This is a genomic window from Streptomyces hygroscopicus (assembly GCF_026168105.1).
Lineage (GTDB): Bacteria > Actinomycetota > Actinomycetes > Streptomycetales > Streptomycetaceae > Streptomyces > Streptomyces hygroscopicus_D.
The window spans coordinates 456,261-513,931 of record NZ_LBMW01000001.1; the positions used below are offsets into that span (position 1 = coordinate 456,261).

Annotated in this window: 41 protein-coding genes and 1 pseudogene (2 of these 42 cut by a window edge); 17 read left to right on the forward strand and 25 right to left on the reverse strand. The window is 71.7% G+C overall.

The genetic code is table 11. From position 1 onward, the window contains the following. On the forward strand, positions 1–297 hold the 3' portion of the coding sequence (locus AAW14_RS02055) for a hypothetical protein (protein WP_265559130.1). The gene continues 33 nt to the left of window position 1, outside the view; 297 of the gene's 330 nt are visible here — the last part of the coding sequence; the start codon falls outside the window, past its left edge; it ends in the stop codon at positions 295–297. A gap of 68 nt (positions 298–365) precedes the next feature. Here the strand turns inward: AAW14_RS02055 and AAW14_RS02060 are convergent, their stop codons facing one another. Genes AAW14_RS02060 through AAW14_RS02075 form a run of 4 tightly spaced genes read right to left on the reverse strand, consistent with a single transcriptional unit; the run spans position 366 to position 4,954 of the window. Beyond that, complete coding sequence (locus tag AAW14_RS02060) at positions 366–1,730, reverse strand: GH1 family beta-glucosidase (protein WP_265559132.1); 1,365 nt, start codon at positions 1,728–1,730, stop codon at positions 366–368. 29 nt (positions 1,731–1,759) lie between these two features. After that, complete coding sequence (locus tag AAW14_RS02065; RefSeq protein WP_265559134.1) at positions 1,760–2,632, reverse strand: carbohydrate ABC transporter permease; 873 nt, start codon at positions 2,630–2,632, stop codon at positions 1,760–1,762. After that, on the reverse strand, positions 2,625–3,623 hold the full coding sequence (locus AAW14_RS02070) for a carbohydrate ABC transporter permease (protein WP_265559136.1): 999 nt from the start codon (positions 3,621–3,623) through the stop codon (positions 2,625–2,627). Before AAW14_RS02070 ends, AAW14_RS02065 begins: the two co-directional genes overlap by 8 nt. 14 nt (positions 3,624–3,637) lie before the next feature. Continuing rightward, the gene (locus tag AAW14_RS02075; RefSeq protein WP_265559138.1) at positions 3,638–4,954 is read right to left on the reverse strand and encodes an ABC transporter substrate-binding protein; all 1,317 of its coding nucleotides are present in this window, start codon (positions 4,952–4,954) and stop codon (positions 3,638–3,640) included. 209 nt (positions 4,955–5,163) lie between these two features. Here AAW14_RS02075 and AAW14_RS02080 point away from each other — a divergent pair, with 209 nt between their 5' ends. Continuing rightward, positions 5,164–6,960: a coagulation factor 5/8 type domain-containing protein gene (locus AAW14_RS02080; RefSeq protein ID WP_265559140.1), complete on the forward strand. Its 1,797-nt coding sequence runs from the start codon at positions 5,164–5,166 to the stop codon at positions 6,958–6,960. Positions 6,961–7,012: 52 nt separating this feature from the next. Here AAW14_RS02080 and AAW14_RS02085 read toward each other — a convergent pair whose 3' ends face one another. The 3 genes from AAW14_RS02085 to AAW14_RS02095 form a co-directional block, all read right to left on the reverse strand. Beyond that, positions 7,013–8,146: a glycosyltransferase gene (locus tag AAW14_RS02085; RefSeq protein WP_265559141.1), complete on the reverse strand. Its 1,134-nt coding sequence runs from the start codon at positions 8,144–8,146 to the stop codon at positions 7,013–7,015. After that, positions 8,143–11,037 carry a bifunctional glycosyltransferase/CDP-glycerol:glycerophosphate glycerophosphotransferase gene (locus tag AAW14_RS02090; protein WP_265559143.1) on the reverse strand — a complete coding sequence of 965 codons (2,895 nt, stop codon included), beginning with the start codon at positions 11,035–11,037 and terminating at the stop codon, positions 8,143–8,145. The genes AAW14_RS02085 and AAW14_RS02090 overlap by 4 nt, the downstream gene beginning before the upstream one ends. A 335-nt stretch (positions 11,038–11,372) precedes the next feature. Further along, a complete protein-coding gene (locus tag AAW14_RS02095) occupies positions 11,373–13,082 on the reverse strand; it encodes an NAD-dependent malic enzyme (RefSeq protein WP_265559145.1) in 1,710 nt (569 codons plus the stop codon). A gap of 160 nt (positions 13,083–13,242) precedes the next feature. Between AAW14_RS02095 and AAW14_RS02100 the strand changes: the two genes are divergently transcribed. Together AAW14_RS02100 and AAW14_RS02105 are read left to right on the forward strand one after the other, a co-directional pair. After that, positions 13,243–13,914 carry a maltokinase N-terminal cap-like domain-containing protein gene (locus AAW14_RS02100; protein ID WP_265559147.1) on the forward strand — a complete coding sequence of 224 codons (672 nt, stop codon included), beginning with the start codon at positions 13,243–13,245 and terminating at the stop codon, positions 13,912–13,914. A 316-nt stretch (positions 13,915–14,230) separates the two neighbouring features. Beyond that, positions 14,231–16,210 (forward strand): ArnT family glycosyltransferase, encoded by a 1,980-nt coding sequence (locus AAW14_RS02105; protein ID WP_265559149.1) that lies wholly within the window; start codon positions 14,231–14,233, stop codon positions 16,208–16,210. 111 nt (positions 16,211–16,321) lie between these two features. Here AAW14_RS02105 and AAW14_RS02110 read toward each other — a convergent pair whose 3' ends face one another. From AAW14_RS02110 to AAW14_RS02120, 3 genes are all read right to left on the reverse strand, one after another. Then, a complete protein-coding gene (locus tag AAW14_RS02110) occupies positions 16,322–17,569 on the reverse strand; it encodes a hypothetical protein (protein WP_265559151.1) in 1,248 nt (415 codons plus the stop codon). A 235-nt stretch (positions 17,570–17,804) separates the two neighbouring features. Continuing rightward, positions 17,805–18,527: a DUF4232 domain-containing protein gene (locus AAW14_RS02115; protein ID WP_265559153.1), complete on the reverse strand. Its 723-nt coding sequence runs from the start codon at positions 18,525–18,527 to the stop codon at positions 17,805–17,807. Between the two features lie 303 nt (positions 18,528–18,830). Next, positions 18,831–20,219, reverse strand: a complete 1,389-nt coding sequence (locus AAW14_RS02120) for a serine/threonine-protein kinase (RefSeq protein WP_265559156.1) — start codon at positions 20,217–20,219, stop codon at positions 18,831–18,833. 46 nt (positions 20,220–20,265) lie between these two features. Between AAW14_RS02120 and AAW14_RS02125 the strand changes: the two genes are divergently transcribed. Beyond that, a complete protein-coding gene (locus tag AAW14_RS02125) occupies positions 20,266–20,817 on the forward strand; it encodes an RNA polymerase sigma factor (protein WP_265559158.1) in 552 nt (183 codons plus the stop codon). A 94-nt stretch (positions 20,818–20,911) separates the two neighbouring features. On the opposite strand, the gene AAW14_RS02130 is transcribed toward AAW14_RS02125, so the two are convergent. The 4 genes from AAW14_RS02130 to AAW14_RS02145 all read right to left on the reverse strand — a co-directional run bounded on the left by AAW14_RS02130 (position 20,912) and on the right by AAW14_RS02145 (position 24,820). Continuing rightward, the gene (locus AAW14_RS02130; protein ID WP_265559160.1) at positions 20,912–21,880 is read right to left on the reverse strand and encodes an aldo/keto reductase; all 969 of its coding nucleotides are present in this window, start codon (positions 21,878–21,880) and stop codon (positions 20,912–20,914) included. 199 nt (positions 21,881–22,079) lie between these two features. Then, on the reverse strand, positions 22,080–22,994 hold the full coding sequence (locus AAW14_RS02135) for an SDR family oxidoreductase (RefSeq protein ID WP_265559162.1): 915 nt from the start codon (positions 22,992–22,994) through the stop codon (positions 22,080–22,082). Positions 22,995–23,102: 108 nt separating this feature from the next. Beyond that, on the reverse strand, positions 23,103–23,732 hold the full coding sequence (locus tag AAW14_RS02140) for an MBL fold metallo-hydrolase (protein WP_265559165.1): 630 nt from the start codon (positions 23,730–23,732) through the stop codon (positions 23,103–23,105). After that, entirely contained in the window at positions 23,732–24,820 is a 1,089-nt protein-coding gene (locus AAW14_RS02145) for an S-(hydroxymethyl)mycothiol dehydrogenase (protein ID WP_265559167.1), read from the reverse strand. The genes AAW14_RS02140 and AAW14_RS02145 overlap by 1 nt, the downstream gene beginning before the upstream one ends. 138 nt (positions 24,821–24,958) lie before the next feature. Here AAW14_RS02145 and AAW14_RS02150 point away from each other — a divergent pair. After that, positions 24,959–25,300, forward strand: a pseudogene (locus AAW14_RS02150) (ATP-binding cassette domain-containing protein); the annotation flags it as partial. On the opposite strand, the gene AAW14_RS02155 reads toward AAW14_RS02150, so the two are convergent. Both AAW14_RS02155 and AAW14_RS02160 read right to left on the reverse strand, forming a co-directional pair. Next, positions 25,297–26,064, reverse strand: a complete 768-nt coding sequence (locus AAW14_RS02155; RefSeq protein WP_265559168.1) for a polysaccharide deacetylase family protein — start codon at positions 26,062–26,064, stop codon at positions 25,297–25,299. The pseudogene AAW14_RS02150 and the gene AAW14_RS02155 overlap by 4 nt on opposite strands. After that, positions 26,061–27,461, reverse strand: coding sequence for a glycosyltransferase (locus tag AAW14_RS02160; RefSeq protein ID WP_265559170.1), 1,401 nt, complete (start codon positions 27,459–27,461; stop codon positions 26,061–26,063). Before AAW14_RS02160 ends, AAW14_RS02155 begins: the two co-directional genes overlap by 4 nt. A 143-nt stretch (positions 27,462–27,604) precedes the next feature. On the opposite strand from AAW14_RS02160, the gene AAW14_RS02165 reads away from it, so the two are divergent. Then, on the forward strand, positions 27,605–28,030 hold the full coding sequence (locus AAW14_RS02165) for a BlaI/MecI/CopY family transcriptional regulator (RefSeq protein WP_265559172.1): 426 nt from the start codon (positions 27,605–27,607) through the stop codon (positions 28,028–28,030). Between the two features lie 4 nt (positions 28,031–28,034). Further along, a complete protein-coding gene (locus AAW14_RS02170) occupies positions 28,035–29,039 on the forward strand; it encodes a M56 family metallopeptidase (RefSeq protein WP_265559174.1) in 1,005 nt (334 codons plus the stop codon). Between the two features lie 160 nt (positions 29,040–29,199). On the opposite strand, the gene lexA is transcribed toward AAW14_RS02170, so the two are convergent. Continuing rightward, the gene (lexA, locus tag AAW14_RS02175; protein ID WP_265559176.1) at positions 29,200–29,871 is read right to left on the reverse strand and encodes a transcriptional repressor LexA; all 672 of its coding nucleotides are present in this window, start codon (positions 29,869–29,871) and stop codon (positions 29,200–29,202) included. Positions 29,872–30,219: 348 nt separating this feature from the next. Here lexA and AAW14_RS02180 point away from each other — a divergent pair, with 348 nt between their 5' ends. Then, positions 30,220–30,585, forward strand: coding sequence for a nuclear transport factor 2 family protein (locus tag AAW14_RS02180; protein WP_265559178.1), 366 nt, complete (start codon positions 30,220–30,222; stop codon positions 30,583–30,585). 59 nt (positions 30,586–30,644) lie between these two features. After that, the gene (locus AAW14_RS02185) at positions 30,645–31,124 is read left to right on the forward strand and encodes a hypothetical protein (protein WP_265559180.1); all 480 of its coding nucleotides are present in this window, start codon (positions 30,645–30,647) and stop codon (positions 31,122–31,124) included. Positions 31,125–31,164: 40 nt separating this feature from the next. Here AAW14_RS02185 and AAW14_RS02190 read toward each other — a convergent pair whose 3' ends face one another. Beyond that, entirely contained in the window at positions 31,165–31,824 is a 660-nt protein-coding gene (locus AAW14_RS02190) for a TetR/AcrR family transcriptional regulator (RefSeq protein ID WP_265559182.1), read from the reverse strand. A gap of 189 nt (positions 31,825–32,013) precedes the next feature. Between AAW14_RS02190 and AAW14_RS02195 the strand changes: the two genes are divergently transcribed. Next, positions 32,014–33,264 carry a YncE family protein gene (locus AAW14_RS02195; protein ID WP_265559275.1) on the forward strand — a complete coding sequence of 417 codons (1,251 nt, stop codon included), beginning with the start codon at positions 32,014–32,016 and terminating at the stop codon, positions 33,262–33,264. Here AAW14_RS02195 and AAW14_RS02200 read toward each other — a convergent pair. Next, a complete protein-coding gene (locus tag AAW14_RS02200; protein ID WP_265559185.1) occupies positions 33,179–35,131 on the reverse strand; it encodes a cellulase family glycosylhydrolase in 1,953 nt (650 codons plus the stop codon). The genes AAW14_RS02195 and AAW14_RS02200 overlap by 86 nt on opposite strands. A gap of 121 nt (positions 35,132–35,252) precedes the next feature. On the opposite strand from AAW14_RS02200, the gene AAW14_RS02205 reads away from it, so the two are divergent. Then, the gene (locus tag AAW14_RS02205) at positions 35,253–43,346 is read left to right on the forward strand and encodes a type I polyketide synthase (RefSeq protein WP_265559186.1); all 8,094 of its coding nucleotides are present in this window, start codon (positions 35,253–35,255) and stop codon (positions 43,344–43,346) included. 273 nt (positions 43,347–43,619) lie between these two features. Here AAW14_RS02205 and AAW14_RS02210 read toward each other — a convergent pair whose 3' ends face one another. The 3 genes from AAW14_RS02210 to AAW14_RS02220 all read right to left on the reverse strand — a co-directional run bounded on the left by AAW14_RS02210 (position 43,620) and on the right by AAW14_RS02220 (position 48,279). After that, positions 43,620–44,129, reverse strand: coding sequence for a metallophosphoesterase family protein (locus AAW14_RS02210; RefSeq protein WP_265559188.1), 510 nt, complete (start codon positions 44,127–44,129; stop codon positions 43,620–43,622). A 4-nt stretch (positions 44,130–44,133) separates the two neighbouring features. Beyond that, positions 44,134–46,620, reverse strand: coding sequence for a SpoIIE family protein phosphatase (locus AAW14_RS02215; protein ID WP_265559189.1), 2,487 nt, complete (start codon positions 46,618–46,620; stop codon positions 44,134–44,136). Positions 46,621–46,812: 192 nt separating this feature from the next. Beyond that, the gene (locus AAW14_RS02220) at positions 46,813–48,279 is read right to left on the reverse strand and encodes a S1 family peptidase (RefSeq protein ID WP_265559191.1); all 1,467 of its coding nucleotides are present in this window, start codon (positions 48,277–48,279) and stop codon (positions 46,813–46,815) included. Positions 48,280–48,472: 193 nt separating this feature from the next. On the opposite strand from AAW14_RS02220, the gene AAW14_RS02225 reads away from it, so the two are divergent. The 5 genes from AAW14_RS02225 to AAW14_RS02245 all read left to right on the forward strand — a co-directional run bounded on the left by AAW14_RS02225 (position 48,473) and on the right by AAW14_RS02245 (position 55,602). Further along, positions 48,473–48,946: a PaaI family thioesterase gene (locus tag AAW14_RS02225; protein ID WP_265559193.1), complete on the forward strand. Its 474-nt coding sequence runs from the start codon at positions 48,473–48,475 to the stop codon at positions 48,944–48,946. 435 nt (positions 48,947–49,381) lie between these two features. Beyond that, on the forward strand, positions 49,382–49,597 hold the full coding sequence (locus tag AAW14_RS02230) for a type A2 lantipeptide (RefSeq protein WP_265559196.1): 216 nt from the start codon (positions 49,382–49,384) through the stop codon (positions 49,595–49,597). Positions 49,598–49,749: 152 nt separating this feature from the next. After that, positions 49,750–50,556: an HlyD family efflux transporter periplasmic adaptor subunit gene (locus tag AAW14_RS02235; RefSeq protein WP_265559198.1), complete on the forward strand. Its 807-nt coding sequence runs from the start codon at positions 49,750–49,752 to the stop codon at positions 50,554–50,556. Further along, positions 50,553–52,787 carry an NHLP family bacteriocin export ABC transporter peptidase/permease/ATPase subunit gene (locus AAW14_RS02240; RefSeq protein WP_416223234.1) on the forward strand — a complete coding sequence of 745 codons (2,235 nt, stop codon included), beginning with the start codon at positions 50,553–50,555 and terminating at the stop codon, positions 52,785–52,787. The genes AAW14_RS02235 and AAW14_RS02240 overlap by 4 nt, the downstream gene beginning before the upstream one ends. A 1-nt stretch (position 52,788) precedes the next feature. Then, complete coding sequence (locus AAW14_RS02245; protein WP_265559200.1) at positions 52,789–55,602, forward strand: NHLP bacteriocin export ABC transporter permease/ATPase subunit; 2,814 nt, start codon at positions 52,789–52,791, stop codon at positions 55,600–55,602. A gap of 4 nt (positions 55,603–55,606) precedes the next feature. On the opposite strand, the gene AAW14_RS02250 is transcribed toward AAW14_RS02245, so the two are convergent. The 3 genes from AAW14_RS02250 to AAW14_RS02260 form a co-directional block, all read right to left on the reverse strand. Continuing rightward, positions 55,607–56,137, reverse strand: a complete 531-nt coding sequence (locus AAW14_RS02250) for an SRPBCC family protein (RefSeq protein WP_265559202.1) — start codon at positions 56,135–56,137, stop codon at positions 55,607–55,609. Positions 56,138–56,143: 6 nt separating this feature from the next. After that, on the reverse strand, positions 56,144–56,485 hold the full coding sequence (locus tag AAW14_RS02255; RefSeq protein ID WP_265559204.1) for an ArsR/SmtB family transcription factor: 342 nt from the start codon (positions 56,483–56,485) through the stop codon (positions 56,144–56,146). A gap of 79 nt (positions 56,486–56,564) precedes the next feature. After that, positions 56,565–57,671, reverse strand: the 3' portion of a protein-coding gene (locus AAW14_RS02260) for a bifunctional phosphatase PAP2/diacylglycerol kinase family protein (RefSeq protein WP_265559207.1). It continues 498 nt past the right edge of the window; only the last 1,107 of its 1,605 coding nucleotides appear in the window; its start codon lies off the right edge, out of view; it ends in the stop codon at positions 56,565–56,567.

The window sequence follows — 57,671 nt, forward strand, 5'->3', positions numbered from 1 at the left end:
GCCGGCACGATGCTGCTGGCCGGCGCGGCGAGCAGCGGTGTCGCGATGGCCGGCACCCCAACCGTGGCGCACCCGTCCATCCAAGCGAACTGGGGCGACCACGGGGACCACGGAGACCACGGAGACCACGGAGACCATGGGGACCGTGGCGGTGACCACGACCGCGGCGACTTCCGGGACTTCCGCGGTGACCACGACCACGGAGACCACGGGGACCACGGGGACCACGGGGACCACGGCGACCACGGCCGCTATGGGGACTTCGGGGACTACGGCGGGGACTACTACTGGGACTGACGATCTGAGCAGACCCCCGAGTGCCGGTTCGCGCCCGTGAGGCACGAACCGGCATCTTGTGCCGTGACTCAGGCTGCCCGGCGCACCCGGCCCCGGTGCGCTCGCACGATGTCCGCGTACCGGTGTCCGCTGCCCTTGATCGTGCGGACCTGGGTGCGGTAGTCGACGTGCACGAGGCCGAAGCGCTTCTCGTAGCCGTACGCCCACTCGAAGTTGTCCAGCAGCGACCAGGCGAAGTACCCGGCCAGCGGGGCGCCCTTGCGGGCCGCCGAGGCGCAGGCGGCGAGGTGCCGCACCAGATAGTCCTGGCGCTCGGGGTCGTCGACGGTGCCGTCGGGGTTTACGACGTCGGGGAAGGCGGAGCCGTTCTCGGTGACGTACAGCTTCCGCGCGCCGTAGTCATGGGTGAGGCGCAGCAGCAGCGTCTCGATCCCGCTCGCGTCGATCTCCCAGTCCATGCCGGTGCGGGGCACGCCGAGGCGGCGCACCGAGCGGGCGCGCGGTGGGGGCCCGGCCGGGTCGTCGGCGACGGTGGCCGGAAAGTAGTAGTTCAGGCCCAGCCAGTCCAGGGGCGCGGCGATCGTCTCCGAGTCACCCGGCCGCTCCGGGAGTTCGACGCCGTAGACCTCGCGCATGTCAGCCGGGAAGCCCCGGCCGTGGACCGGATCCAGCCACCAGCGGTTGACGTGCCCGTCCATGCGGCGGGCCGCCGCCTCGTCCTCGGTGCGGTCGGTGGCGGCGTGCACGGTGGAGAGGTTGTTGACGATGCCGATCTCTGCGCCCGGGGCGGCGGCGCGGACCGCCTGGGCTGCCAGACCATGGCCGAGGAGCAGATGGTACGAGGCGCGGACCGCGGCGGCCGGATCGGTGAGGCCGGGGGCCATCCGTCCCTCCAGATGGCCGATCCAGGCCGAGCACAGCGGTTCGTTGAGGGTGGCCCAGTGGGTGACCCGGTCGCCCAGGCGTTCGGCGACGGCCGACGCGTACGCGGCGAAGTGATCGGCGGTGGCGCGTGCGGGCCATCCGCCGCGGTCCTGGAGCACCTGCGGCAGGTCCCAGTGGTAGAGCGTGACCGACGGGGTGATGCCCGACTCCAGCAGACCGTCGGTCAACTGGTCGTAGAACGCGAGGCCCTTGGGGTTCACCGCGCCGTTGCCGTCCGGGACCACCCGGGGCCAGGCGACCGACAGCCGGTAGGCGTTGGTACCGAGCCGCTTCATCAACCCGATGTCCTCGCGCCAGCGGTGGTAGTGGTCGCAGGCCACGTCGCCGCGGTCGTCGCCCGCGATCCTTCCGGGGGTGTGCGAGAAGGTGTCCCAGATCGACGGGGACCGGCCGTCCTCGTCGACGGCTCCCTCGATCTGGTACGCCGAGGTGGCCGTGCCCCACAGGAAGTCCTGCGGAAGCGCGGCGAGGTCGATACGGTCGGACACGGAAGTCCCTTCGGGAACGGGGGTGTTGGTCACTTCACGGCTCCGGCGGTGAGCCCGGTGACGAGATAGCGCTGCAGCAGGAGGAAGCCCGCGACCACCGGCACGCTGACGACGAGCGAGGCGGCCATGATCTGGTTCCAGTAGACGTCGTTCAGCGTGGAGTAGCCCTGGAGCCCGACGGCGAGGGTGCGGGTGGTGTCGTTGGTCATCACCGAGGCGAAGAGCACCTCGCCCCAGGCGGTCATGAAGGCGTAGACGGCCACCGCGACGATGCCGGGGATCGCGGCGGGCACGACGATCCGGATCAGCGCGCCGAGCGGTCCGCAGCCGTCCACCAGCGCCGCCTCGTCCAGATCGCGCGGCACCGAGTCGAAGTACCCGATGAGCATCCAGATCGAGAACGGCAGCGAGAAGGTGAGGTAGGTCAGGATCAGCCCGCCGCGCGAGCCGAACAGGGCGAGGCCGGTGGCGTTGCCGATGTTGACGTAGAGAAGGAACAGCGGGAGCAGGAACAGGATGCCGGGGAACATCTGCGTCGACAGCACGGTCACCGTGAACACGCGCTTGCCGCGGAAGTCGTAGCGGCTGACGGCGTAGGCCGCGAAAACCGCGATCCCCACCGAGCAGACCGTCGCCGAGCCCGCCACGATCAGGGAGTTCACGAAGTACTTCGCGAGCGGCACCGTCGACCAGATGTCGATGTAGGGGCGGATGGTGAGGCCGCTCGGGAGCCAGCGGAACTTTCCCGAGACGTCGGCGAGCGGCTTGAGGGAGCTGGAGACCATCACATAGACCGGCACCAGCACGAACCCGGTGAGCAGGGTGAGGAAGATCCGCCGGGACCAGAGGAAGGACCGCGGCGGCGCCATCGGCGAACGGGGGGCGTACGAGGTGCTAGGCATCGGCCGTCTTCCTTCCTCGAGAGGTCCCCAGCAGGTAGACACCCGTCACGACGAGCAGGAAGAGCAGCAGCAGGACCGACATGGCGGAGCCGGCGCCGAAGTTCCAGGTGACGAAGGACGCCTGGTAGATGTGGACCGAGATGAGGTCCGCGGCTTCCGGGGCGGCCCTGCCGAACAGCACGTACGGCGTGTTGAAGTCGTTGAACGTCCACAGGAACAGCACCAGGACCAGTACCTGGTTGACCGATCGCAGCGACGGAAGGGTGATGCGGCGCAACTGCTGCCACAGGCCCGCGCCGTCGAGGGCGGCCGCCTCGTACAGCTCACGGGGAATGTTCTGCAGGGCCGCCATGACGATGAGGAAGGCGAACGGCCACCCCTTCCAGACGGACACGACGAGCAGGGCGACGAAGCTGTTGTTGCCGATCAGCCAGAAGGAGGGCTCGTCGGTGAGGTGCAGCTGGTCGTGCAGGACGTGGTTCACCAGGCCGTTGTCGTGCTGGAACATGAACACCCAGGTGATGACGGCCGCGTACACGGGCAGCGCGTACGGCACCAGGAACAGGGCGCGCAGCAGTCCCCGGCCGCGGAAGGTGTCCTGCATGTGGATGGCGGCCACCGTGCCGATCAGCCAGCACAGGCCGACCGAGAGCAGGGTGAAGCCGACGGTGACGAGGAACGAGTGAAGCAACGCGTCGCCCACGGGGGCGTTGAAGTCCACGGAGATCCGGTAGTTGCCGAAGCCGGACCAGGGGGCGGTGCTCCAGTCCCGGATGTAGAACTGCGTGAGCTCCTTGAAGCTCATAACGATGCCGATCGCCATCGGCACCAGATGGACCAGGAGTTCGAGGACAAGGGCGGGCAGGAGCAGCAGGTAGGGCAGTCCGATGCGGCGGGTCCGCCCGGTGCGGCGCGGGCCGCGCGCCGCACCGGGGGAGCTCTCCGGCACCGTCCGCTCGCCGGTCCCGGCGGAGGCGGTCGTGGTGGTCATGTGGCCGTCCGGTCTCACTTCGCGGGCATCTGCTGCTGGGCCTTCAGCAGCTTGGCCTTGACGGATTCGGTGGTGACCGGGCGTCCGGCCGCGGCGTCGGCGAAGAGCTCCTTGACCGCCGTGCCCACGGTCGTCTCGAACTGGGACTCGTCGGCGACCTGCGGCAGCGCGGCGGCGCTCCGGGCGAGGGTGTCCTTCAGGACTGCGTTCGCCGTGGTGTTGAACGCGGCGTCCGACTGGGCGGACTTGACCGGCGGGATGGAGCTGTAGGCCGTATTGAGGATCTTCTGCTCCGCGTCACTGGTCATGAACTTCACGAACTGCGTGGCGCCGTCGAGGTTGTGGGTGTTCTTGAAGACGGCCAGGTTGATGCCCGCGACCATCGAGTCGACGTTCGTGCCGGTGCCCGGGGTGCCGGACTGCACGGGCACCGGTGCGATGCCGTACTGGTCCTCGCTCATACCCTGCGACTTCAGGTTGGCGGACGCGGACTGCCACAGGAGCATCGCCGTCCTGCCCTTGGCGAAGTCGCTCACGGACTGGTTCTGCGCGTACTCGGCGTTGCCCGGCGGGATGACCTTGTCCTTCGCCATCAGGTCGACGTACTGCTTGACCGCGGCCACCACGCCGTCGGACGTGAAGTCCGGCCTGCCCTCAGCAGTGAAGAAGTCCGCGCCGTGCTGCTTGCCGAAGACGAATACATGGTGGATGTTCTCCGCCAGGTTCGAGCCCTCGGCGCCGAGCGCCTGCTTCCCCTTCGCGGAGATCTTCCTGCCGTCGGCGATCAGCTCGTCCCAGGTGGCCGGTGGCCTGGCTATGCCCGCGTCGGCGAACATCTTCTTGTTGTAGTAGAGGGCATACGCCATCGAGTACAGCGGTACGGCGGCCGGGTCCTCGCCCTGCGCGCCCGTGGAGCCGAGCGCCGAGCCGACGAAGCGGTCCTTGCCGCCGATCGCGCCGAAGTTCCTGGCGTCCCACGGCAGCAACGCGCCGGTGGCCTGCAGGGAGGCGCTCCAGGTGTTGCCGATGTTCAGTACGTCGGGGCCCTGACCGGAGGTGGTCGCGGTGAGGATCCGGTTCAGCAGGTCCGACCAGGGGACGACCTCCAGGTTCACCTTGATCCCGGTCTGCCTCTCGAACTTGTCGAGCTCGGGCTGGAGGACCTGCTTGTCGACCTCGAGGCCGGCGCCCTGGTTGGAGGCCCAGTAGGTGAGCGTCTTCGGGGAGTCGTTGGACCCGCCCCCCGTCGACGATCCGCCTCCGCAGGCCGCGGCGGCAAGGGCGAATGAGAGGGTGACGGCGCCGGTGGCCGCGGCTCGGATGCTGCGCATGGCTCGTGGGGTCCCTTCCGGATCTCCTCAGGGCTTAATTTAGGACGTGAGTTAAACCTCAACCGGTAGGTACGTCAAGGGTTTTGACGCACCTGCGGAACTCCTGCCGCAGCCCTTGACGCATCGGTTCGGGCCATGAAGCATTCACCGGCAAGGAGAGCGCTCCCCGACCCCACATCGTTCACTTCCTGAACCAGGAGAGCCGCCCCATGCCCCCTGTCCCTCCGGAATCCCCGGATCCGCGGCGCCCCGGCGTCGGCCGCAGAACAGTCCTCGGCGCAGCCGCGTCGGTGGCCCCCGTGCTCGCGGGCCTGTCCGCACCGGCGTCGGCCGCCCCGTCCCGCAGGCCTCCGCGCACCCTGCCCGGCGGCGGCGACCTCGGCCCGAACGTCCTCGTCTTCGACCCCTCCACCCCCGGCATCCAGGCCGCGCTGGACGAGGTCTTCCGGCAGCAGGAGTCGGCGCAGTTCGGCACCGGACGCTACGCGCTGCTGTTCAGGCCCGGCACCTACCACGGCCTCAATGCGCAGATCGGCTTCTACACCTCCATCGCCGGCCTCGGTCTGTCCCCCGACGACACGACCATCAACGGTGACGTGACGGTCGACGCGGGCTGGTTCAACGGCAACGCCACGCAGAACTTCTGGCGTTCGGCGGAGAACCTCGCCGTCGTCCCCGCGAGCGGCACCAACCGCTGGGCCGTCGCCCAGGCAGCACCCTTCCGGCGTATGCACGTCCGCGGCGGTCTCAACCTCTCCCCCACCGGCTACGGCTGGGCGAGCGGCGGCTACATCGCCGACAGCCGCATCGACGGCCAGGTGGGACCGTACTCACAACAGCAGTGGTACACCCGCGACAGCGCGATCGGAAGCTGGCTCAACGGCGTGTGGAACATGGTGTTCTCGGGCGTCGCGGGCGCACCCGCGCAGAGCTTCCCCAACCCGCCGTACACCACGCTGGAGACCACGCCCGTCTCCCGTGAGAAGCCCTTCCTCTACGTCCGGGGCGACGAGTTCAGGGTCTTCCTGCCGGAGAAGCGCACCAACTCCCGCGGTGTCACCTGGGGCAACGGCACGCCCAGAGGCACCTCGCTGTCCCTGGCGGAGTTCTATGTGGCCCGACCGGGCGACTCGGCCGCGACGCTCAACCAGGCGCTCGCGCAAGGGCTTCACCTGATGCTGACCCCGGGGATCTACGACCTCGACCAGCCGATACGGGTCGATCGCGCGCGCACCGTCGTCCTCGGCCTCGGGTACGCCACGCTGGTCCCCGGCGGCGGTGTCACGGCCCTGAAGGTCGCGGACGTCGACGGCGTACGGCTTGCCGGCTTCCTCATCGAAGCCGGGCCGGTCAACTCCGCCACCCTGCTCGAAGTGGGCCCGCCCGGCGCATCGAGGGACCACTCGGCCGACCCGACCACCGTCCAGGACGTGTTCGTGCGCATCGGCGGGGCGGGCGCGGGCAGGGCGACCACCAGCATGGTGATCAACAGCCGTCACACGATCGTCGACCACACCTGGGTCTGGCGTGCCGACCATGGCACCGGCGTCGGCTGGGACACCAACCGGGCCGACTACGGCCTCGTCGTCAACGGCGACGACGTCCTCGCCACGGGCCTGTTCGTGGAGCACTTCAACAAGTACGACGTGCAGTGGTACGGGCAGCGGGGCCGCACCGTCTTCTTCCAGAACGAGAAGGCGTACGACGCCCCGAACCAGGCCGCGATCCAGGACGGCCCCGTCAAGGGCTATGCCGCCTACAAGGTCGGCGACAACGTGACCACCCACGAGGGGTGGGGGCTCGGCAGCTACTGCTACTACAACGTCGACCCGGCCATCGTGCAGCACAACGGCTTCGCCGCCCCGGACACGCCAGGAGTGCGGTTCCACGACCTGCTGGTCGTCTCGCTCGGTGGCAACGGCCAGTACGAGCACGTCATCAACGGGACGGGAGCGCCGACCTCGGGCACCTCGACCACGCCGTCCACGGTGGTCTCGTATCCCTGACGCCGGCGCGGCAGCGACCGGGCGCCCCGGCGTGAGCCGGGGCGCCCCTCCCTCAGCGCTCCAGGAACGCGAAGAGTTCCTCCCACCTGCGGGTGATCTCGTCCGGGGCGAACCGCTGCACGTTCTCCCGGGCCCGGTCCCCCATCGTGTCCCGGAGGTTCTCGTCGGCCATCAACCGGACGAGATGACGGGCGAGTTCGGAGGTGTTGCCGAGCCGGGCCAGCAGACCGTCCTCGCCGTCCCTGATGATCTCTCGCACACCGGGCGAACAGTCGAACGCGGCACACGGCACGCCGCAGGCCATCGCCTCCAGGAGGACGAGCGGAAAGCCCTCGCCGCGGGACGACTGAACGAGCACGGACGACCGTCCGAGCGCCCCTGTGACGTCGTCGGTCTGCCCGGCCCACTCCACCGAGTCGTCCAGGCCGAGCGCGGTGCACTGCCGCCGGAGTTCGGCCTCGTAGTCGCCGGCGCCGTAGATGCGCAGGGTCCATCCCGGCTGCTGCGGCGCGGCCTCGGCCCAGACGTCCAGCAGCAGATCGACGCCCTTCGCATGGCTGAGCCGCCCGATGCTGGCGACCACCTTCTCCGTGCGCGGCGACGCGGTGTCGGGCATCACCGGCAGCGGGTTCGGCATGAAGCCGACGTTGTTGAGGCCCGCGCCCACCCAGAGGTCGGCGTCCTCCTGGGTGAGGACCAGCAGCCTGTCGACGTCCTGGTAGTACTTCTGCACGCGCTCGAAGCGCGAGGACTTGCGAGAGGCCTCGAAGGACTCGTGGCTCATGCCGATGACCGGGTGCCCGGCGGTGTCCGCGAGGGCCACCCACTCCATCGCCCACACCTGGGTCACGATGATCATGGCACCGGGCTGCGCGGCGCGGAACTCACGGGACAGCCGCTCCGCGGCCGCCCGCATGTCCGCTTCCTGCCGTCGCACGGCCGGGTCGACGCGGCCGAGCAGGGCGCGCGGCCTCCGGCGGCCCGGGGGCCGCCGGTCGTACAGGGTCAGCGTCTCGAACGGCGGGTTCTCGCCGAGGTCCATCGGCACCTCGGGCGGGGCGATGCCGATGACCCGCACACGGTGACCGCGCTCCGCCAGAAGCCGGGCCATCTGGATCTGCCAGACGCCCACGCCACCGAGTTCGTTGACCTCGTTGGCGACGAAGAAGATCTCACGCTGCGTCATCGGGCTTCTCCTGCGCTGCCGAAGAACCGGTCGACGATGCGAGCCGCCGCGTCCCCGCGGTCGTACTCGCCGTACTTGTCCACGAACTCCTTGAGCCGCGCCTCGTACTGGGTGCCCACGGCAGGCAGGTCGGACACCGCGGCGAAGAGCTCGTCCTCGGTGCGTGCGACCGGGCCCGGGGCTTCCTCGAGGAGGTCGAAGTACGTGCCCCGGATGTCCTGGGAGTACTCCTCCCAGTCGTAGGCGTAGAACAGCAGCGGCCGGCGCAGCAGCGCGTAGTCGAACATCACCGAGGAGTAGTCGGTGATCACGGCGTCGGACAGCAGCATGAGCGGCGTGATGTCCGGCTCCTCCGTCACGTCGATCACACGGCCCGCCACCGACGGCGGGAGGGTGACCCGGTTCAGGTAGTGGGAGCGGACGAGGAGCGTGTACTTGTCCCCGAAGGTGTCGGCGAAGCGTTCCACGTCGAAGGGGAACTCGAACTCCCGTACGCCGCCGTCGGGGCGGGCACGGAACGTGGGCGCGTACAGCACCACACGGCGGTCCGGAGTGATGCCGAGGCGTTCGGCCAGGGCACGCAGGGCCGGGTCGGGAGCCTGGGGGTCCCGGGCCGCTCGTACGAGGGCGTCGTTGCGGGGGTAACCGGTGCGCAGCAGCTTCTCCTCGGGGATGCGGTAGGCCTCGGCGAGGGTGCGAACGTCGTGCTCGCTGCGGACCACGAAGTGGTCGAAGCGGTCCAGCGCCTCCTGGTAGGAGAGCTGTTCCTGCTCGGACATCACCCGGTAGCTGGGCTCGTCGAAGCCCATCCTCTTCAGCGCCGATCCGTGCCAGGTCTGGATGTACGTGGTCTCCGGGCGCTTGGGCAGCCGGAGGGGGAAGCCCTGGTTGTCGACCCAGTACTCGGCCTGGGCGAGCGCCCTGAGGTAGCGCCAGGACCACCGGCGGACGAGCTCGACGCCCTCCGGGAAGCCCTCGGGCTTCTCGCCGGCGTAGGACCAGACGGCGGTGATCGGCAGCCCGCGGCGCCGCAGCTCCTCGTAGATCGCCCGCGGGCTGTCGCTGTACTGCTTGCCGAGGTGGCTCTCGAAGACGACGCTGCCCTTGCGGACGGGGAGCAGCCGGAGCATGCGCTGGTAGCCCTGGAGCTTGCGCGGACCGGAGGCGAGGTCCTTACGGACCGCCCGGATCGTGCGATAGGCGCCCTTGGCGGTCCGGGCGGCGACGCCGTCCATGTTGCGGTCCACGACGGCGCGGCCACGCACGGCGGCCGAACCTTCCTGGGTGAGCTGGAAGGCGAGGTGGCCCTTGGCGGAGACCTGCGGCTGGAGCCGGTCCGCCACGAACCGGCTGAGCCGGGGGCGTACGGGCACGGACTCGGCGCTCTCCAGGTCGACCCTGCCGGAGGTGATCCGGGTCGCCGTGCGCTTCCCGTCCGCCGTCAGATGCAGCCGGACGTCCCACACCTCGTCGATGACGCCCAGCGGACGAAAGCGGCCGGACAGCGGGACCGTGGCCTGCCAGGTGAGGGTGTCGCCCTCGTGACGTACCGTCCGCACCGGGAACCGGAAGGCCTGCAGACTGCGGCGGCGGGCCCGGAACTCCAACTCGGCGCCGAGGCGGGCGTCCGGGGAGACGGTGTGCAGCGGGTTGACCACCGCGCCGCCCAGCACCACCAGGTCACCGCGTACGGCGTACTCGGTGAGCACGTTGCGCAGGAACATCCGGTCCAGCGGCCGGCCGTGGTAGCCGAGGCTCGTGACGTCCATGATGGCGCGTGCCTTGGGGTCGTCCAGGTGCTCGTCGCACCAGTACACACGCCCGTCGCGCTCCGCGAGCGGTGCCGAGATCTTCTCCCTGTTGATCAGCGTGTCGATCGCCGGCATCAGGTTGTCCCAGTCCTCCTGCATCAGCAGGTAGGCGCAGATCGCATGCACGCGGTCCAGCTGGGCGTAGGCCGCGTCCGGGAAGTCCTCGATGTAGCCGCGGGCCAGCTCCGCGAAGAGGTGCCGGTAGTCGTTGTCGAGGAACGGCAGGTCGCGGAGGTACAGGACGAGGTCGTGCTTGAGGAACTTGATGTCCTTGTGCAGCTTGAGCTCGTCGAGCCCGCGCCGGTCCAGAATGGCGTCGATCCGGCGGTGGATCTCCAGCCGGTCGGTGAAGTTGTTGATCTCGTGGCGCCGGTTGCTGATCGACTTGGTCGTGGTCTTCTCGACCACGTTCCAGAAGTACACCGTGTTGGGGATCAGGGTGATCCGCTCCGCCGCCAGATAGGCCTGGGCCGAGAACAGCAGGTCCTCGTAGTGGATGCCCCTCGGGAAGGTGAGCTCGTTCTCGAGCAGGAACTCACGCCGGTAGCACTTGTTGGTCGACAGGGTGTCGAAGACGAAGAGGTCGGGCAGCTCGGCGACGGACTCGACGGTGCGTGTCGTCCGGTACAGCCAGGGGTACCAGGGGACCCGCTTGTCGTGCCTGCTGTCGGTGTGCACCCGGACGCAGAGCCCCGAGACCAGATCGGCACCGGTGCGGTCGGCCGCCTCCAGCATGTTGCGGCAGGCGTTGAGCTCGAGCGTGTCGTCGCTGTCCAGGAACATGACGTAGCGCCCTCGGGCCACGGCGACGCCCTGGTTGCGGGGTTCTCCGCAGCCGCCGCTGTTCTCAGGCAGCTGTATCGCCCGCACGCGGTCCGGGTTAGCCGTGGCGAGTGACCGGGCCACGTCGTACGACCCGTCGGTCGAACAGTCGTCGGCGATGATCACTTCCACGTTGCGCAACGTCTGGTCGAGCACGGAACGTACAGCTGTCGGGAGGCGTCTGGCATCGTTGTAGACGATGACGACGACGCTGATGTCCGGCTCTGCCCCGCCTGACTCGGGGGTCTCGATCGACACGTCCACCTCTCGTCTTGGTTTCTCCGGCTCCCCGGACGGCGGTTCCGTCACGCCACGGCTCAGCGGCGCCCGAAACGGCATCCTACGAACAGGGGTACGCCCGGTGTCAGCACTGAGAACGTAACCCTACATGCCGTAGGATCAAGGTCGCGCAGCCCGCAGTGGCGAGGACGGCGCCCCCGTCGCGCCTCCACGCTACGGGAAAGTGCCACGGCCAGGGGCACGGCCGCCCCGCACCGGGGGTGTGACCGGTCTCCCGTGGGCGTGACGAGGTGGTGTGACGGGCGCCTCCGCCTGTGTCGCGCGGGCGCCGTGGGGTCCTTCGCGCCCGGGTGTCAGCAGGCCTGATAGTCGGGCGTCCACTGCGTCCGTGCGACCGCCTGACGCAGCTCGGCCTCGGTCGCCTTCGGAGCCACCCCGTCCTCGACGGCGGCGAGCGCCGCGGCCACGGCGATCTCCCGTGCCGCCTCCCGCATGCCGCCGAGCGGTGGCAGCAGCGGCGCGGGGCCCGGGACTCCCGCGGCGGCCTCCGCGGCCCGCCGGGCGACCGCGCGCGCGGCGGCCACCAGCATCCGGTCGGTGACCCTCGTCGCCCCTCCCGCCGCCAGCGCGAGCCCCATGGCCGGGAAGATGTAGACATTGTTGGCCTGCGCCACGGGAACCTCCCGCCCCTCCACCTCCAGCGGCGGGAACGGCGAACCGGTCGCGATCAGCGCCCTCCCGGCCGTCCAGCGGGCCAGATCGGCCGGCTCGGCCTCGGCGTGCGAGGTGGGATTGGACAGCGGAAAGATGACCGGCCGCTCGCACGTCGAGGCCATCTGCCGCACGATCTCCTCCGTGAACGCGCCCTGCGCCGTCGACAGACCGATCAGCGCCGTCGGCTCGACCCGGCGCACCACCTCGGCGAGCCCGGTGCCGTCCCAGCCGGCCACCTCGTCGTCGGCCCGGGCGTAGACCCGCTGCTCCTCGGTGAGGTCCGTGCGCGAGGCGACAAGGAGCCCGTCGACGTCGACGAACCAGAACCGGCTCGCGGCCTCCTGCCGCGAGAGCCCTTCGTCCACCAGAGCGGCGCGGATCATGTCGGCGACGCCCACGGCGGCGGAGCCCGCCCCCAGCACGACCAGACGCTGATCGGTCAGCGGCGCCCCGGCGACCTGGCACGCCGTGGAGAACGCGCCGAGCACGACCGCCGCGGTGCCCTGGATGTCGTCGTTGAAGGTGAGCAGCCGGTCGCGGTAGCGGGTGAGGATCGGCCGGGCGTGGACGGTGGCGAAGTCCTCCCACTGCAGCAGCGTGCCCGGCAGCTCAGCCTCGACCGCCGAGACGAACGCCTCGATCATCTCGTCGTACCGGGCACCCGTGAGCCGGTGTTCCCGGCGGCCCAGATAGCGCGGATCGGACAGCAATTGCTCGTTGTCGGTACCAACGTCGAGCAGGATCGGCAGGGTGCGCGCCGGGTGGACGCCGCCGATGGCGGTGTAGAGGCTGAGCTTGCCGATCGGGATGCCCATCCCGCCGACGCCCTGGTCGCCGAGGCCGAGGATGCGCTGGCCGTCGGTGACCACAATCACATCCACGGAGCCCCTGTGCGGGCGGTTGCGCAGGATCTCGCGGAACCGGTGGCGGTCCTCCCAGGCCAGGAAGAGCCCGCGGGGCCGCCGGTAGATCTCGCTGAAACGGCGGCACGCCTCCCCGACGGTGGGCGTGTAGACGACCGGCAGCAGCTCTTCCAGATGGTCGGTGACCAGACGGTAGAAGAGCACCTCGTTGGTGTCCTGCAGCTGGCGCAGGTAGATGTGCCGGTTGAGCGGTCTGTCGTAGTCGAGGAACGCCTGGTGGGCGCGGGCGACCTGCTCCTCCAGGGTCTCGACGGCAGGCGGCAGCAGTCCGTCCAGGCCGAGCGCCTCGCGTTCCTGCCGGGTGAAGGCCGTCCCCTTGTTGAGCAGCGGGTCGGCGAGGATCGCGGCGCCGTGAGCGGTTGTCCGTGCGGTGGTCTGTGCGGTGGGACGGGTCGTCGTACGGTCCGGTGCGGAGGGGTCGAGCATGCCTTCCCTGTGCCCCGGACCGGTACCGTCCACCCTCCCGGGAAGGCGAATTACTCCGCCTGGTCGCCGGGCCGGCACGCAAGCCGGGGCCCTGTCCGGCGAAGGCGCCGATCGGCCGGATCCGGACCGTGACGGCGCCCCGGCGGGTACGTTCACGGGCATGGCGATCATTCACCACACCACCCTCACCCCCGGCAAGCTGGAACTCCTCGCCTCCTGGCTTCCCGGTCAGCCCTGGTACAAGGGCACGGGCCGCAAGCCGTCGCTGTCCAAGTCCGGCGGGTTCCGGCTGGACGACCCGCGGGGCGAGGTCGGGATCGAGTTCATGGTGACCACCGACGACTCCGGCGACCGGCCGGTCTCCTACCACGTGCCGCTCAGCTACCGGGGGGCGCCCCTCGAGGGCGCCGAGGAGGCGCTCCTCGGCACCTCCGAACACGGCGTGCTGGGACGGCGCTGGATCTACGACGGGACCCATGACCCGGTGCTGGTGGCCCAGTTGCTGGCCCTGCTCCAGGGACGTGCCGAACCCCAGGCGCAGAGCATCAACGACACTCCCGACCCGTCCGTCACCGTCCACTTCACCGGCACCGGCGTGGCGTCGGAAGTCCTCTCCACGACGGTGGGCAACGGCCCCGACGACACCCGCCTGACCGTGGAGACCACCGCGGCCGGGGCCATCCGGCAACTGACCGTCGAGGTCGCTCGCGTCCTCCAGCCGGCCGGCAGCCCTCCGGCCGACGCCGCGGGCCATGTCACCGCCGGCTGGCGCTTCCCGGAGGGGCAGGAGAACCGCGGCGTGTTCGCCGTGCTGCACGCCGCCACGCCCTGACCCAGCCGGGTCCGGCTCACGATCCGGCCCGTCCGCCGTCGACCGGCGGTGGGCGGGCCGGAGGTCGTTACCGCGCCCGCAACGCCCACGTCACCTGCGCTTCCACCGGCCGATACACGGCGGACCGAAAAGAGCATGTTCTTACCAAGCCCCTGTACGTCTCATGCAAGGCGGCCCGGAAATGGCTACTTCTTCATAGTCGGATCGTGTGGTCGCGCCTTCCGCCGAGCCGGACCGACGCGACGATGACGTGACCGCGGGAGTCCTGGAAGGCACATCCATGCTCAGCCCCCATTCCGAGCCGACTGCACCACCCATGGCGAAGCCGACGGCGGACGTGGCGACCGCGACCACCGTGGCCCGTCCCCGGGACGGGGAACTTCCTCCCGCGTCCAGGCCCCGGACTCCCCGGCCCGCCTACGAGCTCCCGGTACTGCTGAGCATCGCGGCGGTCGGGGCCGTGCTCTGCCTGTGGGGCATCGACCGCAGCGTCTACCACGTGTTCTACGCCAGCGCGGTACGCAGCATGACCGACAACCCGGTCGCGTTCTTCTACGGCTCGTTCGACCCGGGCAACTCCATCACCCTGGACAAACTGCCCGGCTTCATGTGGCCTCAGGCCCTGTCGGCCCTGGTCTTCGGCTTTCACCCGTGGGCGCTGGTGCTGCCCCAGGGGATCGAGATGGTGGGCTGCGTCCTCCTGCTCCATCTGCTGGTGCGCCGCTGGGCCGGAGTCGTGGCGGGACTGCTGTCCGCCGCGTTCCTGGCGCTCACGCCGGTGACGGTGGGGCTCGGCCGGTCGATAGTGGAGGACGCGCCGTTCGTCCTGCTGCTCCTCCTGGCGGCCGAGGCCACCCAACGGGCCGTCGAACGGGCCCGGTTGCGCACGCTGCTGCTGGCCGGTGTCTGGGTGGGGGTGGCGTTCCAGTGCAAGATGCTGGAGGCCTGGGCGGTGCTGCCCGCCCTGGCCGTCACCTATCTGGTGGCGGCTCCCACGACGCTGCGGCGCAGGGCCTGGCACGTCGCCGTGGCCGGCGCGGTGAGCCTGGCGGTGTCGGTGTCCTGGATCGCCGTCGCGACGCTGACCCCCGCGCAGTCCCGCCCCTACATCGACGGCACCACGGACAACTCGGCCTACAGCATGGTCGTGGGCTACAACTTCCTCACCCGGTTCCACTCGGTCGGCGCCGACGCGGGCGGTACGGGCAGTGTCGTCAGCGGCCAGGCCGCGCATCACGCTGCCGGTGCGAGCCGCCCCGCCATGGGCGACAGCGTGCTCAAGATGTTCAGCCCGGGCCTGGCCACGCAGACGGGGTGGCTCTACCCGCTGGCTGCGCTCGGACTGGTGTGGGGCCTCGGGGTGGCGTGGCGCCGACGCGCCGCCCGCACCGACCGGACGCTCGCCGGGTACCTGATGTGGGGCGTGTGGCTTGCCACCTTCTTCGCCGCGTTCAGCTTCGGCAGCGTCACCGGTCACACGTACTACATGGGTGTCGTCGCCGTGGCTCTGTCGGCGCTGAGCGGCGCGGGGCTGGTCAGGGCCTGGCGGGCGTGCCGGGACGGTGGCCGCCGTGCCTGGGTGCTGCCGGCGGTGACCGTCGCGAACGTCGCGTGGAGCGTGCTGCTGACACTGTCCTACCCGCACTTCCTCGGCTGGCAGGCCTACGCCGCGATCGCCCTGTGCGTCGTTTCCCTGGCGCTCCTCGTGGTCGCCCGGCCCCGGGCCGCCCGTCGGCCGCGGATCCTGGTGGCGGGCCTGGCCGTCGGTCTCGCCTCCCTGCTCCTCGTACCGACCGTGTGGTCGGCGTCGGCGCTGGCCCCGCGCTACAACCAAGCCGGCGGTATGGGAAGGGTCGGCCCCAGCAGCCGCCCCGGCGGCGGCGGACCCTCCCGGCTCACACCGGAGCGCCGTCGGTTCCTCGCCTATCTCACGGCCCACCGGGACGGGGCCAAGTACCTTGCCGCGGTCCCAGGTTGGAGCGACGCCTCGGCCTACGTCCTCGACGCCAACGCGTCCATGCTCCCCATGGGCGGCTTCACCGGTCAGGTTCCGTTCCCGACGGTCGACGGGCTCCGGCAGCTGATCGACTCCGGTGAGCTGCGGTACGTCGCGCTCAAGCACCCGCGGCCGGCCGGTTCGCACCGCCCGGCCACGCCTCCCATGCCGTCGGTCGCGCGCTGGGTCAGGTCGCACTGCACGGCCGTCCCGCCGGACGCGTACGGTCCCGGTCGTCACCTGCCGCTGCTCTACCGGTGCTCCCCTGGTGCGGGAGCGTCGTCGGGCCACTCACATTGACCGTGGTCGTACCCGCCTCGAACGTCTCCGGCAGCTATCAGGGCACCGTCACACATTCCTCTTGGCGTGAGGCGGCCGGCCCCGCACGATTCCACCCGGACTCCGGGGCGGTCAGGCCGCGGTCCCCGTCGGCGACGCGGGGGTGCCCAGGAACTCCGCCCAGCCGCCGAGCGGCGACTGTCCGGGGGCGAGGGTGCGCAACTTCCGCAGGACCGCCGGGTCCTGGGCCTCGAGCCACTCCACCAGCTGGCGGAAGGACACCATGCGTACCTCGTCATGGCCCGCGATCCGTTCGATCGCGTCCTCCACCGCGTCCATGTAGATGCCCCCGTTCCAGCGCTCGAAGTGGTTGCCCACGAAGAAGGGCGCGCGGTTGGTCTCGTAGGCGCGCCGGAAGCCGGCCAGATAGGTGTCGCGAGCCTGGGCGCGCCAGGCGTCGTACCGGGAGCGGTCGCCGAGGGGGTTTCCGCCGGACTGGTTGAACATCATGTTGTAGTCCATCGACAGGACTTGGAAGGAGTGGCCGGAGAACGGTATGGACTGCAGCGGAAAGTCCCAGATCCGGCCGCCCTGCACCTTGCCGGGCCAGATCTGCAGACCGCCGGGCGAGCTGGCGTCGTACTTCCAGCCGAGGTCGGCAGCGGTGGGCAGCAGACTGGACTGGCCCTCCAGGCACGGGGTACGCCCGCCGATCAGTTCCTTGCGGTAGTCGAAGGGCAGCGGGTCGAGGTCGGTGAAGCCGGTGTTGGTCTTCCACTCGGTGACGAAGCGGACGGCCTGTTCGATCTCGCTGCGCCACTCGGCGGGCGACCAGCGGCGCACTCCGTCGCTGCCGCAGAAGTGCCCGTTGAAGTGGGTGCCTATCTCGTGGCCCTCCAGCCAGGCGGCACGCACCTGCTGAAGCGTGGCGTGGATGTGCCGGTCGGCGAGGTAGCCGATCGCGGAGGCGCCGACCGGGTGCTGCGGCGGACGGTAGAGGTGCTTCTTGGACTCGGGCAGCGTGTAGATGCCGCTCAGGAAGAAGGTCATCGACGCGCCGTGCCGGGCTGCGGCCTCGCGGAAGCGCGAGAAGAGCTGGTTGCTGAGTTCGCCCGCGCCGTCCCAGGAGAACACCACGAACTGCGGGGGCCGCTGACCGGGCTTCAGCCGCTCCGGCTTCGGCTGCTTGGGCTGGGCGCCGGTGTCGGCGGTGGAGCCGTCGCCGATCGGCTTCAGCGTCCGGGCCTGTGCCGTGCCCCGGCCGTCCGAGGGGCTGGCGCCGCCAAGGGACAAGCCGCCGCTGGAGCAGGCGGACAGCGCGCCCAGGGCGCCCGTCGTCGCCCCCGCCGTCAGCACACGCCTGCGTGAGATGCCGTTCATGTTCGTCCCCGTTTCCTCGTCGTGCGGCTCCGCCGGAGCCTTCGTGCGGTGTCGGACGACGGGTTCGATGGGCCGGGGCGACGGAAAGATCGGGGCGCCGGGGACGTGTTGCCGTCCTGTGACAAAAGCCGGGGACGCATGGCGAACCCCGCTGCCCTGGAGCGGACGGCGGGGTTCGTGTGAGCCGGGTTCGTGTGAGCGGGCTACTCGGCGGCGGGATGGGCGGCGGCGGGCGTCAGACGCCGGTGCCCGCCCTGAAGACCGACAGGAACACGGAGGACGCATTGCCCGAGACGGGCACCGCGCCGCCCGACCACGTCACCGTCAGGGAGGCCTTCTCATCCGGCGGCGTGATCAGAATCGCCGTGGGCGTGGCCGCCGTGGCGCCGCTGACCTGGGGGTTGGAGAAGGTCAGGCCTGCCCAGGCGCTCCTGCCGGGTGCGAGGGTGATCCTCGTGGCGCCGTCGGAACTGCGCTTGGGGTCCGGTCCCAGCTGCTTGCCCGAGGCGTCCACGAACGCGGCGCCCGGGTAGCCGTCGATCGTGCATGTGCGTCCGGAGCGGTTGGTCAGCACCAGGGGGAAGTTCTCCTGGCCGGCGCCCGGGTTGTTGGCGCCGACGGACGCGCGCAGTTCCGAGGTGTGGCAGCGGGTGCCCGTGGTGCCGCTCCCGGCCGCGGACGACGTGCCACGGGAGCCGCCCGATGCGGCGGGAGCGGCGGAAGAGTTGCCGCCCGTGCCCTTCGCGGTGCCGCTCGCCGCCGAGTTGTCACCGGAGACGGGCTGGGCCGTACCGGGCAGCTTCTGAGGCGCACCGGTCGTGCCGTGGTCGTTGCCGCACGCGGTGAGCAGGCTCAGCGCGGCGACCGCGCCCAGCACCGACGCCATGCGTCGTGCCGTCAGGAAGGGCGCCGTGCCGTCGGGGTCCGGGCCCGGTGTGCCGCGCCGGAAGGTCACCATGTCCATGCTCCTCGAAACTCACCGCCCGCTCAGGGCGCGTGTGAACGGTGCCGTGTGCGCCGTCATCCCTGTTCGATGCGCGGGAGTGCGCAAAAGTTCGCGCGCATCTCGCACTTCCCGGTTCGCGTGCATTGGCCCGCTTCCAGTCTGCGCATATCTCCCCGTTTTCCGTTCATGTGCATCTCCTGGTCTTCCGTTCGGGTGCACCTCTCCGCTTCCGTGCGGGGACGCGCCCGGTTGACGGCGGTGGCGCGCCGGGCCTCTTGCGGCGAGGGCGCGCCCCCCGCCGTTCCGTGCCGGGTGTCAGCCGGTCACCCGCACCGAGTCCAGGACCCGGTCGGTCGCGTCGCTGCCGTCGCCGGCCTGCCGTATCTGGATGTACACCTGGGGCTCGCCGGCGCCGCCGGCCGGGCTGAGGGCGGCCTCCTCGACCGAGCCCTCGCCGCCCGCGCAGTCGTTCCAGGTGCGTATCGGCCCGTGCCATGCGGAGCCGCGGTAGTCGCGGCTGCCCCGGTAGTGACAGCCGGGGTGCTCCAGCGCACCCACCTTCGCGGTGAGGTCACCGTGCTCGCTCAGACCGATGAACGCGCCGTTCACCCCGGTGCCGAGGTCCTGCCAGCGCGCGAGGTCGCCGGCGACGACGAGGGCCGGTTCATTCCCTGCGGACAGGCCCAGCGCCTTCGGGTTCCAGCCCGCGTCACGCAGCTGACGGCCCCAGGACGCGGGCACGGCGGCCTCGATCCGTCCGGTGGCGTCCTGGACCTTGACGTCCGCCGCCGCGGCGGGCTGCCGCAGCATCAGCGTGGCGGTGACCGCGGTGGCACCCGCGACGGCCACGGCGGCCACCGCGAGGACCACGACCCCCGAACGGCGGCGGGACCTCCCGGGCGCCGTCGCGCAGAACTCCCCCGCGAGCCGGTCGAGTTCCCCGGCGAAGGCCTCCGCGGTCGGCCAGCGCCGGTCGCGGTCGGGCTCCATGGCCCGCAGCAGTGCCCGCTGGACCCCGGACGGCAGACCGGGGCGCAGCCGGTCGGGGCGCTGGACCCTGCCGGGCGGGGCGGGGACCGTGCCGGTGACGAGGTGATAGCCGAGGGCGCCCAGGCTGTAGACGTCCGCGCGCGCGTCGATGCCACTGCCGGGTTCGGTCTGCTCGGGCGGTGCGTACCCGGCGGAGCCCGCGGCCATGGTCAGTCCGGAGGCCTGGGCCAGGCTCTTGGCCAGGCCCAGGTCCGCGAGCAGCAGCCGGGTGGAGCCGTCGGGCGCGGTCCGCATGAGGACGTTGGACGGCTTGATGTCCCGGTGCACGATCCCGGCGTCATGCAGCGCTGCCGCGGCGCGTGCGGCGGCGGCGGTCAGTCGCATGGCCTCGGCGACGGGGAGCGGGCCGCCGGTGAGCCGGTCGGCGAGGGTACCGTCGTCGGCGTACTCCATGACGAAGTAGGGCCTGCCGTCGGGGAGTTCACCGATGTCGTAGACCTGGACGACCCGGCTGGAGCCGGCCCGGCGCAGCAGACGGGCCTCGGACAGGAAACGCTCCCGGATGTCCAGCCGGTCGGCCCAGTTCTCGGCGAGCACCTTCACCGCCACGGGCGCCTCGAGCACGTCGTCGTGGGCGAGCCAGACAACACCGAAGGCGCCGCCGCCCAGGCGTCGATCCAGGCGGTAGCGGTCGATGCGCTCCAGGGACTGCATGTGACTATCATGCCTGGTCTCGGATCGACATCGAGGGGAGCACCCAGTGGTGGATGCCGCGGACACCGAGGAACTCGCTCGGCGCGCGGCGGCGGGTGACGGGGCGGCTCTGGACGCGCTGCTCCAGCACATCCGGCCGGAGGTGTTGCGGCGCTGCGGACGGTTCCTGCCGTGCCGTGAGGACGCCGAGGAGGCCGCGCAGGACGTGCTGTTGCAGGTGGCGCGGCGGATCACCACGTTCCAGGGCCGCAGTCGGTTCAGCACCTGGCTGTACACGGTGGTCGCCAACTGTGCCCGGCAGAAGTACCGGGAGCTGAAGCGGCGGGCTGCCGAGCAGCCGGCGACCATCGACGCGGCGCAGTATGTGGATCCGCGCACGACCAGCGTGATCGCCGGGTCCCGCGTCGATCTGCTGGAGGCCCTGGAGCGGCTGGAGCGCGAACATCCGCACCTGGTGGCGCCGTTGGTCTACCGGGACATCTGCCAGCTGGAGTACACGGAGGCCGCCGAGCGCGTCGGCGTCCCGCTGGGCACGTTGAAGTCCCGTCTGCACGAGGCACGCAAGCAGGTCAGGCCGTGGCTGACCGGCGGCGTGTGAGGCAGCGGGGGATCACCTGCCGAGGGGCGGTACGCGCGTCCCGTACCGCCCCGGCGCGCGTCCCGTACCGCCCCGGCCGCGATGTGACGGTTCGTCAGTGGCCGCGGATGGCGTGCGGTTTGTACGGCTCCTCGAGCGCCTGGGCCTCCTTGTCGCTGAGCGCGACGTCAAGTGCCCCGACCGCGTCGTCGATGTGGTGCGCTTTGGTGACGCCGACGATGGGTGCGGCCACGGTGCTCTGCCGCAGCAGCCAGGCGAGGGCGACCTGGGCGCGTGGGACGCCCCGCTGCGCGGCGACGGCGGCCAGCGCCTCGACCACGGCCCGGTCGCCCTCCTGGTAGAGCCCCTTGCCGTACTCGTCGGTGCGGCTGCGCTCGGTGGTGTCGTCCCAGTCCCGGGTCAGACGCCCGCGGGCGAGCGGGCTCCAGGGCAGGACGCCGACGCCCTGGTCCGCGCAGAGCGGCAGCATCTCGCGTTCCTCCTCGCGGTAGAGGAGGTTGTAGTGGTTCTGCATCGAGACGAACCGCGTCCAGCCGTGCAGCCGGGCCGTGTACTGGGCCTTGGAGAACTGCCAGGCGTACATGGAACTCGCCCCGATGTAGCGGGCCTTGCCCGCCTTGACCACGTCGTGCAGGGCCTCCATCGTCTCCTCGATCGGGGTGAGGGGGTCCCAGCGGTGGATCTGGTAGAGGTCGACGTAGTCGGTGCCGAGGCGGCGCAGGCTGTGGTCGATCTCCGTCATGATCGCCTTGCGGGACAGGCCGCCGCCGTTGGGCCCCGGCCGCATCCTGCCGTGCACCTTCGTCGCCAGCACGATGTCGTCGCGGCGGGCGTGTTCGGCGAGCGCCCGGCCGACGATCTCCTCGCTCGTACCGTCCGAATAGACGTTCGCCGTGTCGAAGAAGGTGATGCCGGCGTCGAGTGCGCGGCGGATCAGGGGGAGGGACGCCTCCTCGTCGAGGCTCCACGGTGAACGGCCGCGCTCCGGGATGCCGAAGCTCATGCAGCCCAGGCAGATCCGGGACACGTCGAGACCCGTCGAACCGAGCTTCACGTATTCCATGCGACTCCTGCTTTCCCTCGTGGTGGAGCCGGGCACCGTAACCGCGCGGGCACGGCCCCTCACGGCCCGCGCTGCGGCACCGGCGCCCCCGGCGACGTGTTCCCTTCCCACCCTGGCTGCCGTGAAGCCCGGACGCCACGGCTCCGGCGGCCCGCACCGCGCCTCGGCCCCGCGCCCGCGCCGTTGCGCTTGCCCCGGTTCAGCGGTACCCCGTCGCGTCCGCCGGTTTGCCCGCGTCCTGTACCTCGACGACATAGCGCCAGGCGTCGGGGCGGCTGCCGTCGAGGTCGGTGAATCCGTAGGCCTGGGCGAGCTGACCGCTGGAGAGCGACGCGCCGTTCCAGCGGGAGACGGCGGGGTCGGCGGCGAGCGCGGCGACGGCCCGGCCGACGTAGTACGGGGTCTCGGAGATGCAGAAGTGCGGTTCGCGCTCCAGGGCGTCCCGCCAGTTCTCCTCGGTCACCCCGTACAGGTCGAGCATCAGCTCCGAGCGCAGCCAGCCGGGGGTGAGGGCGACCGCGGTGGCGCCGCGCGGCCCCAGCTCGTGGCCGAGGGCGAACGCCATGCGCAGCACGGCCGCCTTGGCGAGGTCGTAGAAGAAGGAGACCCGGTAGGTGTCGCGGTTGTACTCGGCCGTCCCGTCGGTCATCTCGACGACCAGACCGCCCGGACGGCGCAGCAGCAGGGGCAGCGCGCAGTGGCTGGTGATCGCGTGTGTGTCGATGGCGAGCCGCAGCAGGTGCAGGCCTTTGCCGAGGTCGTGCTCCCAGACCGGGCTGTCCCACTCGAAGAGCTTCTCGGCGCCCCAGATGTCGTTGACGAGGATGTCCAGACGCCCCTGTTCGTCCGCGATGCGGTCGACGAGGGCCCGCACCTGGGAGGGGACCAGGTGGTCGGTGGGTACGGCGATGCCGTACCCACCCGCCGCCGTCACCGACTCGGCGGTGTCCTCGACGGTCTCCGGCCGGTCGTACTCGGAGCGCCGCTGCCGCGTGCTGCGCCCCGTGACATAGACCGTGGCCCCGACCGCGCCCAGTTCCACGGCGATCGCCCGTCCCGCGCTCCGGGTCGCCCCCGCGACCAGTGCGACCCTGCGCTCCAGCAGCCCCGACATGTCCGACCTCCGCGCTCGCAGTACCCGTAGAACCGTCTGCGGGGAGCATGTCGTGGAAGCCGGACATCTTCTGTCGCCTTTTAGGCGGCCCTCCGGCGTGTCGTCCGGTCAGTGGCCGCGTGCGATCCACTCGTCGAGGTGGGGCGCCTCGGCACCGATGGTCGTCGTCTCGCCGTGCCCCGTGCGGACCACCGTCCCGGCCGGGAGGGTCAGCAGCCGGTCACGGATCGATTCGATGATCGTCGGGAAGTGCGAGTACGAACGTCCGGTGGCGCCGGGGCCACCCTTGAACAAGGTGTCGCCGGTGAACACCGTGCCGAGGCCCGCGTCGTAGAGGCAGACCGCGCCGTGTGCGTGGCCCGGGGTGTGCAGGACGGTCAGATCGATGCCGGCCGTCTCGATCACCTGACCGTCGTCCAGCCAGTGGTCGGGGAGACGGTCGGGATGGGTCAGCTTCCACAGCGGCAGGTCGTCGAGGTGGAGCCAGATCGCCGCACCGGTCCGCTCGGCGAGGGCGGGCGCGGCGCCGATGTGGTCGTTGTGGGCGTGCGTGCACAGGATGGCGCGCAGCCGCCTGTCGCCGACGGCGTCGGCGATCGCGCCGGCGTCGTGGGCGGCATCGATGACGACGGCCTCGTGGTCGTCGCCGACGATCCACACGTTGTTGTCGACCTCCCAGGTGCCGCCGTCGAGGCAGAAGGTGCCGGAGGTGACCAGGTGGTCGATGCGCGCGGTCATCACAGCACCACCACCGAGCGCAGCACGTCGCCGTGGTGCATCCGCTCGAAGGCCTTCTCGACCTCGTCGAGGGCGATGGTCTCGGTGACGAACTTCTCCAGGGGCAGCTGGCCCTGCAGGTGCAGGTCGACGAGCATCGGGAAGTCCCGGGAGGGCAGGCAGTCCCCGTACCAGGACGACTTGAGGGCACCGCCGCGCCCGAAGACGTCCAGGAGCGGCAGCTCCAGCTTCATCTCGGGAGTGGGGACGCCGACCAGGACGACGGTCCCGGCCAGGTCACGGGCGTAGAAGGCCTGCCGGTACGTCTCCGGGCGGCCGACCGCCTCGATGACGACGTCGGCGCCGAAGCCTCCGGTCAGCTCGCGGATCGCCTCGACGGGGTCCCTGGTGCTGGAGTCGACCGTGTGGGTGGCGCCCAGCTCCCTGGCGGTGGTGAGCCTGCGGTCGTCGATGTCCACCGCGATGATCTTCGCCGCGCCCGCCAGATACGACCCGGCGATCGCCGCGTCACCGACGCCGCCGCAGCCGATGACGGCGACCGAGTCGCCCCGGCCGACTTTCCCGGTGTTGATGGCCGCGCCGAGGCCCGCCATCCAACCGCAGCCGAGCAGGCCCGCCACGGCCGGGGAGACGGTCGGGTCGACCTTGGTGCACTGCCCGGCCGCGACGAGCGTCTTCTCCGCGAAGGCCCCGATGCCGAGGGCCGGGGAGAGCTCCTGGCCGGTGGCGGCGAGCGTCATCTTCTGCCGGGCGTTGTGCGTGTCGAAGCAGTACCAGGGGCGGCCGCGCAGACAGGCGCGACACCGGCCGCACACCGCCCGCCAGTTGATGATCACGAAGTCGCCGGGGGCGACGTCGTCGACGCCCTCGCCGACCGACTCGACGATCCCGGCCGCCTCGTGGCCGAGCAGGAACGGGAAGTCGTCACTGATGCCTCCCTGCTTGTAATGCAGGTCGGTCTGGCAGACGCCGCAGGCCTGGATGTTCACCACAGCCTCACCGGGACCCGGATCCGGTACGACGATCGTCTCGACCCGAACCGGCTCGTCCTTGCCAGGGGCGATCACGCCGCGTACTTCCTGCGCCATGGTGCTGATGCCTTCCGCCGGCGGTGCGGACGCCTGAGGCGCCCGGTGCGAGCCCGTGCGGCCCGTACCCATGATCCTTGCGCGGCGGACACGTCTTCTGCACGTATTCCGCGCGGCGGACGTGACATCGACCGGACGTTCGGGCCGCGCGGAAAGCTGTCCGGCGGCGAACGCCAGCGTGTCGCGATCGCCCGCGCGTTGCTGCGCCGCCCGCGCCTGCTGCTGCTCGACGAGGCGACCTCGCAGCTCGACGCGGTCAACGAGGCGGCGCTGCGGGACACGGTGGCGGATGTCGCCCGGTCGACGACGGTTCTGGTGGTCGCGCACCGGCTGTCCACCGTGACGGCGGCCGACCGGATCGTGGTCATGGACGCGGGCCGCGTGCGCGCGGTCGGCACACACCGCGAGCTGGTCGCCGCGGATCCGCTCTACGCCGAGCTGGCCGCGACCCAGTTCCTCGCCACGGCCGACCGAACCTAACGTCCCCCGTCGTCCCGCACCACGCGTCGGACGGTCGTACGAGCCCAGCCGTGGTCGCGCAACGGGCCGACGGCGTAACCCCGTTCCGCGCAGGTGTCCAGGATCCGGGGCAGGGCGCCCAGGGCCGAGCGCCAGGCCCCCGGGGCGGAGGTGCAGTCCGAGTCGTGGAGCAGGATCGTACCGCCGCCGTCGAGGTCGGCCGTGACGGTGCGGTGGACGGACTCCGGCGTCGCGCGTGCGGTCCAGTCCTCGCCCCAGCAGGTCCACAGCACCGGGGTGAGGCCGAGACGGCGTGCGGCCAGATGGGCGGAGGTGGACATGACGCCGTAGGGAGGCCGGAAGAGCAGGGGCTGCCGTCCGGTGATGGCGGCGACGGTGTCACGGGCGCGGGCGAAGTCGTCGTACGTGGCACGCGGACCGCGCAGGAGCAGCGGGCGGTGCAGCCAGCCGTGGATGCCGATCTCATGGCCCGCCCCCTCGATCTCGCGGACCAGGCCCGGAGAGCGGCGTGCCTCGCTGCCGAGCAGGAAGAACGTGGCGTGCACCCCGCGGTCGGCGAGCAGCCGCAGGAACAGCGGGGTGGACAGGGGGTCGGGTCCGTCGTCGAAGGTGAGGGCGACATGGCCGGCGCGGCCCCGGCCCGAGAGACGGGGCATGACGCGGTTGCGCAGCGGCCCGAAGGTGGAGACGACGGGTGCGGCGTGAACGGCCAGCGCGGGCAGCGCGGTCCGGGCGGCCGTACGGAGCAGACGTGCGGTGGTCACGAGTGGTGGCCCTCCGGTCGGGGGCCGTGGCCGGGAGCGGCGTCGTCCAGGTCCAGGCCGTGGCCTATGGCATGCATCAGATTAGAGCCGTTGTACGCCGTTTCGATCCCCGTCCCCACGGCGCAGGCCCACAGGGTGCACGCCGTGGCGGCCGTGACGGCGAGTCGCCGATGGGCCCGGCGGAAGTGCCGACCCGCGCGAGGGGTGGGCGGACCCGCCGACGGGTGCGAAAGTCCCGAACGCTGGACCCGCGCTATCTCCGCCGCCGGGCCGCTTGCCGGGTCGGCGAAAAGGGCGAGGCCGCCCTCGCGTTGCCGCAAGCCGCGAGGGCCCTCGATGAGCTCGCAGAGCACGGCCTTGAGGTCGGCCGGGTCACGGATCCAAGCGGCCACTCCCGCCTCGTCCAGTGCGGCGGCGTTGGTCAGCCCATGGCCGGGTATGCAGCGGTAGCTGGCGACGGGCAGGCCCGCGGCGAACGCCTCCAGTGAGGTGAGACCACCCGCGTTCTGGACGAGGACGTCCGCGGCGTGCATCAGGCCGGGCATGTCGTCGACCCAGCCGAAGGAGTGCTCGATGCCGTCCGCGCGCAGCTGCTCGGCCAGGGCCTTGTTGCGGCCGCAGACGACGACCGGAACGGCCGCACCGCAGTCGCGGAGTTCCAGGGCCACCTGCCGGACCGGGCCGACGCCCCAGGAACCGGCGACCAGCAGCGCGAGCGGGGCCCGCTCCGGCAGCCCGAACCGCGCCCGCGCCCGGCCTCGCTCCGCCGCGTCGCAGGGGCGGAACCGGGGGTCGGCCACCGGTCCGCACACCCGTACGTCCTGCGCCCCGACGGCCCGCGCCTGGGCGGCGGGCACGGCGTGGGCCGCGAGATGGACGTCCACGCCCTCCGCCACCCACAGCGGATGCACCGAGAAGTCGGTCAGATAGGTGAGGACCGGGACGGTCAGCCGGCCGGCGAGGCGCAGGTTGCCCAGCACGCGGCTGGCGCCCGGGTAGGTGGAGACGACCGCGCCGGTCCCCGTGGGCAGGGCGCGCAGCACCCGGTCCTCGGCGGCGCGCAGCAGCGCCCGCGCCGCCGGGCCACCGCCTCCGGCACGCTCGGTGCTGGAGTAGATCCGCTGATAGGCCCAGGGGGCCCGGACGAGCATCCGGTGGTAGCTCTCCTTGACGGCACGGCCGAGCCGGGCGGGCAGCAGGTCCAGCAGGTCGTACCGGTCGACCACGAGTCCGTCCGCGACGAGGCGCCGGGCCAGCTCGGCGGCGGCACCGTCATGACCGGCACCGACACTCGCGGAGACGATCACGACCCGGCCCGAGGGCGTCGTCGCCGTTCGGGTGCTCGGGACGGCGCCCGCCGGCGCGGACCCGGAAACCGTACTTCCGACGTGGTGCATGGGCTTCTTCCTCCGCATGAGTGGAGCGGCGGAACTCTACAACATGTAGTAGTTCGTGTTTCAAAGCCCGGAGCATACTTCCTACATCCAGTAGTACCTCGCCGGGTAGTCTGTGAGGCCGAACAGCGAAGGGAAGATGAACGGTGCACCACCGGAAGACCGTCGACCCCGGCGGAGCATCCGGCCGACGGGCGCGCGGCGAACTGGAGAGCGGTGTACTGGCCGCGCTCTGGGCGGCCCACGGGCCGCTGACCGCACGTCAGGTCCGGGAACTGCTGCCGGGGAACCTGGCCTATACGACCGTCCTGACGATCCTGTCCAGGCTCTACGACAAGGGCATGCTGGTCCGGCACCGTGAGGGCCGCGGATACGCCTACGAGCCGGCCCGGGACGAGGCGTCCCACACCGCCGAACGGATGCACACGCTGCTGGAGCGAGGCTCCGACCGCGAGGCGGTACTGACCCGCTTCGTCTCCGAACTGTCCGAGGAGGACGAGCAGTTGCTGCAGCGGTTGCTGTCCGGGCACGACGCCCGCGACGGCGCCGAGCGCTTCGACGAGAGGCCCTGAGCCGGTGCTGATCAGCGTCTACGTTCCGTTCCTTGTCACCGCGGCCCTCACGCTGCTCGCGCCGAGGCCCGCCCGCCGGCTGGCCCCGGGCCCGGCCGCCTGGGCCCTGGCCTGCGCCGCGCTGGTGACGGCGGCCGGGTGGATGGGGTCGCTGGCCCTGCTGGCGTTCACCGGATTCGCCCAGATCCCCCAGGTCGCCGCGGAGGGCCGCTGGTCGGTGTCGGCGCTGCGCGCCGAGGACCCGGTGTACCTGGTCGTCGCGGTGGTCAGCGCCCTCGCCCTGGCCGCGGGAGTGCTCTCGCTGGGTGTCGCCGCCCTACGGCAGGCCCGCCAGGTCCTGTGGGCCCGGCGGGAGTGCGCCCGGCTGCCCGGCGACACCGAGCTGGCCGTGCTCGACGACGACGCGCCGCAGGCTTTCGCCCTGCCGGGCGGACCCGGGCGGATCGTGGTGTCGCGGGGCATGCTGCGCTGCCTGACGGACGGCGAGCGCGAGGCCCTGCTGGCGCACGAACGGGCTCATCTGCGCGGCAGGCACTATCTGTTCCGGACGGTCTGGCGGCTGACGGCGGCCGTGAATCCGCTGCTGCGGCCACTGGCCGACGCGGGCTGCTTCGTTCTGGAGCGCTGGGCCGACGAGGAGGCCGCGGCGCGGATCGGCAGCCGCACGGTCGTGGCCCGCGCGGTCGGCCGGGCCGCCCTGGCGTCCGCCGCCGACACGTCCCGGTCCGCCGCCCTGGCGGCGACCGGCGGGGCGGTCCCCCAGCGCGTCCGGGCCCTGCTCGATCCGCCTCCCCCCAACCGGACCCTGCCGTTCGTCGCGGGAGCCCTGCTGCTGACCCTGTGCTGCACGAGCCTGGCCAACGCCGCGTCCGACAGCGAGCAGATGGTCGAGAGCGCACGGCGGGCGGAGTGCGTGGCGCGGGCCGGGGCCGTGGTCACACTGCAGGCCGGACAACCGATGAAGGGGCCCGCCCTCTGCCGCGCCCACCACAAGCACCACGAGGACTAGCGCCGCCACGGCTAGCCGCACGGCGGACCACCTCACCGGGTCCAAGAAGACGGGCTACCTGACAGTGACGGCGCTGTAGGCCGTTTCCTTCGTTTCTTCGGAATCCCGGCGGCCGCCGACGCGCGCCCCGATCGAAGTCGTCGAGCGGCGCCAGAGACGATCAGAGCACGCGGAGGACTCCCACGACCTTGCCGAGGATCTTCACCTGGTCGCCGGGGATGGGCTCGTACGCCCGGTTGCGGGGCATCAGCCATACCTGCCCGTCCTGTCGGCGCAGCTGTTTGACGGTGGCCTCGTCCTCGAGCAGGGCAGCGACTATGTCGCCGTGGTCGGCACTGTCCTGGCGCCGGACGGTCACGATGTCGCCGTCACAGATCGCCGCCTCGATCATGCTGTCACCCGACACGGTCAGGGCGAACATCTCGCCCTCGCCGACCAGTTGGCGCGGCAGGGCGTAGACGTCCTCGACCATTTCCTCCGCGAGCAGGGGTGCGCCGGCGGCGATCCGTCCCAGGAGTGGAACGTCCACCGCGGCGGTCGCGTTGCCCGCCAGGTCGGGAGCCCAGGTGGAACGCACGCGGTAGGCGCGCGGCCGGTGCGGATCTCGGTACAGGACCCCCTTGCGCTCCAGCGTCATCAGCTGGTGTGCGACCGAGGAGGTGCTCGCGAGGTTCACGGCCTGGCCGATCTCCCGCATCGACGGCGGATAGCCCTGCCGCTGGACCGTGTCGGTGATGAACCGGACGATGTCCTGCTGGCGGCTGGTCAGCTCGCCCTCGACGGGCCGGACGCCCGGCGGCCGCCCTCGGCGTACCGGCGCGCTGTTCTCCATCCCGGGCACCTCCGTACAAGATCTCGCAGAGTGCGACCTTAACCCGCCGGCCCTGATAAATGGAACGCTCTTCCGATCACCCTGAGCGATTGCGACCGTCACGCCCACGCGCAGCGAGGCGGACCCTTCTCCGTTCTTGTTCGCCAGTTCTTGTTCGCCCGGTGAAATGCCATTCGCTGAATTCACCAATCCAGCGCGGGGCCCCAGCGGTCACGGGCCCGGGGCCTCGCCCACTCTGGAGGCGCACAGACCCGTTGCGTTTGCCGGGGCCCCTGAGGCGGGGGAGGCTCGTAGGAGAGGCTTTCGCGGCCCACCGCTCGCCGGGCCGCGGCCTCGAAGGAGGTCACCATGGGCACCGCGGCAGGCACCGCCTTCGACACAGAAGCCCTGCGCCGAGGCATCGAGGGAGAGAACCCTCAGACTCTGCTGTCGCTCTACACCGACGACGCGGAGATACGCATCATCGACCGCAACACCCAGCCCAGTCACCCCAAGGTTCTGCACGGCCGGGACGAGATCGGCGAGATGCTCAGCGACGTGTACAACCGGGACATGACCCACCATCTGGATCAGTGTGTCGTCCAGGGCGACCAGGTCGCCTTCTCAGAGTCCTGCGAGTACGCCGACGGCGTCCGGGTGCTCGCCAACTCTATGGTGTCGTTGCGCAACGGCAAGATCGCCGATCAGATCCTCATCCAGGCATGGGACGAGTAGGAGGGCGACGGCCGTGAGGGTCCAGGTCAACTCGCGGCTCTCCTGGACCTTCTCGGCGCGTGCGTCACTGGGTCCCCGGCACCGGACTCGGCTGCCCCGACCGGTCTGCGCAGCAGGTCTGCGAGTGTCCGCCGCCCTTCTGGGGCCGGTACTGCGAGCGGCGCGCGCCCGCCCGTACCCGCCGCCTCGGCGTGCCGCTCGAAGGCGTCCTGCCCGGCATCGGTGAGCCGCACCCGGCGCCGGGCATCACCTGCGCCGATCGGCCCGGCACGGTGGGTGCGCGGTACGTCACCGTCCGCTCCCCGGGACACCGGGGGCGTGGTTTCGCGGGCTGCTGTGGACCGCCACCTGCACCGCCCCGAGAGGACCTCGCGGTGACGGACCGGCCGGTGAACGCGAGCGCGCCGATCAGCGAGATCGAGGACCAACTGCCGCTCCGGGCCGCGCTCTTCGAGAGCCGTGCCGCTGCGGCGGAGTGCGCCCTCGCCGCGGCGCTCGCCGCGGCGGCCGTCCTGTCGGCCGTTGCGGCGGGCCGGTAGCGCTCCACGAGCGCCCGGCCCACAGCTGGAACGGTTCCTCTCAGGCGTCCGGCAGCCAACCCGCCGGGCGCAGTATGCCCAGCAACTGCCGGACCAGTTCGTCCACGACCTCGTCGAGGGTCGCCTGCACCCAGCCGGCCCTCCAGTCGTGCAGCAGGCCGTTGACGCTGCCGATGAACGCCGTTGCCGCGATGCGGTAGTCGCGCGGTGCCGCCTCGCCCCGCGCGACGGCTTCGGCGGCCTCCGCACAGATGAAGTCGATCCACCGGGAACGGCGTTCGAGGCGCTGCTCCTCCAGCCGCGGGCTGACGCCGATGATCTCGACGAAGGTGATGCGGATGCGGCGCGGATCGGAGGTGACGTTCGCCGCGTACGCCCGGAAGACCGCGGTGGCGCGTTCGGCGATCGCCAGGTCGCGGACCTCCGCGAGGGCGGCGGAGGCCGCCTCTTCCGCCCAGTCGTTGACCTGGAGGTGGAGGGCGGCCAGAACGTCCTCCAGCGTGTGGAACTCCTCGTAGAACTGACGGGTCGACAGGCCCGCCGTCTCGCTCAGGGCGGCGACAGTGGTGGACCGGTAGCCGGGGCTGTCGCCGAAGAGCTGGAGCGCGGCGTCCAGGAACCGCCGCCGCCGTTCGGCCTGCCGCTCCTCGGCCGACTTGCCGCCGTACCGGCCCGTCGGCTGCCTGAGCCTGCCCGCCACGCGCGCTCCCCTCGTCCCTCGATGGTTCGTTCGCCTCTCGGTCAATTTTGTCGCGCACGGAGTCTTGTGGAGAAGGCGGCCCCTTCCTTACTTTCCAGTAAGTCCACTCTGAACGCAGGCGTATTCAGACTCCGAGCCGCCCTGACCACGCACCCTCTTGTCATGCCCCCACCAGAGATGGGACCTCTCATGCCTGTCCTCGGCCCCCGCCACCTCCTCTGCGTCGCCGCCGCCCTCGTCCTGACCGCGGGCGGCACGGCGTCGGCAGCCTCCGCACCGGACTCCTCCGCCGGGCTGCGGGAGGTGATGTTCGTGGGCAACAACTGGGACGGGACCGCAGATGTCATCAAATCCACGGGCGACTTCGCCAGGATCGGCCGTGTCAATGTGATCCCGGACAAGGCGGAGCGGATTGCGGAGATCAACGCCGATCCGATCAAGTGGATCTACTACACGTCGATCCGCAACCAGGTCGGCGAGGGCCATGACCAGTACGTCGACGACATGTACTCCAGGCCGGACGGCAGGTCGATGGTCGTCTCCCGCCCGAGCTTCGCCGACGTCGTCTCCATCGACCTGGCGACCGACAGGATCAACTGGCGTTTCCCGGTCGCCGGCTACCGCGCCGACCACATGGCGGTCTCCCCCGACGGTACCCGGGTCGCGGTCTCGGCCTCGACCGCCGACAAGGTGCAGGTACTGGACATCAACACCGGGAAGGAACTCGGGGAGTTCGGCACCGGCGACAAACCGCACGAGAACTTCTTCACCGACGGCGGCAAGTACATCTGGAACATGTCCATCGGCGAGGTCACCACCTCGCTCGACGATCCGGCGTGGGACTGGACGAAGGGCGACCGCCACATCACCGTCGTCGACGCGACCACCTTCAAGCAGGTCAGGACCATCGACATGCGGAGCCGCCTGGACGCGATCGGCCTGAAGGACTTCTCCAGCGCGGTCCGGCCCGCCGCATTCACCCCTGACTGGTCCAAACTGTACTTCCAGGTGTCGTTCTTCAACGGCTTTCTCGAGTACGACGTCGCAGCCGACAGGATCACCCGGGTGAAGAGACTGCCGGAGAACCCGGCGACCAACCCGGACCGCACCACATGGCTCCTCGACTCGCGCCACCACGGCATCTCCATGAATCCCGAGGGCACCAGGCTCTGTGTCGCCGGGACGATGGACAACTATGCGACCGTCGTCGACCGGGCCTCCTTCCAGGAAGGCGCGTTGATCACGGCGTCGACGCCCTACTGGGCGACCGTGAGCGGTGACGGCAAGGACTGCATCATCTCCGAAGCGGGGGCAGACAAGATCACCGCGATCGACTTCGCCACCGGCGACAAGGTCACCAGCGTGGACGTCGGCGACCACCCGCAGCGGGTACGCCTGGCGCACGTCCTTGCAGACTGGGCGGGGCCTTCTGCTGGCTGAACTCCCGCGCCACCCATGCCGACAGCTCCGTCCGCGCCGCAGCCAGCAGGGACGCGGACGGGGCCGTCGCCCCGTTGGTGACCAGGGCGTAGTGCACCGCATTCGGGCCGGGGGCGGTGAGCAGCAGCCGTTTGCCGCCCGTACCGCCCGGTTCGTCCGCCACGGCGATCGGGGCCGCCCTCGTGTACACGGGCGGGCCCGCCACGGTGCCGAGGTCCGAGACCACCGTGGTGGAGGAGGCCGGGAAGGAGGCCGGCAGATGCAGCTCCGTGGGCACCGAGGAGCCGTTCGAGCGCCAGACCAGAACGCCGTACTGCCCAGCCCCCACCAACTGCGCCACGTTCGGCAGCGAGCTCGGAACCGGGTTCCATGTCAGCGTCGTCGAGCCGTCCCGGGAGCGGTCCTCGTAGGTGAAGGCGACCGACGTCCCGGCGGTGGCGCTCGGGTAGAGCCGGTCCAGCAGCCGGGCGTCCTGCCGCAGCGCCGGGACGCCCGAGTCGTCGAGCGCCACCGCCGAGAGGTCCTCGCCGTTCCAGGCGTCCCCGGAGGTGAGGACCTTGCCGGGATTGCCGTTCATGAGTTCGTGGTGGCGGCCGTTGTAGAGGTCCCACTGCCACTGCGTGCCGGACAGGACCGGCCCTGAGTCCGCCGGCGCGGACCACCAACTCGAGCCCGGCAGCCGGGAGTCGAGCGCCTGGTACATCGCCTTGACCACGGTGGGGGCCTTGTCGGAGACCGAGCCGGTCAGCGGATGGCCGAACTCGCTGACGATCGCGGCCGTGCCCAGCGCCGCGGCCCGGTCGCGCACGGCCTGGAAGTCCCTCACGTACTGCCCGTCGCCCGCCTTTCCCCACATGAGGATGCCCGAGATGGCCTTCTGGTCGTAGAAGTGTGCGTTGAAGACGTAGCGCGGGCCGAGCGTCCCCGCGTCGAGGAGTCCTCCCTCCTGTTTCTGGAAGGGGATATTGGCGTTCCAGAAGAGGTTCGGCTCGGCGAAGGCGGACTTGTCCTGCCAGCCTGCCGCGTCCATGCGCGCGCGGACCTTTTCGTAGAACGGCCGGAGCACGTTCTGCTCCCAGGTGCGGCTCGTCTCGCCGGGGTCGTAGGTGCCTGCGTAGGGCTCGTTGAACGGGTCGAGGCCGATGACGCCCGCGAACTGGTCTGCGGTCAGATGCTGCTCGAGGTACGCCATGGTCTTCCCGGCGGTGGCGAGGAAGGCGTCCTGCACACCGTACGCGTTGTGCCAGAAGTCGTACGACGCCTTCGTCACCGCCTGGTTCTGGGTGATGTTCTGGCCCCAGAAGAAGCAGATCCCGCAGGATTCGGCGGGGTAGTCACCGGCCTCCACCACCCACTCGGGGGCGCCGTCGCCGGTGTACCAGCTGCCCTGGCCGAAGAGGTAGCGGGAGTGGAGGTCCTGGTGGAAGTCGGCAAGGACGCGGATGCCGGCGTCGAGGAACGCGCGCATCTGGCCGGTGACCGCGGCGAGGTACGCCGTGTCGACCTGTCCGCGCACGGGCTCGGCGTGGGCCCAGGAGAGCAGGAAGCGAACCGTGTTGCCGCCGCCCAGGGTGCGCAGGGCCGTCGCGGACTTCCTGGCGTCGGCGACAGAGGCGAAGGGCAGTCCGCCGTTCTCCTCCAGCTTGGTCTCTCCGGAGACGTTGTAGCCGCGCAGCACGACCTCGCGGCCGAGTCCGTCGGTGAAACGGCCGCCCCGGACGGTGAGGGAGGCGGACGCCTGGGCGTCGAACCACAGGGAGCCGACAGGAGCAGCGGCGACCGCGGGCCGGGCGCCCGGCGCCGCGAAGAGGCCGGTGAGCGAGACAAGAACGCCGAGCAGACGCACGCGTATCTTTGCCATGCCCATTACAATCAGGCCGATTTACGAACGGCGTCAACACCCCTGCGCCGCCAGGGCGCGGCGACGGGGAACGCGATTTCGGCTGCCGTACGGTTGCCGGAGGGCTTCCGTGGTCGAAGGGGTGGGTATGGCGGAGTTCCGGGGCGAGTTGGTGCGTGCGCTGCCCGGCACCTTGAGGGAGCACGCGGCCCGGCGGGGCGGCAAGGAGGCCTACCGGGACGAGCGACGGGCCGTCACATACGGGGAGTTGGAGGAGCGCACCGGACGGCTGGCGGGGCATCTGGGGTGTCTCGGGCTGGACCGGGGGGACCGGGTCGCTATCCTGCTGGGCAACCGAGTGGAATTCGTGGAGAGTTGTCTCGGTGTGCTGCGCGCCGGAGCGGTCGGCGTTCCGCTCGACCCCGAGGCGTCGGATGCCGAGTTGGCATACTTCCTCGACGACAGCGGCGCGGTCGTGGTCATCACCGATCAGGCGTTGCTGCCACGGCTCGCCGGGGCGGCGGCGGAGCGTCCCGGGCTTCGGGTGGTGGTCGTCGGCACGGGCGTCGTCCCGGCCGAGGCGCCCTGCGGTGCGCTCCTCTTCGAGGACCTCGCGCGGACCGACCCGGGCCGTCCGCCCCGGGACGACCTGGGGCTCGACGAAGCGGCCTGGATCCTCTACACCTCCGGCACCACCGGCGAGAGCAAGGGGGTGGTCTCCACCCAGCGCTCGGCCCTGTGGTCGGTGGCGGCGGCCTATGTACCGGCGTACGGGCTCAGGGAAGGGGACCATCTGCTGTGGCCCCTGCCGATGTTCCACTGCTACGCCCATTCACTGTGTCTGCTGGGGGTGGTGTCGGTCGGCGCGTGCGCCCTGCTCCTCGCCCCGGGCGCGAACGTGGCGCGGGCGCTGGCGGCGCGGCCCTTCACGGTCCTGGCCGGAGTACCCGCCACCTACCGCCTGCTGACCGAGTCGTTGCGGAAGACGCCGGTCCCCCTGCCTGCCTCCCTCCGGGTGTGTGTGACCGCGGGGGCGCCCTGTCCTCCCGAACTCCGGCAAGACATAGGGGAGTTGCTGGGCGCGCCGCTGCTCGACGGCTACGGCTCCACCGAGACCTGCGGGAAGATCGCCGTGAGCCTGCTCGACGGGCCGCGGTACGACGACTCATGCGGCCCTCCCCTGCCCGGGCTCACGGTACGGCTGACGCACCCGGCGACCGGGGAACAGGTCGCCGACGGGGACGAGGGGGAGATCTGGGTCCGCGGTGCGGCCCTGATGCGCGGCTACCACAACCGGCCGGAAGCCACCGCGCAGGCGTTCACCGACGGCTGGTACCGCACCGGTGACCTCGGCAGGCGCATGCCGCACGGCCACCTCCGGGTCACCGGCCGCGTCAAGGAACTCATCATCCGCGGCGGCCAGAACATCAATCCGTCGGAGGTCGAGCAGGTGCTGCTCGCCCTGCCCGACGTCGTCGACGCCGCGGTCGTCGGCAGGGCGCACGATGTGCTGGGCGAGGTGCCGGTCGCCGTCGTCGTCCCCGGACGGCAGGGATTCGACGCAGCGGCGGCGTTCGCCGCCTGCCGGGAACGGCTGTCCGCCTTCAAGGTGCCGGACGAGATCCACGAGATCTCGGCCGTGCCCCGTACACCGTCCGGCAAGACGGCTCGCCCGGAGCTCGCCGATCAGGTGGCGCTGCGGCTGACCGCGCAGCGTGCGTCCGCCTCGGCCGCCCTGCGCGAGCGCCTCGAGGCGGCACCCGATGCCGTACTGGACCTCGTGCGCGAGGAGACCGCGCGGACGGCCGGAGTCGCCGCGCACGATCTGGACCCCGACCGGCCGTTCACCGCGCTCGGGCTCACCTCCCTCGGCGGCGTGCTGCTGCGGGACCGGCTCGGCACCGCGACCGGTCTGGAGCTGCCCGCGACCCTGGTGTTCGACCACCCCACGCCCGCCGCCGCCGCGGCGCTGGTCACCGGGGCGCTGCGCGGCGGAGCCGACTCAGGGCCCGCTCGTACGACCGGCCGCGAAGCCGTCACCCCACCCGCGGAGCCGATCGCCGTCGTCGCCATGGCCTGCCGTTATCCGGGCGGCGTCCGGACGCCGGAGGACCTGTGGCGGCTGGTCGCGGACGGCACCGACGCGACCTCGGACTTCCCCGCCGACCGGGGCTGGGACCTCGCGGAGCTGTACGACCCCGATCCGGACCGCCCGGGCACCACCGTCACCCGCCGTGGCGGATTCCTGCACGGAGCCGCCGACTTCGACGCGGCCTTCTTCGGGATGTCGCCCCGCAAGGCATTGGCCACCGATCCCCAGCAGCGGCTGCTCCTGGAGACCGCCTGGGAGCTGCTGGAAAGGGCCGGCCTCGATCCGTCGGGGCTTCGGGGCAGCGAGACCGGCGTCTTCGTCGGCGTGATGCACGACGACTACGCGGGCCGCCTGCTGCACGGCGGCGGGCACGAGCTGGAGGCCCATCTCGCCCTCGGTTCGGCAGGCAGCGTGGCCTCCGGCCGGATCGCGTACACCCTGGGCCTCGCCGGTCCCGCGGTGACCGTGGACACCGCCTGCTCGTCGTCCCTGGTGGCCATGCACACCGCCGCGCGAGCGCTGCGTACGGGCGAGTGTTCCCTGGCCGTCGCCGGCGGAGTGACCGTCATGGCCACGCCCACGCCGTTCATCGCGTTCAGCAGACTGCGCGGGCTGGCTCCCGACGGGCGCTGCAAACCGTTCTCCGCGGCCGCCGACGGCACCGCCTGGGGCGAGGGCGTCGGCCTGGTCCTGCTGGAGCGCTTGTCCGACGCGCGGCGCAACGGCCATCCGGTCCTGGCCGTCCTGCGGGGCTCGGCCGTCAACTCCGACGGCGCGTCCAACGGGCTGACCGCGCCCAACGGCCCGGCCCAGCAGCGGGTGATCCGGGCGGCACTCGCCGACGCCGGGCTCTCCCCGGCGGACGTCGACGCGGTGGAGGCGCACGGCACGGGCACCGCGCTCGGCGATCCGATCGAGGCCCAGGCGCTGCTGGCCGCGTACGGGCCCGGCCGGGACCCCGAACGCCCCCTGTGGCTGGGCTCGTTGAAGTCGAACCTCGGGCACACCCAGGCCGCCGCCGGTGTCGGTGGCGTCATCAAGACCGTCCTGGCCATGCGGCACGGGCTCCTCCCCCGCACCCTGCACGCCGAGGAACCCTCGCCCCGGATCGACTGGTCGTCGGGGGGCGTACGGCTGCTGGCGCGGGACCAGAAGTGGCGTCCGGCGCCCGGGAGTCCACGGCGGGCCGGGGTGTCGGCGTTCGGGATCGGCGGGACCAATGCCCATGTGATCCTCGAGGAGCCAGGGGAGAGTGCATCGAAGGCCGGGCAGGACGCGGCCGAGGCGTGCCCTCGTGGTTCCGTGGCGCCCCCGCACGGACCGGTGGCGCCCTCCCTGGGGTCGACGGCGTCCCCCCGCGGACCCGTGGCCTCCTCCGATGCGGCCGTGATGTCACCTCGCGTCGAGGTGACACCTCCGCTGCTGCTGTCCGCCGCGAGTCCGGACGCCTTGCGGGTCCAGGCCGCCCGGACGGCCGCCGCGCTCCGCGAGCGACCCGGACTCGCCCCGCTCGATGTGGCGTTCACCCACGCCACCGCCCGCGCCGCGCTACCCCACCGGGCCGCCCTACCGGCGGACGACCGCGGGACGCTGCTTGCGGCGCTGGACGCCCTGGCTGCCTCAGGCACGGCACACACCGCCCGTGCTGACGGACGACTGGCCCTGCTGTTCACCGGACAGGGCGCCCAACGACCAGGCATGGGCCGCGCGTTGCACGAGGCCTTCCCCGGCTTCGCCGCAGTCTTCGACACCCTCTGCGAGCGGTTCGACGCCCACCTGGAACGGCCGTTGCGCTCGGTGCTGTGGGACCTGGGCGGCGACGGGCTCCTGAACCGTACCGACTTCGCCCAGGCGGCCCTCTTCGTCTTCGAGGTGGCCGCCTTCCGGCTGCTGGAGTCGTGGGGCGTGCGACCGGACGTTCTGATCGGGCACTCTGTCGGCGAGCTGGCGGCGGCCCACTCCGCGGGCGTCCTGTCCGAGGCAGACGCCGTCGAACTGGTCGCGGCCCGGGGCCGGTTGATGCGGCAGTTGCCCGAGGGCGGCGCCATGGTGGCGCTGGATGCCACCGAGGACGAGGTGACGGGCGAGCTCGCCGAGGGCGTCGCTGTCGCGGCGGTGAACGGCCCGCGCGCGGTCGTCGTCTCCGGCGCCGAGGGACCGGTACTCGCGCTCGCGGAGCGGTTCGCCGCGCGCGGACGGCGCACCACCCGGCTGCGGGTCGGCCATGCCTTCCACTCCCCGCTGATGGACCCCATGCTCGCCGAATTCGGCCGTCTCGCGGGCCGGTTGACGTACGGGCCGCCCCGCATCCCGGTGATGTCGGGGCTGACCGGACGCGCGGCCACCGGGGAGGAACTGCGGTCGGCCGCGTACTGGGTGCGCCACGCCCGGGAGACCGTGCGCTTCGGGGACGCCGTGGGCCGGCTGGCGCGTGAGGGCCGGGTGACAGCGTTCGCCGAGGTCGGACCGGACGCGCAACTGACGGCCCAGGCCATGACGGGCCTCGCCGGGGCGGACGAGGAACTGCTGTTCACCGCGATGGCCCGGCGGGGTGATCAGGAGCCCGAGCCGCGGACACTGCTCGCCGCCGTGGGCAGGCTCCATGTCCAGGGTCTGCCGGTGGACTGGCGGCGAGTGTACGACGGCAGCAGCGCCCGGCGTGTCGACCTGCCGACCTATCCCTTCCGGCGGCAACGACACTGGCTCGACGGCGGGGCCACCGGACCCGCAGCCGCCTCGGGCCGTCCGCTGCTCACGCAGACGGTCACCGTGCCGGGCACGGAGCGGCTGCTGTGCACCGGTTGGCTGTCCGGCGCGGACCAGCCGTGGCTGCGCGACCATGTGGTGGCCGGGCGCGTCCTCGTGCCGGGCGCCGCGTTCGCCGAGATGGCGTTGCACGCGGGCGACGCGTGCGGTCTCGACGTCCTGGAGGACCTCGCCGTGCCGACGCCGCTGCCCCTGCCCGCGGAGGAGCATGACCGCGTCCAGGTCCAGGTGGCCGTGGGCGAGCCGGACGGGGCCGGGCGCCGCACCGTGGACGTGTACTCCCGGCCGGAGGAGTCCGGCGCGCTGGGCTCCTGGACGCACCACGCGACGGGGCGGCTCGGCCCGGCGCTTCCGGGAGTCCGGGACCGTAGTGCCGCTCCGGCCGCATGGCCGCCGCCGGACGCCACGCCCGTGGACCTCACGGGTGCCTATGAGCGGCTGGCCGCCGCGGGCCATGCGTACGGGCCGGCGTTCCGCGGTGTCACGGCGCTGTGGCGGCGGGGCGGGGAATTGTTCGCCGAGGTGGGGCCGGTACCGGGTGTGCAGGGGCGGCGCCACGGCCTGCATCCGGCTCTCCTGGACGCGGCCCTGCATGCCGGGCTGCTCACCGGACCGCCCCCGGGACCGGCCCGGATGCCGTTCGCCTGGCGGGGAATGACGCTGTACGCCACCGGGGCCACGGCGCTGCGCGTACACCTCAGGACGACCGGCTCGGACACGGTGGCCGTGGACCTCGCCGACGCCTCGGGCGCCCCGGTGGCCGTGGTGGAGTCACTGACCGCGCGTCCGGTACCGGAAGCGGACGCCACTGCGCCCGGAGAGCTGTACCGCCTGCGCTGGACCGGTGTTCCCGCCGCCGCCGACGGACCCGTGCCATCGGTGACAGACCCCGACGACCTGGGCCTGGGCGCGATGCTCCCGCCGGCCGACTCCCCGGAGACGGCCGTGGCCTCCCTCTCCGCCGCCACGCCCGAGGACGCCGACCCGGCCACCGCCGCGCACACGCTGACCGCACGGGCCCTGGAACTGCTGCGAACGCGGCTTCCCGGTACCGGGCGGTTGGTCGTGGTGACACGCGGTGCCACCGCCGAGCCGCCGGAACTGCCCGCCGCCACGGTCTGGGGACTGCTGCGCGCCGCGCAGGCGGAGTACCCGGGTCGGCTCACGCTCGTCGACGTCGACGAGCGGCCCGAGTCGCTGCGGCTGCTGCCCGCCGCCGTGGCGGTCGGTGAGCCCCAGCTGGCCGTTCACGACGGCCGGCTGATGGTGCCGCGACTGGCGGTGACGCCGGGGGCCGCCTCCGGTGGTTCCTTCGGTGAGGGCGCCGTGCTGATCACCGGCGGCACCGGCTCGCTGGGCGCGCTGCTGGCCCGGCACCTGGTTACCCGGCACGGGGTACGGCATCTCGTCCTGCTCAGCCGCCGTGGCCCCCAGGCACCTGGTGCACGGGAGCTCCGGTCCGAGCTGGAATGGGCGGGCGCACATGTGGACATGGTGGCCTGCGACGCCGCCCGGCGGGACCGACTTGCCGCCGCCGTGGAGGAGTTCGGGGCCTCCCTCACCGCCGTGGTGCACACGGCGGGGGTCCTGGACGACGGCGTACTTGAATCGATGACGCCGCAGCGGCTTGCCGCGGTGCTGCGGCCGAAGGCCGACGCGGCCTGGCATCTGCACGAGCTGACGAAGGATCTGCCGCTGGCGCAGTTCGTGCTGTTCTCCTCGGCCGCCGGTCTGCTGGGCAACCCGGGGCAGTCCAACTACGCGGCGGCGAACGCCTTCCTGGACGCGCTCGCCCGGCACCGCGCCGCGCTGGGGCTGCCCGCGCTGTCGCTGGTGTGGGGGCCGTGGGCGGGCGGGGACGGGATGGCGGCCCGTACCGGCCGGGTCCGCGGAGGCGCCGTGCGCGCGGTCTCCCCGGAGCAGGGGCTGGCGCTCTTCGATGCCGCGCTCGGCTGCGGCATACCGGTTCTGGCGCCGCTTCCGCTGGACCGCTCGCCAGGGGCGATGGCCGCCGGGGCCACGATTCCGCCGCCCTTGCGCGCGCTGCTGCGCCCGGCCCGGCCCGCGGCCTCGTCCGGGGACGCGGAGGCGGGCGCGGAGGCGGACGGCATCGCCGGGTCCTGGCGTACCCGGCTGACGGCACTGCCCGCACCGGACCGCGTGGCCGCCCTGCGCAAGCTGATCCGGGCGGAGGTCGCCGCGGTGCTCGGGCACACCGACCCTGGTGCCGTCGACCGAGCCTTCCCGGAACTGGGATTCGACTCGCTGACGAGCGTGCTGCTGCGCAACCGGCTGAGCCTGCTGACCGGGCTGCCGCTGGCGGCGACCGTCGCGTACGACTGGCCGGACGTGGACGAGCTCGCGGACCATCTGTACGCGGAGTTGAGCGCGGCGTTGCCGGAGGGGGCGGCGGGCGCGGGGACCGGGGGCGACGAGCCCGTTGCTCCGGAAGGAGACCCCGCGTCGGCGGACACCGTCCGGCCGTCGGCCCCGCAACCGGCCCCGCCCGTTCCCTCACCCGTCCCGTACCGGGCCCGCGCCCTCCGCTCCCGTCAGCCCCTGCCGGCCCTCTATCGGCGCGTCTGCGCGACGGGGGACGTCGTCGCGGCGATGCACCTCCTGGTGACCGCATCCCTCGGCGCTCCGGTCTTCGGCCCGGAGGACGGCTCCCGGCACACCCTGACGCCGGTGCGCCTGGCCACCGGAGCGGACGGCCCGGCGCTCGTGTGCGTTCCCGGCTTCGCCACGAACCTCGGCCGCCCCTGGCACGCGGGCCTCGCGCCATGCTTCGACGGCGAGCGGGACATCCTCGAACTGCGCCATCCCGGCATCGACGACGGGGACGCGGTGGCGCGGGACCTGACGACGCTCACCGAGCTGCACGCCAGGACCGTGCGGAGCCGTGTCGGCGACCGTCCGTACGTGGTCGTGGGCCACTCCATGGGCGGCTCGGCCGCGCACGCGGTCGCCGCGCGTCTGGCGGCCGACGGCAATCCCCCGGCCGCACTCGTGCTGCTCGACTCGTACCACATCACCCCGGACCGGGAGGCCGAGCCCTGGCTGCTTGCCCTGCCCGCCCGGATCCCGGTGGCGGCGGGCGAGCGGTTCGACACATCGGTGGACGACCTGACCCTGCTGTCGCTCGGCGCCTACACCCGGATGTTCCGCGGCTGGCATCCGGAACCCACGGCTGTGCCCACTCTGCTGGTGCGCGCCACCGAGCCGCTGCCGGGCATGCCGCAGAGGTGGCGGTCCGGCTGGCCGGGCGCCCATGACACGGTGGACGTGCCCGGCAGTCATCTGAGCCTGCTCGAGGACCACGCGCCGACGACGGCCCGGGCGATCCGCATCTGGCTCGGATCCCTCGGCACGGAGGCGACCTGACCGCCCGCCGCCGGGGAACCGCCTCCGGCGCCCGGCCTCCAACACCCAGGTCCCGCCTGCGGGTTCGGTGGCGTCCGTCAGCCCCCACAGCTTGCCGATACGCCCGGCGGGCCCCCGCCCCACCTTGAAGACCGTGCCGGAGACCGGCCCTTGGGGATCGCCACCGTCACGTGTGCCGGTCCCGCGGGTCCGCCCCAGGGGGACGATCGACGGGGTGAGGCGACGGGTCAGGTCGTCGCGCGTCCGGGCGTGGTGCGGGCAATGGATTAACGCTCAACTTCCGGTGCGCGGGGGCAGCCGGTGTGTCTCCACCTCCGTCAGCCCGCCGTCCGTCACGGTCGCCGTCATGTACGTGCAGTGGGGCTGGCGGCGACGGTCGGTCGGGGAGCCGGGATTGAGCAGCCGCAGCCCCGTGTCCGTGGTGGTGTCCCAGGGGATGTGGCTGTGGCCGAAGACCAGTACGTCCAGGTCGGGGAAACGTTCTGCGCAGCGTCGTTCCCGGCCCTGCGCGGGGCCGGTCTCGTGGACCACTCCGAGGCGCAGACCTCCGAGGTCGGCTCGGGCGACTTCGGGGAGCCGGGCGCGCAGGGCGGGGCCGTCGTTGTTGCCGTGAACGCCGATCAGCCGCGCGGACCGGCTCTCCAGCAGGTCGAGCGTGGCGACGTCCACCCAGTCACCGGCGTGGATCACGACGTCGGCGCGCGGAACTTCGGCCAGCAGCCGCTCCGGCAGCTCCCGGGCGCGCCGTGGGACGTGGGTGTCGGACATGAGGAGCAGACGCACGACGTCAGGGTGTCACGGGCGGCCGGGCGGGGGCATCCGCCGTCAGGGGCTCCGCGGGCGGCGAAGGCGGCAGGACGAGGTCCGCCCACACCTGCTTGCCACCGCTGACCGGGAGCGTCCCCCACATGGCCGACACGGCCTCGACGAGCAGGATGCCGCGCCCGCCCGTCGCCTCCCAGCCGATGCTCGTCGGCTTGACCGGTGTGCGCGGCGAGGAGTCGGCGACGGCGACGCGCAGCCGGTGGTTGAGCAAGGTGAGGTCCAGGCGGACCGGGCCGTCGGTGTGGACGAGGGCGTTGGTGACGAGTTCGGAGACGACGAGGAGCACCATGTCGAGTCCCTCCGTCACCCCCCAGGCACGCAGAGTGCGGCGGGTGAAGCGGCGAGCGTGCCGGACCGCCTCGGGGACGCGCCACACCGTCCAGCTCTCGCGCAGGGGGCGTGTTGCCATGCCGTCGTAGCGCATGAGGAGCAGCGCCACGTCGTCGCTGCGGTTGGCCCCGGCGAGCATGGCGTCGGCGACAAGGCCGAGATGTCCGGGATCGGCGGCGGACAGCGCCTCGGACAGGTGCGTGAGGCCGTCCTCCAGGTCCATGTCGGCGGACTCGACCAGGCCGTCCGTGGTCAGGGCGACGATCGTGCCGGGCTGCAGCCTGATCTGGCTCATCGGGAATTCGGCCTGGGGCACCACGCCGAGCGGCGGCCCGCCCTCCGAGTCGGTGATCTCCGCGGTGCCGTCCGGATGACGCAGGACGGGTGGGAGGTGGCCGGCGCGGACGGACCAGGCGGTACCGGCCTCCATGTCGACGTCGACGTAGCAGCAGGTGGCGAAGAGGTCGGACTCCATCTCCACGAGAAGCCGGTTGGTGTGCGAGACGACGACGTCCGGGGGGTGGCCCTCGGCCGCGTACGCGCGCAGGGCCGTGCGCATCTGGCCCATGAGGGCGGCGGCGCTCGCGTTGTGGCCCTGGACGTCGCCGATGACGAGGGCGACGTGGTTGTCGGGCAGCGGGATCACGTCGTACCAGTCGCCGCCGAGCTCAAGACCCGCGGTGGTGGGCAGATAGCGGGCGACGGCTTCCGCACCGGGGAGCCGGGGCAGCCTGCGCGGCAGCAGGGCGCGCTGGAGCATACCGATCAGCTCGTGCTCGGCGTCGAAGGCGTGGGCGCGCACCAGTGCCTGGCCGGCGAGGCCCGCCACCGCGGTGAGCAGGGCACGCTCGTCGGTGCCGAAGTCGTGCGGGCTGTCCCAGCCGACCAGGCAGGCACCGGCCATACTTCCGCCGGCGGGGAGCGGCAGCACGGCCAGGCCCCCGGGGCCGACCTCGGCGAGCGCGGGTTCCAGGTCGGTTCCGGCGGGCCAGATCGCGGCGCGGCCCTCCCGCAGCGCGGCGGCGAGTGTCGGCATCGCGCGTACCGGCGCGTCGGGCCACTCCGAGCGCCACTCGGTGCGCCACACCTCGGGCCAGGCGTCCGCTTCGGGCGGGTCCAGGACGGTGACGACCAGCCGGTCGGACTCCAGCTCGGCGAGGGCGATGCGGTCGGCCTGCAGAGGCTTGCGCAGGGCGGCGACCACGGCCTTGCTGACGTCGCGGACGGTGCCCGCGGTGGCGAGGGCCGCGGCGAGCCGCTGGATGCGGGTGACGTCGCTGACGGCGGGGCGCAGCTTGGAGGCGTCGGCTACGGTCCCGACGAGCCGCGCCGGCCGGCCTTCCCCGGCCGGCAGCAGGCGCCCGCGCAGCCGCAGCCACTTCGGCACGCCGGAGGGCTGGAGGATGCGGAACTCCAGCTCGCGGTCGCCGATGGACATGTGGTCGGCCTCGACCACCGACATCAGGGAGGGCAGGTCCTCCGGCACGGTCCGGGCGAGCAGGGTCTCGACCCTGCCGTCGAAGTCGTCGGGGTCGATGCCGAAGAGTTCCAGCATCTCGTTGTCGACCTCGACCCGCCCGCTGTCCATGGCGAGGCTGAAGGAGCTGCGAGACGGCTCGCCGACGCCGGCCGGGGGCGGCGTGGGGCCGGTGACGGCCTCGGCGACGAGCTGGAGGCACGCGCGGTCGTCGGCGCCGAAGCCGTCCGGGCTGTCACCGACGGCGACCAGGCATCCCCCGTCCCGCAGGGGCAGGACGGCCACGGAGAAGTCCCCGGTCGGCAGCCGGTGCGCGTCGTCGCAGCGGCCGAGGTCCTCGGGGGTGAGCCACAGGGGCCGACGGGAGCGGTGCACCGCGGCAGCGGGCCCGTTGGACCAGGCGTAGCTGTCCCGCAGCCCGTACATTGCCCTCGGCACGCCGACCGACTCGGTAAGGCACAGCTGATCACCGTCCTCGCTCGGGGTGTAGACGACGGCGAGGGTGGCTCCGGCGAAGACGAGCGCCTGTTCGAGTACGCGGCGCAGGCGCTCACGCGGGTCGATGTCCGCGGCGAGCGTCTTGAGGGCAAGTTCGGCACGCAGGGTTCTTGTTCTGCGTTCCGCAGCGCCCTCACTGCCCACTCTGCAATTACAGCGCTTCCAGGACGCTCGCGCAGCCCCTGTGAGCGTGTCGACACGCCAGATCTGCGGCGCGGCGTGCGGGAGTGGCCTGGAAGGGCGAGTACGGAGCCTCCGCGGACAGAACGGTCCGGCCCTCCCGCCGGAGGGCCGGACCGTTCCACCGACCGGGGTGGAACCGCTACTGCGTCCCGGTCAGTGGCTGGTCACTCCGGAGCCGTCGGCCGCACCGCCGCCGACCGACTGCCCGGACTGGTCACCGGCGTTCCCGGCGTTCCCGGACGGGTCGGCCGCACCACCACCGCCCGCCTGGTCGGTGGGGCTCACGGTCTGGTTCCCGGCACCGCTCTGATTACCGGCGCCACTCTGATTACCGGCACCGCTCTGGTTCCCGGCACCGCTCTGGTCGCCGGCGCCCGCCGTGTCGCTCGGGCTCGCGGTGTCACCGGAGCCGGCACTCTGGCCCGAGCCCGCAGCACCGGCACCACCGGCACCACCGGCACCACCGGCACCACCGGCACCACCGGCACCGAGCGTCGCGCCGGTCGCCTGGAGCGCCGCGGTCACCGGCTGGAAGAAGGTCTCGCCGCCCGCGGTGCAGTCGCCGCTGCCGCCCGACGTCAGGCCGACCGCACTGCCGTCCTGGGTGAACAGGGAGCCACCACTGTCTCCGGCCTCGGCGCAGACGTTGGTCTGGATGAGGCCGTTGACGGTGTCGACGCCGCCCGGCACGGTCTCGCTCTGGAAGTTCACGGTGGCGTCGAGGCCGGTCACGCTCCCGTTGTGCAGCCCGGTCGTGCTGCCCATCCGGAAGACCTGCTGGCCCACCACCGCGTCCGCGGCCTTGGTGATCTGGACCGTCTGGCCGTTGCCGACGTTGACCTCGCTCTTGGTCTGGGTCTTGGGGTCGTTGTACTTGACGAGCGAGAAGTCGTTGCCGGGGAAGGTGGCCTGGTCGACGGTGGCGACCGGCTGGCCGTTCTGGGAGTCGGACCACTGCTTCGCCGCGACGCCGCAGTGACCGGCCGTCAGGAAGGCGGGGCTGCCGTCCTTCGCCGTGACGTTGAAGCCGAGGGAGCAGCGGACGCCCCCGCCGTTCGCCTGAGCGAAGATGGCGTCGCCGCCCGACACGAACGTCTTGAACTTGCCCCCGGACTTCTTGACGGTGGCCACGCCCGAGCCGAGGCTCTTGACCGTCGACTGCAGCTTCTTCCACGTGGTGCCGGTGACGGTGCTGTCGGCGCTGACCCTGATCTCGTTGGTCTTGGGGTCGACGGACCACGCGGTGCCGGGAATCGTCGCCTTGGTGCGCAGCGTCTTCGCCGCGGCCTGCAGCGTGGCGGTGCTGTTCTGCACCTGGTGCGGAACCGCGCCCGCCTTTCTGATGGCATCGATGACCTTGCTGTCGTTGCCCACCATGTTGACGACGACCTGCTGCTTGTCGGCGTTGTAGTACGACCCTGCGGCGGCACTGCCCAACTGGGAGGCGAGCTGCGAGGCGACGGCCGAGACGTCGGTCGCCTTGAACGTCTTCGGGGTGCCGTCCGACGAACCCGTCTGGGACGCGTTGGCATGGGGCAGCAGAAGGGCCGCAGCTCCGAGCGCCGCCACGCTTCCCGCCGCGATTGCGGCCTTGCGCTTGGGTATGCGTTTGTGACTCAACTCTTGACCTCCTGGGGACGGGGACCGTTGCCGCCGTCCGGCAGCTGACTGGGGGCGCCTGGATGCCTGTTGATACGCACGCGTCACATGGGGTGTTCAACGGCCACTGCAACTGGCCGAGTTGGCGTATGCGAAAGGATGAAATAGGCGGCAAACGCGTCTGTGGTGGCGTGATCACGGGCAGGGATCACGCATGACACCGACCCTCGCCGAAGCAGACCGGATCCTCTCCGACCATTTCGCCCCCTGGGTGCTCGAACTGGGCCTCGTGGTCGAGGAGCTGGACGACCGGCGCGCCGTGCTGCGGCTGCCCTGGTCCGCTCGGCTCGCCCGCGAGGGCGGCGCACTCTCGGGTCAGGCGCTGATGGCCGCGGCGGACACGGCGACGGTGATCGCGGTCTCGGCGGCGCGCGGCGGTTTCGTACCCATGACGACGGTCCAGCAGTCCACCACCTTCCAGCGCGCGGTCGTGGGCGCGGACGTGCTCGTGGAGGCGGTCCTCACCAAGCTCGGCCGGAGCATGGCGTTCGCCGACATCACGATGACCGAGGACGGCTCGGCTCAGATCGCGGCGAGGGCGAGCACGGTGTACGCGCTGTTCGGTCAGCACCCGTCCGCCCGGGGAACGTTGAACACTTCGGGAGCACGATCCGCCACCGAGAGGTAACGCTCGGTTTCCGCCCCGTTGGCGGAATCCCGGCTTCAGGGAATCTGCACATCGAATACGCAAGCGGCTCACCGTGCACGGTGTATCTGCACAGTCGCGCGCCGGGGCCGCGCGATTGGGGCTGGAGTGTCCTATTCCGTTTCGAGACGGCAAGGGATCGCGCGCACCGATGCCACGCAGCATGTGAAGAAGTAGCCCCCACGGCGTGCGCAGGCCTGCACGGATTGCCGCCGCAGAGCACCAATTCCCCAGGTGAGAGCACTGGATGATTGGAATCGCCGCGCGCGGACGTGCTTTGATCCGTTGCACCGCGGGGCCGTTGCAGGGCTTCCGGCAACGGGCGCCCGGCTCCCGCGGACCGCGGCCGACCGTCTGTCCCCAGAGGGGGGCCGCTCTCCCCCTTGTGAAATATCCCATACGAAGGGAAGTTCCATCATGAACTCCACCCCCCAGGTTGAGACCGCCGAGATCTCGGACGCCGAGCTCGACGCTGTTTCCGGCGGCCTGCAGGTGAACTCCCTGGGCACCGCCACCGGCCTGGTGGACGGCGTCGCCCCGGTTTCCGCCCTGACCGGCACGGCCGTCAGCACCGTCGAGGGTGTCACCGGTCTGAACGCAGCCCCGGTCACCCAGCTGGTCGCCGGTCTCTGATCGCACCGTTGTGCCGTTGAGTCCCGGAACCGGGCCCCCGGTTCCGGGACTCACGGATGCCGTGAAACGTGCGGCTCGCCACCGCGCCGCACGCCGTACGCCCGGCTCGACACGAGCCGGTCCTCAGTCACCCGCAGGTGAGGGAAAGTTCCGTGCAGTTCCGCCAACAGGCCCTCGCCAAGCTCCAGTCGCCCGAGGAACTCGACCTCCCGGTGCGCTTCGCCCGTCCCCAGGGCTGGCTCGTCCTCACCGTGACGGTCGTCGCCATGGCCGCCGCGACCATATGGGCCGTCACCGGCTCGGTGGCCTCCACGGTCAGCGCGCCCGCCATCCTCACGTACGGCGAGGGCAGCTACATCCTGCAGAGCCCCGTGGCCGGGCAGGTCACCGCGATCCTCGCCAAGGAGGGCGAACGGCTGCCCGCCGACTCGCCCCTCCTCAAGGTCCGTACGAGCCGGGGGGATGCGGTGGTCCGCACGGTCGCCGCGGGCCGTATCACCGCGCTCGCCGCCACCATCGGCCAGATCGTCCAGACCGGGGCCGACGTGGCGGCCGTGGAGAAGGTCGCCCGGCCGTCCGACCCGCTGTACGCCACGGTGTACGTCCCCGCCGACAACGCCGCCTCCATCCCTGAGAACGCCTCCGTCGACCTCACGGTCCAGTCGGTGCCGACCCAGGCGTACGGGGTGCTGCGCGGCCAGGTGAAGTCGGTGGACCGCGCGGCCCAGTCGCCGCAGCAGATCGCCGCCTTCCTCGGGGACAGCCAGCTGGGCGAGCAGTTCACCAAGGAGGGCCGCCCGGTGGCCGTGCTGGTGAAGCTCGACCGGGCGTCCGGCACGAAGAGCGGCTACCGGTGGTCGACCGCCGACGGCCCGCCGTTCACCCTCACCTCCCTGACCCTGGCCACGGGTTCGATCCGTCTGGCCGATCAGCGTCCCCTCGATTGGCTGCTGCCGTGACCGCTCCCCAGGACACACTGCCTCCGGTACGGGGCAGACGCCGTGCCGCGCCGCCGAAGCGCACCGTGCCCAAGGGCCGGCGCAAGACCGTCCGCACCCCCACCGTGCTGCAGATGGAGGCCGTGGAGTGCGGCGCCGCCTCCCTGGCCATGGTGCTCGGCCACTACGGCCGGCACATCCCGCTCGAAGAGCTGCGCATCGCCTGCGGTGTCTCCCGCGACGGCTCGCGCGCCAGCAATCTCCTCAAGGCGGCCCGTGGTTACGGCCTGACGGCCAAGGGCATGCAGATGGACACGGCCGCACTCGCCGAGGTGAAGGCGCCCGCGATCCTGTTCTGGGAGTTCAACCACTACGTGGTCTACGACGGCATGGGCCGCCGCTTCGGCCGCAGGGGCGTGTACGTCAACGACCCCGGCAAGGGCCGTCGCTTCGTCCCGATGGAGGACTTCGACACCAGCTTCACCGGGGTCGTGCTGGTGATGGAGCCGGGTCAGGGCTTCACGAAGGGCGGCCGCAGACCGGGCGTCCTGGGCGCCATGCCGGCCCGGCTGCGCGGCACTTCCGGCACGATGCCGGCCGCTGTGCTGGCGAGCCTCCTCCTGGTGGCGGTCGGCGCCGCGCTGCCCGCGCTGAGCCGGACGTACATCGACATGTTCCTGATCGGCGGGCAGACCTCCCTGCTGGGCGTGCTGTTCACGTCGATGGCCGCCTGTGTGCTGCTGACGGTCGTGCTGACCTGGCTGCAGCAGGCGAACCTGCTGCGCGGCCGGATCATCTCCTCCACGCTCTCCAGCGCCCGCTTCCTGCGGCATCTGCTGCGGCTGCCGGTGACGTTCTTCGCCCAGCGCAGCCCGGCCGACCTGGTACAGCGGCTCCAGTCCAACGACGCGGTCGCCGAGACCCTGGCCCGCGACCTCGCCGCGGCGGGTGTCGACGCGGTCGTCGTCGTGCTGTACGCGCTGCTGCTGTACACGTACGACCCGCAACTGACGTTCGTCGGCATCGGCGTCGCCCTGCTCAACGTGGCCGCGATGCGGGTCGTCGTACGGCTGCGGGCCACCCGTACCGCGAAACTGCGCGCGGACAGCGCGCGCCTGACCAACACGGCCTACACCGGCCTGCAGTTGATCGAGACGATGAAAGCAACCGGCGGCGAGGACGGCTACTTCCGCAAGTGGGCGGGGCAGCACGCCACCACGCTGGAGGAGCAGCAGCGGCTCGGCGTGCCGAGCGCCTGGCTGGGTGTGGTCGCACCGACGCTCGCCATGCTCAACAGCGCTCTGATCCTGTGGATCGGCGGTCTGCGGGCGATCGAGGGCCATATCTCCGTGGGCCTGCTGGTGGCCTTCCAGGCCCTGGTGACCCGCTTCACCGCGCCCATCACCCGGCTCAACGGGGTGGCGGGCCGTATCCAGGACTTCGCGGCGGACGTGGCGCGGCTGAAGGACGTGGAGAACTTCCAGGCCGACCCGCTCTACGGCCGCTCCGGCGGCACGGAGTCGACCCGCCGGCTGCACGGCCATGTCGAGCTGGAGAACATCACGTTCGGCTACAGCCCGCTCGACAAGCCGCTGCTGAGTGGCTTCAGCCTGACGGTCGGGCCCGGCCAGCAGGTGGCTCTGGTCGGCGGCTCCGGCAGCGGCAAGTCCACGGTGTCCCGGCTGATTTCGGGTCTGTACGCTCCGTGGGAGGGCGTGATCCGCATCGACGGGCAGCGTCTGGAGGACATTCCGCGCGGTGCGCTGGCCTCCTCCGTCTCCTTCGTCGACCAGGACGTCTTCCTCTTCGAGGGCACGGTCCGCGACAATGTGGCGCTGTGGGACCCCTCGATCCCCGACGACGCGGTGATCGCCGCACTGAGGGACGCGGCCCTGTACGACGTCGTGATGCGCCGCCCCGGTGGCATCCACAGCCGGGTCGAGCAGGACGGGCGGAACTTCTCCGGCGGGCAGCGCCAACGCCTGGAGATCGCACGGGCGTTGGTCCGCGATCCCAGCATCCTGGTACTCGACGAGGTGACCAGCGCCCTGGACGCGGAGACCGAGCAGACCGTGATCGACAATCTGCGCAAGCGCGGCTGCGCGTGCGTGGTGATCGCGCACCGGCTGAGCACCGTGCGCGACAGCGACGAGATCGTCGTGCTGCAGCACGGCACGATCGTGGAACGCGGGCGGCACGACGCCCTGGTGGCAGCCGGCGGAGCGTACGCCGAGCTGGTCAGGGAGCGATGAGATGACGACGGTGCACGAGGGCGACCTCGTCCTCAATGCGCTCGGCCTGATGGGCACCCCGGTCGACTGCTCGGGTCAGAGCCGAGTGGCCCTCGAAGGCCCGCAGGTCCTGTGGCTGGTCGCGGCCGGCGCACTGGACCTGTTCGCGGTGGACGCGGCCGTGCAGGGCCATTGGCATCACCTCGGCCGGCTCGAAGCGGGCTGCCTGCTGCTCGGACCGGTCGCCGGCCCCCAGCACACCCTGGTGGCCCGGCCGGTGCGCGACTGCGTGGTGCGCCGCATCCAACTGCGCGAGCTGTACCAGCCCGTCGACACCCAGACCTGGTCGTACGACGAGTACGGCAACCCGCAGTACGTGCCTCCGACGACGAGTCCCCTGGAGTACGCGCTCGCCCTCGGTGTCGGCCGGGGCCTCTCGGTCCTCTTCCAGGCGCCGATGGCCGGCGAACGGGCCGCCGACATCACCGACGACGACGTGTTCTGGATGCAGGTGCCGCCGGGCAGCGTCCAGTACGGCTCGATGTACGGCGCGGAGGCCGCGGCCGACCTGCTGATGGACCCGGCCGTGTGGCAGGGCATGGTCGACCAGCAGTACCGGCTCCTCGCCGCCCTCGACCGGTGGATCGAGCAGGTGGAGCGCACGCACGAGACCCGTACGGCGGCCGGCATCAAGGCGGGCGAGGCGGTCCGCGCCCAGGCCGACCGGACGCTGCTCGCCTCGATCGGCAAGTCGTCGGCGCAGCGCACGGCGGCCGACGCCGACGCCACCTACGCGGCGTGCAGGCTGGTGGCGCGCGCCGCCGGAATCACGCTGGCCGAGCCCGCGCAGAGCGGTACGGAGAGCGACCGCCTCGACCCGGTGGAGCGCATCGCGATCGCCTCCCGCGTCCGCACCCGTGCCGTACGGCTGGACGACCGATGGTGGCACGACAACGTCGGCCCGCTGGTGGGCCACCGGGCGCTGTCGGGCGCGCCGGTCGCGCTGCTGTGGCGGCGCGGCGGTTACGTCGCAGTGCAGCCGTCGTCGGGGCGCGAGACGCCGGTCGAGAAGGCGAACGCGACGGAGTTCGAGCCGAGGGCCGTGATGTTCTACCGCCCGCTGCCCGACCACCGGCTCAACCCGCTGGGGCTGTTGCGGTTCAGCATGCGCGGTACGGGCGGTGATCTGCTGGGTCTGCTGCTCAGCGGTCTGGTGACGGTCGCCATCGGCGCGCTGGTACCCATCGCCACAGGGAAGGTGCTCGGCGAGTTCGTGCCGAGGGCGCAGGAGGGACTGATCGTCCAGGTCTGCCTCGCCCTCATGGTCACCAGTGTGGTGGCGGCGGCATTCATGCTGTTGGAGAACCTGACCATTCTGCGCCTGGAAGGGCGCATCGAAGCGACGCTCCAGCCCGCGGTCTGGGACCGCTTGCTGAGGCTGCCGACGAAGTTCTTCACCGAGCGCTCCACGGGCGAGCTGGCCAGCGCGGCGATGGGTATCAGTGCGATCCGCAGGCTGCTCGCCGGGGTCGGTCCCGTGGTCGCCCAGTCGGTGACGGTGGGCGTGATGAACCTGGGGCTGCTGCTCTGGTACAGCGTGCCCATGGCGCTGGCCGCGATGGGGATGCTCGTCGTCATCGCCGGGGTGTTCCTGGGGCTCGGGCTGTGGCAGGTGCGCTGGCAGCGACGGCTGGTCCGGCTCGGCAACAAGCTGAACAACCAGGCGTTCCAGACCCTGCGCGGACTGCCCAAACTGCGGGTGGCGGCGGCCGAGAACTATGCGTACGCCGCCTGGGCGCGCGAGTTCGCGCACAGCCGTGAGCTGCAGCAGAAGGTCGGCCGGATCAAGAACCTGACGACGGTCCTCGGCGCGGTCTATCTGCCGCTGTGCTCACTGGTGCTGTTCATGCTCCTCGCGGGCCCGGCGAAGGGCTCGCTGTCGGCCGCCGACTTCCTCACCTTCAACACGTCGGTGACCATGCTGCTGACCTCGGTCACCCAGCTGACCGGTGCGTTCGTCTCGGCGGTGGCGGCGCTGCCGCTGTTCGAGGAGATCAGGCCGGTGCTGGACGCGGCGCCGGAGGTGCGCACGGCCAGCACCCGCCCCGGTGTCCTCTCCGGCGGCATCGAGGCGCGCCGGCTCTCGTTCCGGTACGCCGACGACGGTCCCCTGGTCCTCGACGACGTGTCCTTCGAGGTCGGGGCGGGCGAGTTCGTGGCGATCGTGGGTCCCAGCGGCTGCGGCAAGTCCACGCTGCTGCGCCTGCTGATCGGCTTCGACAAGCCGGTCTCGGGCAGTGTCCTGTACGACGGCCAGGACCTCGCGGCGCTGGACCAGTCGGCGGTGCGCCGGCAGTGCGGGGTGGTGCTCCAGCACGCACAGCCGTTCAGCGGGTCGATCCTGGACGTCATCTGCGGTACCGAGCCGTACACGCCGGAAGAGGCGATGGCGGCGGCCGAGATGGCGGGCCTCGCCGAGGACATCAAGCGGATGCCGATGGGGCTGCACACCATCGTCCAGGGCAGCGGAGCGGTCTCGGGCGGGCAGCGGCAGCGGCTTATGATCGCGCAGGCGCTGATCCGCAGGCCGCGCATCCTGTTCTTCGACGAGGCCACGAGCGCGCTGGACAACGAGACGCAGCGCCGGGTCATCGAGAGCACCCGCGCCCTGAACGCCACCCGGATCGTGATCGCCCACCGTCTGTCCACGGTGCTGGACGCGGACCGCGTCATCGTGATGGAGGACGGCAGGGTCGCCCAGCAGGGACCGCCGGCTCAGCTCCTGGCGGACACCGGCGGGCGCCTGCACGAGCTGGTACGTCGCCAGCTGGCGTGAGGGCTCAGGCGCCTGCGCCGGGGATGGGCGCGCCCGAGGGGACACCTGCGGTGACGTAACCGTCGTAGTACTCCTTCCAGGGGGCGCCTGCCCCGGCGTGCGGTCCCTCGAAGCGTTCGCCGCGGGCCCTGGCGTCCAGGGCCGTGAGGCACACCTCCCAGCCGGCGCCGTTGCGGGCGGCGGTGTTCTGCTCGCCCAGGACGTCGGTGAGCGTGAAGCGGGTGCGCCTGTCGTCCAGCGGCTCCAGGTCGAAACGCAGTTCGTCGCCGCCCCACTCGAAGGAGAGGTGTCGGGGCGGGTCGACGGCCACGACCGTACCGGTCGAGACGGGCATGTTCGGGTCCCCGCTGAACCGGACGGTGCCGCCGGGGCGCAGGTCGAACTCGGCTCGGGACGGGAACCACTGGGCGAGCTCGTCGGGTTCGGTGACGAACCGCCAGACTCGGTCCAGAGGGTGGTCGTAGACACGGCTGAAACGGACGGCTGGGCGGCCGTCGTCGAGGGTGAGGTACGTGCCGGTGAGGTCGGCGGCCATGGCGGATCAGTCCTTCGCGGAGGGTTCGTCGGTGTCGTCCGATGTCTCGTCCAGGCGCCGCCCCAGCGCGTCCAGGCTGGTGGTCCACAGCGCCCGGTAGGGGGCGAGCCAGGCGTCGAGCGCGGCGATGGGGGCCGGGTCGAGGGCGTACACCCGGCGCTGGGCGTCCTGGTGTACGCGCACGAGCCCCGCGTCCCGCAGTACCTTCAGATGCTTCGACGTACTCGGCTGGCTGAGACCGCACGCCTCGACGATCTCACCGACGGGCCGTGGCCGCTCCAGGAGCAGCGCGACGATGGACCGTCGATGGGGGTCGGCGAGTGCGGCCCACAGGGAGGCTTCGGACACGGGGCTCAATATGCCTCTTCGGTTATATAGCTGTCAAGGAATACGAGCCTCGCCTGACCGCGGGTCGTCCACGTGTGACTCAGCCCTCCGAGTCCGAGTGGCCGCCGTCCGCGGGGAGACGGCGGCCCCTTTGGCTGTTTCGGTGTCGGGCCACCGCGGCGGCGAGTCTCGCCTGCTGGGCGATCTCCTGGCCCTGGACGACGGGCCGGTAGACGACGAGTGCCCGGCTGCGCTTCTCCAGCCGCAACGCACGGGTGGCGGGCACGACTTCACCGTCGTATGCGAACGTGTCCGCGCCCCTCAGGTCCTCGGCACACACCCGGGACACCCGCTCGGCCCGGTAGACACGCGAGCGGCCGAGGGCCCCGGCGAGTGCCGCGACCACCACCCGGGTACGGGCCAGCCGGTGGCTGCCGTCGACCGTACGCAGATCGAGCAGCCCGTCGTCCAGCCGCGGTCGGAAGGAGGGCGCGAAACCGTCCGGAACATAGCGGCCGTTGCCGGCGAACAGCAGCCACAGCCGGCGCGGGTGGCCGTCGAGGCGCAGTTCCACCGGGGTCGCGGAGCGCACCACCCGGATGAGCGCCACGGCCGCGGCCGGCCATTTGCCCCAGCGCCGCTCCAGGTGTTCACGGAGGCCGACCAGGTCCGGGTAGAGGCCGATGCTGAAGGTGTTCAGGAATTCGACGGGCTCCGTGCTGCCGGAGGCCCCGTCCGGCACGGGGGCGGCAACCCCGATGTCGACGGCGACCGCCTCGCCGCGGACCACCGCGGCGGCCGTGTCCTCGAAGTGCGGCACGCCGACGTCCAGGGCGAAGTGATTGAGGGTGCCGCCGGGGAACACGGCGAGGGCCAACCGATGTGCGGCCGCCGCCCGGGCCGCCGCGTTGACCGTGCCGTCGCCGCCGTACACACCGAGCGCTCCGCCGCGTCCGACGGCGCGGCGCACCGCCCGGTCGAGCAGTACGGAGAAGTCGTCGTCGGGGCCGCACTCCACGAATTCGGCCCCGGGCAGGAGTTCGGCGAGGAGGTCGGCGGGCGGCAGCGCAGCGGCCGGGGCCCCCGCTCCCGCGCGGCTGTTGACGAAGACGACGAGCCCCTCGCCCCCGGGCAGGGCGGGAGCCTGAGCCGGCGGGCGCTCCCGCTCCGGGTTCACCTGGCGCGGCGGCCACCAGCGGCAGGTCAG

Bases quoted from the DNA above. Each gene is read 5' to 3' on its own strand.
- AAW14_RS02225 (WP_265559193.1), top strand. From the start codon at position 48,473: ATGACACCGACCCTCGCCGAAGCAGACCGGATCCTCTCCGACCATTTC.
- AAW14_RS02160 (WP_265559170.1), bottom strand. From the start codon at position 27,461: ATGCACCACGTCGGAAGTACGGTTTCCGGGTCCGCGCCGGCGGGCGCC.
- AAW14_RS02095 (WP_265559145.1), bottom strand. From the start codon at position 13,082: ATGCTCGACCCCTCCGCACCGGACCGTACGACGACCCGTCCCACCGCA.
- AAW14_RS02120 (WP_265559156.1), bottom strand. From the start codon at position 20,219: ATGCAGTCCCTGGAGCGCATCGACCGCTACCGCCTGGATCGACGCCTG.
- AAW14_RS02080 (WP_265559140.1), top strand. From the start codon at position 5,164: ATGCCCCCTGTCCCTCCGGAATCCCCGGATCCGCGGCGCCCCGGCGTC.
- AAW14_RS02180 (WP_265559178.1), top strand. From the start codon at position 30,220: ATGGGCACCGCGGCAGGCACCGCCTTCGACACAGAAGCCCTGCGCCGA.
- AAW14_RS02075 (WP_265559138.1), bottom strand. From the start codon at position 4,954: ATGCGCAGCATCCGAGCCGCGGCCACCGGCGCCGTCACCCTCTCATTC.
- AAW14_RS02245 (WP_265559200.1), top strand. From the start codon at position 52,789: ATGACGACGGTGCACGAGGGCGACCTCGTCCTCAATGCGCTCGGCCTG.
- AAW14_RS02085 (WP_265559141.1), bottom strand. From the start codon at position 8,146: ATGACGCAGCGTGAGATCTTCTTCGTCGCCAACGAGGTCAACGAACTC.
- AAW14_RS02250 (WP_265559202.1), bottom strand. From the start codon at position 56,137: ATGGCCGCCGACCTCACCGGCACGTACCTCACCCTCGACGACGGCCGC.
- AAW14_RS02065 (WP_265559134.1), bottom strand. From the start codon at position 2,632: ATGCCTAGCACCTCGTACGCCCCCCGTTCGCCGATGGCGCCGCCGCGG.
- lexA (WP_265559176.1), bottom strand. From the start codon at position 29,871: ATGGAGAACAGCGCGCCGGTACGCCGAGGGCGGCCGCCGGGCGTCCGG.
- AAW14_RS02205 (WP_265559186.1), top strand. From the start codon at position 35,253: ATGGCGGAGTTCCGGGGCGAGTTGGTGCGTGCGCTGCCCGGCACCTTG.
- AAW14_RS02100 (WP_265559147.1), top strand. From the start codon at position 13,243: ATGGCGATCATTCACCACACCACCCTCACCCCCGGCAAGCTGGAACTC.
- AAW14_RS02195 (WP_265559275.1), top strand. From the start codon at position 32,014: ATGCCTGTCCTCGGCCCCCGCCACCTCCTCTGCGTCGCCGCCGCCCTC.
- AAW14_RS02105 (WP_265559149.1), top strand. From the start codon at position 14,231: ATGGCGAAGCCGACGGCGGACGTGGCGACCGCGACCACCGTGGCCCGT.
- AAW14_RS02140 (WP_265559165.1), bottom strand. From the start codon at position 23,732: ATGACCGCGCGCATCGACCACCTGGTCACCTCCGGCACCTTCTGCCTC.
- AAW14_RS02110 (WP_265559151.1), bottom strand. From the start codon at position 17,569: ATGAACGGCATCTCACGCAGGCGTGTGCTGACGGCGGGGGCGACGACG.
- AAW14_RS02230 (WP_265559196.1), top strand. From the start codon at position 49,382: ATGAACTCCACCCCCCAGGTTGAGACCGCCGAGATCTCGGACGCCGAG.
- AAW14_RS02135 (WP_265559162.1), bottom strand. From the start codon at position 22,994: ATGTCGGGGCTGCTGGAGCGCAGGGTCGCACTGGTCGCGGGGGCGACC.
- AAW14_RS02130 (WP_265559160.1), bottom strand. From the start codon at position 21,880: ATGGAATACGTGAAGCTCGGTTCGACGGGTCTCGACGTGTCCCGGATC.
- AAW14_RS02070 (WP_265559136.1), bottom strand. From the start codon at position 3,623: ATGACCACCACGACCGCCTCCGCCGGGACCGGCGAGCGGACGGTGCCG.
- AAW14_RS02145 (WP_265559167.1), bottom strand. From the start codon at position 24,820: ATGGCGCAGGAAGTACGCGGCGTGATCGCCCCTGGCAAGGACGAGCCG.
- AAW14_RS02115 (WP_265559153.1), bottom strand. From the start codon at position 18,527: ATGGTGACCTTCCGGCGCGGCACACCGGGCCCGGACCCCGACGGCACG.
- AAW14_RS02200 (WP_265559185.1), bottom strand. From the start codon at position 35,131: ATGGGCATGGCAAAGATACGCGTGCGTCTGCTCGGCGTTCTTGTCTCG.